Raw genomic sequence first — 57671 nt, forward strand, 5'->3', positions numbered from 1 at the left:
TCCCCCGCGGGGGCGCGCCCCCCCGGCCGCGCCCACGGCCGGTGGGTCAGGCTCACGTACCGGCCAACGGCATGCCGCACGCGACCAGTTGGCCGCGCCCCGCGGCCCGGTCCAGGGCGCCGCGCAGCAGGTCCTCGCGGGGCTGGCGGCCGATGGCACCGGCGGGCGCCGCGAACAGCAGCACCGCCTGCAGCTTGTTGGCCGCGGCCCGCCAGCCCTCGGTGACCTGGAGCGGCTGGTGCGCCTGCCACCAGGCGACCTGCGGGCCGCCCGCCGTACCGGGCTGGAGGATGGCGTGCAGCTGGCCCATGGCGAGCAGCACCGACCAGCCGTGCAGCGTCGGCGGCACGCCGTCCAGGGACGTCACCGGCATGAAGCCCTGCTCGATCAGGAGCGGCAGGAAGTCGTCGCCGCCCCCGGGCGCGGCGCCGGGGCGGGCGATCGGCCCGGTCGGCTCCACGACGAGCGCGGGCCGCAGCTCGCCCTCGATGAGGACGAGCCCGCTGGTGACGCCGAGCACGGCCTGCTCGGGGCGGCCGCCGAGGCTCGCGGCGGAGTCCGGGGCGTCCCCCGTGTCGCCGGTGATCGAGCGGACGGCGCCCTGGAGCTGCTCCTCGGCCACCTCGACGATCTGGGACGGCAGGCAGGCGGAGTGGGCGAAGGCGAGCACGGCGGTCTCGTCACCGACGAACAGGACGGTGCTGGTGCGCTCGCGGTCCGAGTCGCCGGGGGTGCGACAGGAGGTGCAGTCGTAGGCGCCCGGGGCGTTCTCCCCGGCGAGCAGGCGGTCGGCTTCTTCATCGCCGATCTCGGCGCGTACCTCGTCGCTGAGGTCGAGCATGCGCGGCACGGGTGGCTCCTCGGAATCGATGCGTGGGGTGTCCGGGTGGTGCCCGGCTCATGAAGGAGACAACGGGCGATCAGTGGTGCAAGTCACGCGCGAGGGCGAACGGAATTGAACTGTCCTGAGCGGAGCGTGAGTTGACGGGCGGAATCAGTCACTCCATGCCAACGACTGCTGAGGGCAAGGAAGTTGGGGCGGTGAGGTGGGTCACAGATCGATTCGGGTGAGGGGTGACATGTATCGATATCGGACTATTAAGTGGGTGTCCGAAACTCGACGATACTACCGGTAACAGTCAACTGGCCTGGAATGACGAGGATCCGGTTGATGGCGGGGCGAGAGCGCTTCTAGATTCCACCGCCGTGTGCAGTGAGCACCGCTCGGGTACGACCGCCGATCGCACCGGCCGGACTTCCGGCGTCAGGGTGCGGCAGGGCGCCGCGCAGCCTCGAAGACCGTCACGGATCCGCACGGATCCCGGTGGCGGGACGGCTGCGCGCCGTCCGACCGGCGGACGGGGCTCGGCGGGAACCCGGCGTCGGATACGCGCGGGGCCCGCGGAGCCCGGGGGAGCCCGGGTCCTTGGAGAGGGAAATTCATGTCCGTTCGTCCCCAGTACATTCGCAGGACGGCAGTGCTCGGCGGGGCCGCGCTTCTCGCGCCCCTCGCACTGCTCGCCGCGAGCGGTCAGGCCGCCGCGGACAGCGGAGTGTGGGACCGGATCGCCCGCTGCGAGAGCGGCGGGAACTGGCAGACCAACACAGGCAACGGCTACTCCGGAGGACTCCAGTTCTCCGCCGGGACCTGGCGGGCGTACGGCGGCACGGCGTACGCGCCTACGGCCGCCCAGGCGTCCAAGGCACAGCAGATAGCCGTCGCGTCGAAGGTCCAGCGTGCCCAGGGCTGGGGGGCCTGGCCGTCCTGCTCGGCACGCGCCGGAGCGCACGGCTCCGCGCCCGGAGGGGCCGCGCCCGCCGCCCCGAAGCCCGCGGCGCCCAGGTCCACCGCGCCGAAGGCGGCACCGGAGCAGCCCGCTCCGACGTACCGCGCCCCCGCCCGCAGCGACCGGGGCACCGCCTACCGCGCGCCCGGCGGCTCGGGCAACTACACCGTGCGGTCCGGTGACACGCTCAGCCGCATCGCGGCGGCGCACGGCACCAGCTGGCAGCGGATCTTCGCGGCCAACCAGGGGGTCATCGGCGGCGATCCGAACATGATCGTGCCCGGGCAGCGGCTCGTGGTCTGACAGTTCGACAGTTCGACGGCTCTGACGCCGCGGCCGGGCCCGACCGGTCGCGGCGTCAGCGGCTTCAGCCGACCGGGTGGGTCGCGCCGCCGTCGGCGCGGCGCGGGCCGGACCGGGCTGATGATCTGCTTAGCGTGACCCGATGCACCCGCTGTCGAACACACGTCTTCGGTCTCGGTCCGTGACTCTGCTCGCCACGGCGGCCCTGTCGCTCCTCGCGCCGTCGGCCACCGCTGCGCCCACGCCGCCGCGGCCGGGCGCCGAGGCCACCAGGTACGCCTACGAGTGCTCCCGCGCCGAGGGGCCCTGGGCCTGCCTCGCCCACTGCGAGAGCAGCGGCCGCTGGGACGCCAACACCGGGAACAACTACTACGGCGGCCTGCAGTTCTACCAGCCCACCTGGGTGGAGCACGGCGGCCTCGCCTACGCCCCGCGCGCCGACCTCGCCACCCGCGAGCAGCAGATCAGGATCGCCCAGAAGGTGCTGCGCAACCAGGGCTGGAAGGCCTGGCCGGTCTGCTCCAAGAAGGTCAAGGCGGCGGGGCTCGACGGGTACGCGCTGCTGCCGGTGCGGATCACGCACGTGGTCAAGCGCGGTGAGACGCTGAGCTCCATCGCCCGGCGCCATCACCTCAAGGGCGGCTGGAAGACCCTCTACAAGGCCAACCGCAAGGTGGTCGGCCCGTACCCGGACCGGCTCACCCCCGGGACGGTGCTCGTCGTCCCGGACAAGGCTGTCCCGGCCAAGGTCGCCTCGGCCAAGCTCGCTCCGGCCAAGGTCGCCCCGGCCGAGTGAGGCGGCCTCATCCCGCAGGGCCGGGGCGATCCGCCGCCGGGACCTCCGCGGCCTCCCCGGCGAACACGACCTCGCCGCGGCGCAGTTCGTACACCACCACCGCCCGGCCCGCGCGCCCGCGCAGGCCGGGCGGCAGGCGTTGCTCGGCCACGACCACGCCCGCGTCCAGGCCCGCCAGCAGGTCGTAGGTACGGGACGCGACGGCCGGGGACATGCCCTGGGTGGGCTCGTCGACGAGGACCACGCGCGCCTGCGACAGGAGGGCCCGGGAGACGGCCAGCATGCGCTGCTCGCCGCCCGACAGGGTGCCCGCGCGGCGGGTGAGCAGGGGGCGCAGCTCCGGGTACGCGGACAGGGCGGCGGTGAAGTCGCCGCGGGCGTGCGCCAGCTCCAGGTTCTCGCCGACGGTGAGCGAGCCGAAGACGGCCCTGCGGTCCGGTACGAGGCACAGTCCGCGGCGGGCGCGTTCGTGGGCGGGCAGCCGGGTGACGTCCGCGCCGTCCCAGACGATGGCGCCCCCGGACACCGGGACGGACCCGGCTAGGGCGCGCAGCGCGGTCGTACGGCCGGAGCCGTTGCGGCCGAGGAGGACCGTCAGGCCGGGGCAGGGGGCGATGAGGCTCACGCCGTGCAGGGCTTCCAGGGGGCCGTAGCGCACGCGGGCCGCGCGGAGTTCGAGGCCGCGGCTCATGGCGGCTCGCCCTCGAGGGCGCGGGGTGGGTCGAGCACCTGGTCGGCGGGGCCCGCGGCGACGACGCGGCCCGCCGTCAGGACGTACACGCGGTCGGCGAGGCCCGCCACCAGGTCCAGGTCGTGCTCGACCACCAGCAGGGCCGTCCCGTCCGCGGCGAGCGCGCGCAGGATCCGCGCCAGGGCGGCCACTTCGGCGGTGTCCAGGCCCGCGGCCGGCTCGTCCAGGAGCAGGACGTGCGGGTCGCCCGCGAGGGCGCGGGCCAGCTCGACGCGGCGCAGGGTGCCGGTGGGCAGGTCCGCGGCGGGGTGGTCGCGGACGGGGGCCAGCTCGAACAGGCGCAGCGCCCGGTCCGGGGCCTTCGGGTCGCGCAGTCGGCCCTGTTCCGCGCCCACCCGTACGTTCTCGGCGACGGTCAGGGTCGGGAACACGGCGAGTTCCTGGAACGTGCGGGCCACGCCTACGCGGGTGCGGGCGTGGGCGGGCAGCCGGGTGATGTCCCGCCCCGCGAACGTGACCCTCCCCGCGTCCGGCCGCACCGTCCCGGCCAGACAGTGGAACAGGCTGCTCTTTCCGGCTCCGTTGGGCCCGACCACGGCGGTGATCCGGCCTGGGGGCACCAGGAGGGAGACGTCTTGCAGGGCGGTGAAACCGTCGTACGTGAGGGACAGGCCATGGGCCTCCAGGGTGGGGGGCCGGGGTGGGGGCACCCCGGCTGCGCGCCCCGGGGGGTGGGGGGCGAGGGCGGTCGGGGGTGCCGCAGGTGTTTCTGGGGTGGCGGTGGGTGGGGCCGTGGTCGTGGTTGTGGGGGGTGTGGGCTTCGGGGGCGTGGGGGTCAGGGTTGTTCGGGCGCGGGTTCCGGTGGGGGTGAGGTGGGGATGGCGGCGGAGGCGGCGGGTCGCTGTGCGCAGGGCTTCGTACGGGCCGCCGGGGAAGCGGCCGATCAGTATGGCGAGGATTCCGATGACCGCCGCCGCGACCCCGCCCCGCGTTCCGGCGTCGAGGCCGACCAGGAGCGCCGCCGCGAGCAGCGCGCCCAGCAGGCTGTCCGCGCCCAGGACGACCACGGCCGCGAACCACAGCAGTCCCCGCACGGGGTCGTACGCGGCCGGGTCGAAGGCCTGGAAGCCCATGCCGAGCATGCCGCCGCCGAGCGCCGCGAGTGCCGCGCCCGTGACGAACGCGCCGAGCTTCAGCGCCCGCACGGACACCCCGGCCGCCGCCGCCCCCGCCTCGTGGTCCCGCATCGCCGCGAGCGCCCGCCCCGTGCGGCCCCGCCGCAGCGCCGCCACGAGGAGCAGCGCGCCCCCGAGCAGGGCGAGTTCGAGGAGGTAGTACGCGCGGTCGCCCTCGAAGCCCGCGGGGCGGCCGAGGGTGAGGCCCGACGTGGCGTACGGCTGCGCGAACACGAAGCGGCTGACCCCGACGCCGACCGCGAAGGTGGCGAGGGCGAGGGCCAGGCCGTGGCGGCTGATCGCGGGCCAGCCCGTGAGCAGGCCGAGCGGCGCGACGAGCAGCACCGCCACGGCCAGCGCGGCCGGCGTCGGCAGCTCCGGCAGGCCCGGGAACCGGCCCGCGGCGAGCAGCGCGGTGAACAGGGCGCCCAGACCCGCGTACGCCGCCTGCCCGAGGGAGATCTGCCCGCCCCGCCCCGTGACCACCACCAGGGACAGCAGGATGACGCCGAGCGCGGGCACCTGCACGGACGTGGTGAGGTCCGGGCCCGCGAAGCCGAGGGGCAGCAGGAAGAGGACGACGGCCACTATCCACGCGCCGGGCGGGGTGGGGACACGGGCCGTGGCGGTGCGCGGCAGCGCGTCCCCGGTGCCGATGCCCGGAAGGACGAGCGCGGCGACGAGCAGCGCCACCACGAACAGGTTCGCGCCGACCGCCTGGAGCAGCGGCTCGCCCCAGCCGGACGGGTGCAGCCGGGTCAACTGGCTCTGGGCCACGCCGATGCCGAGCGCCACGACGACCGCCACCGGCAGGTTCCGCATCCGGGCGGCGACGGCGACGGCCACGACCTCCATGACGAGCAGCGGCATGCCGTACGGGTCGAGCCGTACGTAGGGGGCGAGCAGCACGCCGGTGAGGCCCGCCGTGAACGAGCCGAACGCCCAGCCCGCCGCCGCCACCCGGTCCGCGTCGATCCCGGCGAGGACCGCGAGCCGCCGGTCGTCGACCACCGCGCGCAGCTCACCGCCGAAGCGGGTGAAGCGCGTGACCGCCCAGACGGCGAGCGCGAGGACCACGGCGGCCGCCAACTGCCCCCAGGGGTCCGCCGACACGAGCGTCGGCACGTCCGCGCGTGCGCCCTGCCCCCAGATCAGCGCGGCCCCGCCGACCAGGAGCACGAAGACCCCGATCGACGCGACCAGTGTCTGCGCCGGGTCGCCGCCGAGGACGGCGAGGGGCCGGAAGACGACGCGTTCGAGGACCAGGCCGATCGCGGGCGCCACCACGAGGAGGGTGACCGCCGCGGCGAGCCAGAGCGGCCAGTCCCACTCGACGGTGAGGTGGCGCAGCAGATACGCGCACACCATCGCGATGGCGCCGTGCGCGAAGTTGAGCACGCCCGTCGCGCGGTGCGTGACGATGAGGCCGATGCCGGTGAGGGCGGCGGCGCTGCCGACGGAGAGCCCGGCCAGCGTGAGGTCGTAGCTCAGGGAGGCCACCGGGTCAGGCCTCGGAGCCGGTCGGCGGGTCCGACGGCGGGTCCGTCGGGGGCGCGCAGATCGGGCACGGGGTCGTCGCGCCGGACGCCAGGAGGACCGCGTCCGGCGTCACCGCGTCCGGCTTTCCCGCCACCAGCGGGCAGTCGGCCCGGTGCAGAAGCCTGCCGCCGGGTACGACGAGGAGGTCGTCGCTCGTCGCGAGGGGCGCCTCGGCGCGCACGGCCTCCGGGTCCTGGCCCTCGACGGCGACCAGCAGCCCGTACAACTCCTCGACGCGGGCCGCCGCGAGCGCGCCGCGGCCGTGCGCGAGGAGCACCGCGCCCGCGACGATCAGCGCGGCACCCGGCACCGTGCAGGAGGCGAGGTAGGGCAGTTGCCGTTCGGCGAAGCGCTCGCCGGAGACGCCGTACCAGCCGATCACGCAGAGCACCGCGCCGCTCGCGAGGGCCGCGAACGCCGCCCAGAGCATCGGGTGCACGGCGCGCAGCCGGGACGCGCGGGTGGCCGCGGGAGCCGCAGCGGGAGAAGTCCGATCGGTCCGTGCCGCCCGCATCGAGGCCCCCTGGGAGACGTCGTAGATCTGACCGGGTCTGTTCATGTCAGTCAATGGCTTGCACTATGCCTTCTGGAAGCTGACCCTGAAAGCACCGGGCGCTCTTCGCCCGGACCGACACCCGGTGGTGAGCCAGATGGTGCTCTGGACAAGGCCCAGGCGGGGGATCGATCTTCGGCGGGGAAGGGCGCGGAGCGCGGTGCTGGCGGCCGCCGCGGTCCTGGTGATCGTTCCGGCCGCCGCGGCCTGCGGTGACGACAGCGGCGGCGACGACAACGCGCCGCCGAAGCCCTCGGTGGAGAAGACGGACAAGGCTCCCGCCCGGTCGCCCTCGCCGAGCGCGGCGCCCGAGGGGAACGAGCCCGCCGACCCCGCGGCCGCCGAGAAGCAGATACGGACGAACTTCGAGAAGTTCTTCGACCCGGCCACGTCCCTGCGGGACAAGGAGGCCGTCCTGGAGAACGGCCCGAAGATGCGCGCGGTCCTCCAGGGCTTCAGCGGCGACGAGCGCGGCAAGCAGGTCGGCGCGAAGGTCGGCAAGGTCGAGTTCACTTCGGCGACGGAGGCCGACGTGACGTACGCGCTGACGCTGAAGGGCGCCACCGCGCTGCCCACCGCCAGCGGGACGGCCGTGAACCAGGACGACACCTGGAAGGTGTCCGTGAAGACGCTGTGCGCCCTGGTGAAGCTGAGCGGCAACGCGTCGCCCGGCCCCGGCTGCTGAGGCCTTGAGCAGCCGTCTGCGCTCCGGTGGCCTGGCCCTGCTGGCGACGGCCGCGCTCCTGGCCGCCGCGGCCTGCGGCAGCCGCCTTCCGGAGAGCGACTTCGAGGAGCGCCCGCCCGCGCCGCGCGGCACCCAGGAGGGGCCGCCGGTGCGGGTCGGCATCATCGCCAGCGCCACCAGCCCGGTCGGCGGCTCCGCCTTCACCGGCCCGCGCGACGGCGCCGAGGCGTACTTCGAGCGCCTCAACGACCGCGGCGGCGTCGGCGGCCGTCCGGTCGAGGTGCACACCTGCGACGACGGCGGCAGCGGCGTCGGCAACAACCAGTGCGTGCGCAAGCTCCTCGACGAGAAGAAGGTCGTCGCCCTCGTCGCCACCACCTCCCTCGACTACGCGGGCGCCCCACGCGTGTCGAAGGCGGGCGTGCCCGACATCGGCGGCCAGCCCATCGGCTCCGCCTACGACACCTACCCGCACCTGTACGGCATCTACGGCAGCCTCTCCCCGCGCACCGGCAAGCCGGGCTGGGACGGCAAGCTGGTCGGCGGCACCGAGGTCTACCGCTACTTCAAGCGCGAGCACGGCGCCCGCACCGCCGCAGTCGTCTCCTACAACCAGGCCGCGTCGGCCGCGTACGCCCGTCTTGTGAAGCGCGGCCTGGAGACCGAGGGCTACGACGTCGTCACCGAGCAGGTCGACTTCGCGCTGCCCAACTTCCGCGCCGTCGCCGCCGACCTCAAGGACCGCGGCGTCGACCTCGTCTTCGACGCGATGGACACCCACGGCAACGCGCAGCTGTGCGAGGCGATGGACGACGTCGGCGCCGACATCACCGCGAAGGTCACCAACGTCCAGAACTGGTCATCCACGGTGGCCGACGACTACAAGGACGCGCCGCGCTGCCGCAACGCCCTGTGGGCCACCGGCGCGAGCCGCAACTACGAGGACACGGGTCATCCGGCGGTGCGCGAGTTCCGCGACGCCACGAAGGGGGCGAAGACGCACTCCCAGTGGCAGCTGGAGGGCTGGGCGGCCGCGATGTGGTTCACGGACGCGGCGAAGTCCTGCTCGGCGGCCGGGAGCGTCACGCGCGCCTGCGTCGACCGCTTCATGAGCCGGGGCGAGCCCTACGACGCCGACGGGCTGCTGCTGCCGGTGACGTACGAGCGGCGCGAGCGGCCGCCGAAGACGCGCGAGACCTGTGTGTCCGTGGCGCGCTGGCGCGATGACGACGGCGGGGGCGGTGAGGGGTGGGTCACACAGGGCGACATGAACCGCACCTGCTTCGACGTACCGCAGCTCTCCTACCAGCCATGATCGTTGTACCAGTCATGGAGTTCCCGGTTCCGGCTTTCGATCGGGCATCCGTTCCAGAACAAGACGGATATTGGACCCAACCTTTGGCCCGTGATTCCCGTCTAACCCCTCGGTAGGCGGACGAGACGGACTGTCCGCAGGGAAGCGCGGAATACGGGGACGTATGCATATCTCTTTCCTGATTCACAACGCGTACGGGATCGGAGGGACGATCCGGACGACGTACAACTTGGCGAACACACTCGCCGAGCACCATGACGTCGACATCGTGTCGGTGCTGCGCCACCGCGACGAGCCGGTCTTCACCCCTGACGCGCGGATCAGACTGAGCCACCTCGTCGACATCCGGAAGAACAGCCCCGGGTACGAGGGCGACAGCGAGGCCTATCGCACCCCGGCCAAGGTCTTCCCGAGCGCCGAGGGCCGCTACGCCCAGTACAGCGCCCTCACCGACGAGCGCATCGCGGCCCACCTGTCCGCCCTGAAGTCCGACGTCGTCATCGGCACCCGGCCCGGTCTGAACGTGCACATCGCCCGCCAGGCCCGGCGCGGCGTGCTGCGCGTCGGCCAGGAGCACCTCACCCTCGACAGCCACCCCAAGGAACTGCGCCTCCAACTGCGCAGCGTGTACCCGCGCCTGGACGTCCTGACCACGACGACCGAGGCCGACGCGCACGCCTACCGGCAGCGGATGCGGCTGCCCGGCGTGCATGTGCAGGCGGTGCCGAACCCGGTGCCCGCACCCGGCATCGAGCCCGCCGACGGCTCCCACAAGTGGGTGGTCGCGGCCGGCCGGCTCGCCCCCGTCAAGCGGTACGACCTGCTGATTCGGGCCTTCGACAAGGTGCGCCGCGAGCGTCCCGACTGGCGCCTTCGCATCTACGGCGGCGGCAAGCAGAAGGACAAGCTGCGCAAGCTGATCGACGACCTCGGCCTGTACAACCACGTGTTCCTCATGGGCCCGGCGCACCCCATCGAGCCCGAGTGGGCCAAGGGCTCCATCGCGGCCGTCACCTCCAGCCTGGAGTCGTTCGGCATGACCATCGTGGAGGCCATGCGCTGCGGCCTGCCCGTGGTCGCCACCGACTGCCCGCACGGCCCCGGCGAGATCATCGACAACGGTGTGGACGGCCGCCTCGTAGAGGTCGGCAACGCCGACGCGATCGCGGGCGGACTGCTCGAACTCATCAACGACGACGCGCTGCGGCAGCGCATGGCGGGCGCCGCGCTCGAGGACTCCGAGCGCTTCGATCCGACCCGCATCGCCGAGCGCTACGAGGACATGTTCCAGGGCATGCTCACGCGAGGCGGCTCGCTGGGCGGCCGGGTGCGCGGCTCGATGCACCGCGCGAGAGGGGCCCTGCTCGGCGGCGCGTACGCCGTGCGGGACGCCCGCCGGACGGTACCGACGAAGGGGCGCTTGGCATGACGGCCGTGTTCACACGGGGCACGCTGGACGGCTCACCGGAGGCCTCGACGGGCGAGGGGCAGCCGCTCGCGCCGCGCGCCGACTGCATCGCGGACTCCGCGGGCGGTCTCACCTTCGACGTCACCGACCCCGGTGAGGCGGGCGCCGCCCATCTGCTGCTTCGGCTGCGGGACTCGGACCCGTCCGTCGAGGTGCGCCTGCCCCTCACCCCGGCGGCCGACGGCAGCCTGCGCGCCGCGCTGCCCAGCAGCGTCGAGCTGGCCGAGGGCCGCTGGAACGCCTACGCCCAGGTCGAGGGCGGCGAGCCGCGCCGCCTCATGCCGGGCGTGAACGACCTGCGCTCGCTGGTCGACCGCGCCCCCAGCGGCAGCCGCGGCCATGTCGCGGTCCGCATCCCGTACGCCACCAAGCAGGGCAACCTGTCGGTGCGCGCCTGGCTGCGCGCCCCGCACGCCGAGGTCGGCGAGCTGCGCATCGACGGCACGGGCCTGACCGGGCACGGCAGGGTCTACGGCACCGCGCTGACCGACGCCGCGCGCATCGAGGCCGTCCTGCGCGGCGACGTCTCCCGGGTCCTGCGCGCCGAGGTGACGCCGACGGCCCCGGCGGCCACGGAATTCGACTTCGCCCTGCCGTACGCCGAACTGGCCGACGCCGAGGGCGTCTGGGACCTGTGGCTGCACCCGGCGGGCGACGAAGGGCCGCGCATCCGCCTCGCCCGCCTCCTGGACGACGTGGCCGACAAGAAGCCGATCTTCACGTACCCGGTGAAGCGGGTGGACTGCGTGGGCGGCCAGGTCGAGGTGGGTCCGTACTACACGAACGACAACGACCTGGCGGTACGGGTGGCGGCGGCGTGAGGCCGGGGGCCGATTTCAGCCCGCCCGGAGTGTGAGGGCTGATTTCAGCCCGTCCGGCGTTTGAGGACGAGGCCCGAAGGGCCGATGCGGGGGAGAGGGGGCGCAGCCCCCATAGTGGGCGACATGTTGGAGACCTCCGCCAGACTGCTCAGGCTGCTCTCGTTGCTGCAGGCCCACCGCGAGTGGTCCGGCGCCGACCTCGCCGACCGGCTCGGCGTCACCCCGCGCACCGTGCGGCGGGACGTGGACCGGCTCCGGGAGCTGGGCTACCCCGTCAACGCGAGCCCTGGCACGGGCGGCGGCTACCAGCTGGGGGCGGGCGCCGAGCTGCCGCCGCTGCTCCTGGACGACGACGAGGCGGTCGCCGTGGCGGTGGGGCTCCGCACGGCCGCGGGGCAGGGCATCGAGGGCATCGGGGAGAGTTCCGTACGCGCCCTCGGCAAGCTCGAACAGGTCCTGCCGGGGCGGCTGCGGCGCCGCGTCGGCGCGCTCAACGCCTTCACCGTGCCGATGCTGCACACCGCGCGCTCCCAGGCCGTCGACCCCTCGGTCCTGACCGAACTGGCCGCCGTCTGCCGGGACTCGGAGCGGCTGCGGTTCGACTACCGCGACCACGGCGGCAGTTCCAGCCGCCGCGTCGTGGAGCCGCACCGCCTGGTGTGCACCGAGCGCCGCTGGTACCTCGTCGCCTGGGACCTGGACCGCGCCGACTGGCGCACGTTCCGCGTGGACCGCATCACCCCCAAGCCCCCGCACGGCCCGCGCTGCGAGCCCCGCACCCCGCCCGCCGCCGACCTCGCCGCGTACGTCTCCCGCGGCGTCTCCACGCGCGCCTACGCGGCGCAGGCCACCGTCCGCCTCCTCGTGCCCCTGGACGAGGCGGCCCAGCGGGTGACCCCGTCCGACGGCACCCTTGAGGCCGAGACGGACGACACCTGCCTGCTGCGGACCGGGGCGGGCAGCCCGGAGTTCATGGTCTTCCATCTGATGTTCCTGGGCTTCGAGTTCGAGGTGCTCGAACCCGAGGGGCTCAGCGAGCGGATCCGGTCGGTCAGGGACCGGCTCAGCCGGGCCCTGGACCGGGGTGATCGGTCTGGTCGTCCGGCGCCCGCAGCGCCGCGTACTCGGGATGGTGCAGATCGAACGCCGGGGACTCCGAGCGGATCCGGGGGAGCGTGACGAAGTTGTGCCGCGGCGGCGGGCAGGAGGTCGCCCACTCCAGGGAGCGGCCGAACCCCCAGGGGTCGTCGACCTCGACCTTCTCGCCGTACTTGGCGGTCTTCCAGAGGTTGTAGAGGAACGGCAGCGTGGACAGGCCGAGCAGGAAGGCGCCGATGGACGACACCGTGTTGAGCACCGTGAAGCCGTCGGCCGCCAGGTAGTCCGCGTACCGCCGGGGCATGCCCTCCGCGCCCAGCCAGTGCTGCACGAGGAACGTCGTGTGGAAGCCCACGAACAGCGTCCAGAAGTGGATCTTCCCGAGCCGCTCGTCGAGCATCTTGCCGGTGAGTTTTGGCCACCAGAAGTAGAAGCCCGCGAAGGTCGCGAACGCGACGGTGCCGAAGACCACGTAGTGGAAGTGCGCCACGACGAAGTACGAGTCGGTGACGTGGAAGTCCAGCGGCGGCGAGGCGAGGATGACGCCCGTCAGACCGCCGAACAGGAACGACACCAGGAACCCGACCGACCACAGCATCGGTGTCTCGAACGACAGGGACCCCTTCAGCATCGTCCCCGTCCAGTTGAAGAACTTCACCCCGGTCGGCACCGCGATCAGGAACGACATGAACGAGAAGAACGGAAGCAGCACCGCGCCCGTGGCGAACATGTGGTGCGCCCACACGACCACCGAGAGCCCGGTGATGGCCATCGTCGCGCCGACCAGCGGGACGTAGCCGAACACCGGCTTCCTGCTGAACACGGGGATGATCTCCGTGATGATGCCGAAGAACGGCAGCGCGATGATGTAGACCTCCGGATGCCCGAAGAACCAGAAGAGGTGCTGCCACAGCAGCGCACCCCCGAACTGGGCGTCGAAGACGACGGAGTGGAAGCGCCGGTCGGCCTCCAGGACGAGCAGGGCGGCCGCGAGCACCGGGAACGCGAGCAGGACCAGGATCGATGTGAACAGGACGTTCCAGGTGAAGATGGGCATCCGGAACATCGTCATCCCGGGCGCGCGCATGCCGATGATGGTGGTCAGGAAGTTCACCGCGCCGAGGATCGTGCCGAAGCCGGACAGCGCGAGCCCCATGATCCACAGATCGGCGCCGATGCCGGGGGAGCGCTCCAGGCTGTTCAGGGGCGCGTACGCGAACCAGCCGAAGGCGGCGGGGCCGCCCGGCACGAGCAGCGAGCCGAGCACCATCAGGCCGCCGAAGAGGAACAGCCAGTACGACAGCATGTTCAGGCGCGGGAAGGCCACGTCGGGCGAGCCAATCTGCAGCGGCATGATCTCGTTGGCGAAGCCCGCGAACGTCGGCGTCGCGAAGAGCAGCAGCATGATCGTGCCGTGCATGGTGAACATCTGGTTGAACTCTTCGTTGGACATCAGCTGCAGGCCGGGACGGGCGAGTTCGGCCCGCATCATCAGGGCCATGAGGCCCGCGATCAGGAAGAACGCGAACGACGTGATCAGGTAGAGGTGCCCGATCTTCTTGTGGTCGGTGGTGGTCAGCCAGTCGACGACGATCCGCCCCGGCGTCCGCTCCCGCGCCGGCCCCGCCTGCGCCCGCACCGTCTGCGTCCCCATCGCTTGCCCCTTCGCTGTCGCGTCCCGGGCTTGCTCGAAGCACACGACATGATGTCGCCGCGCACCTGGATCCGACAGGGGGCGTCCCGCGTTCCGGCCGGGAGCGGCTCTCCTTCCGGCGGCCCGCGTAGCGCGTTCCGGCGGTGGACGCACTCCGACCGCCGCCCGTACGGGAGGCCTGGAAGCATGAATTCCTCATGCCGCGTCACCTCACCGGAAGCGCCCGGTAATCGGAAATGCGGAGGATCGGTAAAGGATTTCCGGAGGCATTGCCAGCCATCAGGAAGGATCTTCCGACAGCGTTCCGAGAGGTTTTCCCGCCAACTCTTCAGGAGCTCCCGGGCGGCCCGGAGTTCACGTCGAATTCGAGCCTCGGGAGCAACGAACCGCTCGTACGTGTGACGAAGTCCGGGCGAAACGCGCGTCGTGATCCTGTGACAGAAGCGTGACCGGAGGGGCACCGGTGACGCATGGTGCACGGCTACCGGACTTCCCCGTGGCGCGGCGGCCGCCTAACGTGACGGTCATGGCACCCATACCGACACCCGCCCCCGAGCCCCAGGACAGCCCGGACTCCTACGTCGGCCTCGCCGCCGAGGACGCCGAGCGCCGGGCCCGCGCCCGTGGCTGGTCCACCGTCAGGTCGCTGCCGCCGGGCACCTTCATCACCATGGAGTACCTCGCGGGGCGGCTGAACTTCGAGGTCGCGGACGGTGCGGTGACGCGCTGCTGGAAGGGCTGAGCCGCCCGGACGCCCCCGGGCGGGATGTGCGAAGGCCCCGGACGCCTGAACGGTGTCCGGGGCCTTCGCCGTGCGGGATCCAGCTGTGCGTACCGTTCCCGCGGTCGTGGGGCGCTCAGCCGCCCGCGAGGGGCCGCGCCGAGGTGCCGCGCACCCGCTCGGGGTGCGGCGGCCGGCGGGGGCCCTGCGGGGTGACCGGCGTGCGCTCGCAGCGGGCGGTGTGCGGGCCCGGGGCGAGGTAGGCGGGGGTGCGGGGGCGGGCCGTCGCGACGGGCTCGCGGACGGGCTGCTCGTCGCCGGGGGTGCCGGGGCTGCCGGCGGTGCGCTGCGGGACCAGGGCCGGGGCGGGCACCGGGGACGTGGCGGGGCGGCCGCCGCGGCGCGCCCAGGCGTCCCGGATGCCGAGGATCCAGGCCTCGACGCGGGTGATGAGCGGCTCGACCCAGGGCAGCGCGAGCAGGATCAGCAGGCCGGCGGCCCAGCCGAGCAGGACGTCGCTGAGCCAGTGCGTACCCAGGTAGACGGTGGTCAGGCCGACGCTGAGGGAGACCACGGCGGAGAGCGCCGAAAGATAGCGGCGGGTGCGCGGGGTGGAGGCGAGATAGGCCAGGATTCCCCAGGTCACGACGGCGTTGGCGGTGTGGCCCGAAGGAAATATATCGCCGCCCTGCCACATCTCGTTCGAGCCGATGACGGTGGCGTAGTGCGGGCCGAGGCGGCCCATGCCGATCTTGGCGGCGCCCACCGTGGCGTTGAGCAGGAGCAGGGCCGCGCCGAACATCAGCAGCGGGCGCAGCGTGTGCTGCCGCCAGGAGCGCCAGCCCAGCCAGGCCGCGACCATCACGGCGGTCGGGCCGCGCTGGCCGAGGACCACCCAGTAGTCGAGGAAGCCGTGGATCTCGGGCCACTGCTGGTAGGGCCGGAAGAACATGACCTGCCAGTCGAACCGCACGAGCCAGGAGGTGGCCACGACGGCGACGACGATGGCCACGTAGAAGGCCAGCGTCGCGCTGAAGAGCACGACCCGATGCGGGCTCATCCGCGGCTCATCGAGGTGGGCCGGTCGTTCCGGCTCACGGTCTAGCCGGGCGAACAGCCGGTCCAGACGGGTCAGGTTTCGTTCGGTACGCACCCAATCGACGTTACAGCGAGTGAGTGCCCTACTAGGTCGAATCAGAGCGTTTGTGATGACGATGTGATGTGGCATTGATCTCAGGCTCCGGTTTATTCCGGCCGGAATCCCTATTCAATGATGCCTGCTTTACCCAATCCGTTGATCATTACGCTCGCGGTTTTAGGCGCCTTATGAATTAGTTCACCGGGACCTGGTGCGGAATTCTCCGTCCGCTCACCGGCCGCTCACCGCCCGTGTCCGGTAACGATCTTGAACGGGTGATCTTGGCGGGAAGCGGAGGGCCGGACGGCCCCGGGACGGGCTCACGGTGGCCCCGAGCCGTGCAGCCAGAAGGCCCCGTACACCGCGCCGACCACGGCCACCCCGCCCACGACCAGGGCCGCCCGGCTCGTACGCAGCCGCGCGAGCGCCACCGCGAGCGGCAGGAGCAGCGGGAAGGCGGGCATCAGCAGGCGCGGTTTGGAGCCGAAGTAGCCGGACGCGCACAGCGCGAGCACGACGACGATCCCGCAGTAGACCAGCAGCGCGGGCGGCTGGTGCTGCCGCACCCCCTTGACGTACAGCCAGACGAGACCGGCGACGCCGACGATCAGACCGATCCCCGCGAGCGCCCCCGCCGGGGACGTGAACTTCTCGCCGATGAAGCGCGCGAAGGCGTAGCCGCCGTCGAAGCCGTTGCCCCACTGCTTCTGGACGTCGAGGTAGCCGAACAGGCCGTCGCCCGTGCGGTGCCCCACCCACAGCACATAGCCCGCGGCCCCGAGCGGCGCCAGGAGCACGCCGAGCAGCACCCGCCAGTCCCGCCCGACCACCAGCGGCCGCTCACCGGCCCGCTTCCTGCCGTACGCCGCCAGGGCCGCCGCCACCCACACCGCGGCGACCACCGCGGCGCCCACCGGCCGGGTGAGCCCGGCCAGCGAGGCGAGCAGCCCCGCCGTCACCCAGCGCCCGGTCAGGACCGCGTACAGCGCCCAGGCCGCGAGCGCGGTGAACAGCGACTCGCTGTACGCCATCGACTGCACGATGCCGACCGGGAGCACCGCCCACAGCGCGACCGCGCACACCCCGGCCCGGCGGCCGTACACATGCTCCGCGACCGCGAAGATCCCGCCCGCCGCGCACAGCGAGGCGAGCGCGCTCACCACCAGACCCGCGTCCGCGTACGACAGGCCGAACACCGACCCGGCCCGCTCCAGCCACGGCAGCAGCGGGAAGAACGCCAGGTTCGAGTGCACACTGCCGTCCGGCAGCCGCACCTCCCAGCCGTAGCCGAAGTCGGCGACGCGGGTGTACCAGAGCGAGTCCCAGCGGGCGGAGAGCAAGGTGTGCGGACTCTTGCCCGCCGCGGCACCCCACACGGCGAGCACCGCGAGCCCCAGCGCGCGCACCCCGGCGTACACAAAGAGCGCGGGCGCCGCCCGGCGCAGCGCGGCGGCGGTCCGGTGCCCCGTGGCGGGGCGCTGATCAAGATCGGTCACGGGCTCGATTATCGGCTCCCCACCCGAATGCTCGTGACGGCACGAGGGCAGCCGAACATCACCGGCACGGGCGAACGTGGCGCACACCACACCCCCGCGCGGCAACCATGAGAGGTCCGCCACGCGAGCCGGCCGGGGACTCGCGTACGCTGACGGCCACTCGCCGTTCACAGCCGCCACAGCCGGACGACCGGATCCCGTAGGGTCCCGCCGGCCCCCCCACTGGCCGCACTCGCGAGGAATCACTGGGAGGTACGCACATGTCCGGGACGACCACGGCCGCCGCTCCATCCGGCCGTCGGCCCCCCGGCGAGGGCGCCAACCGCTGGGTCGTGCTCGTCGTCCTCTGCGTCAGCCTGCTCCTTGTCGCCGTCGACGCCACCGTCCTGCACGTCGCCGTGCCCGCCGTCACCGAGGACCTCAAGCCCGGCGCGATCGAGCTCCTGTGGATCGTCGACATCTATCCGCTGGTCTGCGCCTCGCTGCTGATCCTCTTCGGCACCCTCGGCGACCGCGTCGGCCGCAGACGCGTCCTCCTCCTCGGCTACGGCCTGTTCGGCGTGGCCTCCGCCGTCGCCGCCCTCGCCGACACCCCGCACGTCCTGATCGCGGCCCGCGCGCTGCTCGGCGTCGGCGGCGCGATGATCATGCCCGCGACGCTCTCGATCCTGCGCCAGGTCTTCCCCGACCGGCGCGAGCGCGCCCTCGCGATCGGCATCTGGAGCGCCGTCGCCGCCGTGGGCGCCGCCTGCGGACCGCTCCTCGGCGGCTTCCTCCTCGAACACTTCTGGTGGGGCTCGGTCTTCCTCATCAACATCCCGCTGATGCTCGTCAGCCTGCCCGTCGGACGCTGGCTCCTGCCCGAGTCGACCGGCGCCCACAACGGGCCCTGGGACGTCGTCGGCGCCCTCATGGCCGCCGGGGGCCTCTTCGGCCTCGTGCTCGGCGTCAAGCGGCTCGGCGGCGGGGAGTCGCCCTTCGGCGCCACCACGCTGCTCTCGCTCCTCGTGGGCGGCGGGCTCCTGATCGCCTTCGTCCGCCGACAGCGGCGCCGACGCCATCCGCTCGTCGACCTCGCCATGTTCACCCGGCCCGCGTTCAGCACGTCCGTGGGGTGCATCGTCCTCGCGATGCTCGCCCTCGTCGGCCTGGAACTCATCGCCGCCCAGTACCTCCAGCTCGTCCTCGGCCTCTCCCCCCTGGAGACCGGCCTCCGCCTCCTCCCCCTCACCATCGCCGCCATGGCCGCCGGCCTCGCCGGATCCCGCATGCTCCAGCGCTTCGGGCCCCGCGCCATGGTCGCCTCCGGCTTCGGGCTCACCGCCCTCGCCGTCGCCGCCCTCACCGCCATGGGCACCGACGACAACGCCCCGCTGCTCCTCACCGGCTTCGTCCTGCTCGGCTTCGGCCTGGAGACCACGCTCTTCGGCGCCTACGAATCCATGCTCAGTGAAGCGCCCCAGACCCAGGCCGGCGGGGCCGCCGCCATCGGCGAGACCTCCTATCAGCTCGGCGCCGGAATCGGCATCGCGCTGCTCGGCAGCGTCATGAACGCCGCGTACGCGCCCGGTCTCTCCTCCGTGCGCGGGGTGCCCGCCGCCGACAGTGCCGCCGCCGGGCACTCGCTCGGTGAGGCCTACGACGTCGCCGATCGGCTCGGCGGGGCGCAGGGCGAGGCCCTGCGGGCGGCCGCCCGGGACTCCTTCGTGCACGGGCTGCATGTGACTCTGCTCGTCAGCGCGGGGCTGTTGCTCCTCGGGGCCCTCGCGGCTCTGCGGTTGCCTCGGGTCATGGAGTGCGGGGGCCCTGCCGGGGAGGTCGAGCCGGGGATACCTGTTCCTCGCGAGGGCGCGGGGGTTCCGGCGGAGTCCTTGCGCTGAGGCCCTCGCGGGGGCGCCCCAGTCCCGCCCCTTTCCCGAAACTGGGGCTCCGCCCCAGACCCCGCTCCTCAAACGCCGGAGGGGCTGAAATTACTTGCCGCAGGGGCTGAAGTTCACCCGCACATTCCCAGCCCGCCCCGGCAACATCTCAGCCCGTCGTGGGGGTCCCCCCTGCTCCTTAAGAGCTTGGGGGAGATTGAGGACGAGGCGCGAAGCGCCGATCCGGCGGGGGTCTGTCCCACCCGCCCGGGACCCCCACCCCCTGGGGTCCAGGGGCGGAGCCCCGGTTTCGGAGAAGGGGCGGGACTGGGGCGCACCGCGAGGCCCCAGGCCCACTCTGGACGTGAGGGATGCCGCGCCGTAGCGTCGACCCGAGCCGCATGTGACTACCAGCGCTAGTTAAGAGCCCGCCGGAGGCCCCGCGATGTCGCCCGCAAGCAGCAGCAACCTGCCCCCCTTCGACCCGACCGACCCCCTGGGCCTGGACGACCTCCTGGACCCGGAGGACCTGGCGGTGCGGGACACCGTCAGGTCCTGGGCGACGGACCGCGTGCTGCCGCACATCGCGGAGTGGTACGAGAGCGGCGAGCTGCCCGGAGTACGGGAGCTGGCCCGGGAGCTGGGGTCGATCGGGGCGCTCGGCATGTCGCTGACGGGCTACGGCTGCGCGGGCGCGAGCGCCGTGCAGTACGGCCTCGCCTGCCTGGAGCTGGAGGCGGCCGACTCCGGGATCAGGTCGCTGGTGTCGGTGCAGGGGTCGCTCGCGATGTACGCGATCCACCGGTTCGGCTCGGAGGAGCAGAAGGAGCGCTGGCTGCCGGGGATGGCTGCGGGCGAGATCATCGGCTGCTTCGGCCTCACCGAGCCGGACCACGGCTCGGACCCGGCGGCCATGCGGACGTACGCGAAGCGGGACGGGACGGACTGGGTCCTGACCGGACGCAAGATGTGGATCACGAACGGCTCGGTCGCGGGCGTCGCCGTGGTCTGGGCGCAGACCGACGACGGGATCAGGGGCTTCGCCGTCCCCACGGACAGCCCGGGCTTCTCCGCGCCGGAGATCAAGCACAAGTGGTCGCTGCGGGCCAGCGTCACCAGCGAGCTGGTCCTGGACGAGGTGCGGCTGCCCGCCGACGCGGTGCTGCCCGGCGTCACCGGCCTGAAGGGCCCGCTCAGCTGTCTGTCGCACGCGCGCTACGGCATCGTCTGGGGCGCGATGGGCGCGGCACGGTCCTGCTTCGACGCGGCCGTCGCGTACTCAAGGACCCGGGAGCAGTTCGGCAGGCCGATCGGCGGCTTCCAGCTCACTCAGGCGAAGCTCGCCGACATGGCGGTCGAGCTGCACAAGGGCATCCTGCTCGCGCACCACCTCGGGCGCCGCATGGACGCCGGGCGGCTGCGGCCCGAGCAGGTCAGCTTCGGCAAGCTCAACAACGTACGAGAGGCGATCGAGATCTGCCGCACGTCGCGCACGATCCTCGGCGCCAACGGCATCTCGCTCGAGTACCCCGTGATGCGGCACGCCACGAACCTCGAGTCGGTGCTCACCTACGAGGGCACCGTCGAGATGCATCAGCTGGTCCTCGGCAAGGCGCTCACCGGGCTCGACGCCTTCCGCTGAGCGCGCGGGCGCGCGGCGGCGGGGCACGGGCACGGCGAGCGGCCTTGCCTCAGCTCTGGTTGAAGAAGCCGTCGGTCCGCTGGGCCGTGGCCTCGCCGCTGACGATCTCCGTGTTGGCGGGGGTCAGCAGGAACACCCGGTGCGCGACCCGGTCGATGGAGCCGCGCAGGCCGAAGATGAGCCCGGCCGCGAAGTCGACGACGCGCTTGGCGTCGCCGGGCTCCATCGACGTGAGGTTCACGATGACGGGCACGCCGTCCCGGAACATCTCACCGATGGCGCGGGCGTCGCGGAAGCTGTCCGGCGTGACCGTGCCGATCCTGTGGCCCTTGTCCTCGGCCACGTCCGACGCGACCTTGACCCGCGGGTCCGTGACCCAGGCCTCGGCCGCCTCGGGGCCGTCGGCCCCGTCGTCTTCGTATCCGTCGTAGTAACGCTCGTCGTTGTTGTCGTCGACGAGGCCAAGCCAGGCACTCGCCTTGCGCACCGATCCCATGGACGCCTCCTCTCGCAGCGGTCTGCTTGCGTTCCGCATCCCTATGGTCGTCCATGATGCGGATGGTGCGCCAAGGGGATAGTCGCCGCGCGGGGTTTTCGTGACGGTACTGGCACACAGTCAATACGGCGACGCGCGTGATTCTTCAAGGGTCTTGCCGTGTACGGCTGCTGACAGTGAGTGAAATATGATTCTTCGCGGCGTATGGGTGACGGACGGTGCGTACGGGTGAACGGACAGGTGAGCGGACGGGTCGATACGATGCCGGAGTTCGCGCACCCAGCGGATCGATCGGACTCATCGGGCTCACGGGGGAGTCGCCTTGTTCGGAATCGTCAGGCCCTGCAGTCACCGTCTCGGGGAGGGGCTGAAGACCCAGTGGATGGCGCATCTGTGCGGGTTGTGTCTCGCGCTGCGCGGTGACCACGGGCAGTTCGCGCGCGTCGTGACCAACTACGACGGGCTCATCATCTCGGTTCTGACGGAGGCTCAGGCCGAGCGGGCCTCCGGCTGGCGGCGCACCGCGGGCCCCTGTCCGCTGCGCGGCATGCGCACCGCCTCGGTCGCCCAGGGCGAGGGCGCGCGGCTCGCCGCGGCCGTCTCGCTCGTGCTCGCCTCCGCGAAGGTCCGCGACCACGTCGTCGACGGCGACGGCCTGTTGGCGCGCAGGCCGGTGGCCGCGGCCGCCCGGCGCGTCGCCGGCAAGTGGGGCCGCGCGGGCGCGAGCACCGGCGCCGACGTGGGCTTCGACACGGCGGTCCTGCTCGACGCCGTCGAACGGCAGGAGGGCATCGAGGCCTTGGCGGGCCCCGGCACCTCCCTGCTCACGGTCACCGAGCCGACCGAGACCGCGACCGCCGCCGCCTTCGCGCACACCGCCGTCCTCGCCGGACGCCCGGGCAACGCGGAGCCGCTGGCCGAGGCGGGCCGTCTTTTCGGGAGGCTCGCGCACCTCCTCGACGCCGTGGAGGACCGGGTGCCGGACGCCGAGGCGGGCGCCTGGAACCCGATCACGGCCCTCGGCACCTCCCGCGCCGAGGCGCGGCGGCTCGCCGACGACGCGCTGCACGGCATCCGGCTCGCCCTCGCCGAGGTGCGGTTCACCGACGCCAAGCTCGCCCACTTCCTGCTCGTGCACGAGCTCGAGCGCTCGGTGGCCCGGGCGTTCGGGACCACCTCGTGCGGGCACCCGCCGCACGAGGTGCGCGGGGCGTCCGCGCACGAGGTGACGGCCCGTGACGGGTCGTACGGATCAGGGCCGTACGGGTCCGGCGGCTCGGGTTCCTACGGGGACGGGTCCGCCTATGGGGCCGGGAACTACGGGGGCGACGCGTACGGCGGCGGGGACTACGGAGGCGGCAATTACGGCGGGAGCGGCGACTGGTCCGGCGGTGAGCCGCCGAAGCCGCGGCGCGGGTTCTGGGCCGGGTGCGCGGTCGCGATCGGGCTGTGCTGCACCTGCCAGCTGTGCTGTGCCAAGGAGTACGAGGGCCCGTGGTCCCGCAAGAAGCGCGAGGGCGCCTGCCGGGACTGCGACTGCGATTGCTGTGACTGCTGCTCGTGCTGTGACTGAGGCGGGGCCTGCCCGGGTGGGTCCGGCGGGCATCCCGGCGGGCTTTCCGGCAGGCTTTTCGGCGGGCGGACCGGTGCGGGCCGCCCGCCGGTGACGTGCCGTCAGTCCTTGATCTCCGGCGGTGAGATCCGGGACTCGTCGATCGCCGAGGCCCGTGTGCCCCACTTCTTCAGGATGCGGTCGTACGTCCCGTCCTCGATGAGCCGATTGACCGCGGCCTGGAACGCGGGCGCCAGCTTCGTGCCCTTCTTGAAGGCGAAGCCCACGTCCAGGCGGTGGAACTCGCCCAGGAACCTCAGGCCCTCCTGCTGCTTCACCGCGTACCGCAGGCCGTTGATCGTGGACATCACCACATCGCTGCGGCCCTGCTGGAGCGAGGGCCAGATCGCGCCGGGTTCGGCGTAGGTCTTCACGCTGTACGGCTTCTTGCCCGCGTCGGCGCACACGTGCTTGTTGTCCTCCAGGGTCACCTCGAAGGTGGTGCCCGCGCCGGTCGCCACGTTCAGGCCGCACAGCTGCGCGAAGTCCGTGATCTTCTTCAGCTTGCTGTCCTCGCGGACGGCGAAGCCCTGGCCGTCGTTGATGTACGTGACGAAGTCGATGGTCCTGCGGCGCTCGTCGGTGACGCCGAAGTTGCCCGTGCCCAGGTCGTACTTGCCGCTGTCCAGGGACGGCAGGATCGCCTCGAAGCTCGCGGTCTCGCGTTTCAGGCCGAGGCCGAGGACCTTGGCGACGGCGTTCGCGAAGTCGATGTCCTGGCCCACGACGGTCTTGCCGTCCGGCAGATAGGCCGAGCCGGGCGGGGTGCCGCCGACGCTGGTGGCGATCCTGAGGGTGCCGCGGGCGCGCACGTCCGCCGGGAGCAGCCGGGCCGCCTTGTCGTCCTTGGCGATGGACGACACCACGTCCGTCGTCGGTAGCTTGCCGCTCTTGCCCGCGGGCGCGGCGCCGCCCGCGTCGTTCGTGGCATCGCCGGAGCCGCACGCCGTGAGCGTCAGGGTGGCGGCGGTGAGCAGGGCGAAGGCCGTGGTGAGGCGGCGGGAGGGCAGGGGTGTGCGCATGGCGTGGTGGTCTCCGGGCTCCGGTGCGGCGCTGCCCGGGGCAGGGCAGAGCGGGGTGCGGCGGTGGTCGTGCGAGGGGAGGGGGCTGCGTAGGCGTACGCATGTGAAGGCAGGGCAACGGCGCGTGGGCGCGCAAGAGTTCGGAGAAGGTGAGACGACTGTCCGCATGATGGAACGCATGGGTGCCGCGCAGGGTGACATACGCGGTGAAAAGGCCCGGATGCGCGGGTGTGACAGGTCGGCTCAGGCGTGCATCAACACGCCGCGGACCACACGCGACCGAAGTCGATGTGGGAGCGCTTGACCAGCCACTGCTGTGGATGCATGAGCCCAAGTGGAACAGGCATCCGTTTCTGCGTCAACTGCCCTGAGACGTACGGCTCATATTCTGGACAGCCTGCCGTGCTGCTTCTGGACAGCCTTGACAACACGTGCGAAGTGCCCCGTAGTCTCAAGAGGCGGACCCGTGCTGAGGGGCTCGGTCCGCGCGGCCCATGTGAAGGCGCCACCCGTCCTGACGGAGCCTTCGCATGTCATCCGACACCCTCGCCAAAGTCGACGTCCGCCCGCCGGACCCGCCCACGGACGACCCCGCCGACCTGCCCGTCGTGGCCCGGCCCCGCGTCGGCCAGTGGATCGCCGCCGCCCTCGTCCTCGTCGCCCTCGCGCTCGTAGCCCAGTCCGTCGCCCGCAATGACGCCTTCCAGTGGGACGTCGTCGGCGACTACTTCACCTCCGCGTCCGTGCTGCGCGGACTCTGGCTCACGCTGTGGCTGACCGGGGTGGTGATGGCGCTCGGCTTCGCGCTCGGCACCCTGCTGGCCCTCGGCCGTCTCTCCGGCAACCCCGTGCTGAGATCGGTCAGTTGGGGCTACGTCTGGTTCTTCCGGTCGATGCCGATCCTGGTGCAGCTGCTGTTCTGGTTCAACATCGGCGCGCTCTACCCGACGCTGTTCGGCGTCAAGACCGTGGATCTCCTCGGGCCCGTCACCATCGCCGTCATCGGGCTCACCCTGCACGAGGCCGCGTACGCCGCCGAGGTCGTGCGCGGCGGCATCCTCTCCGTGGACCGGGGCCAGGTGGAGGCCGCGCATTCGCTCGGGCTCGGGCGTTGGCGGCGGTTCCGGCGCGTCGTGCTCCCGCAGGCCATGCGCTCCATCGTGCCCCCGGCGGGGAACATGCTGATCGGCACCCTCAAGGGCACCTCGATCGTCAGCGTCATCGCCGTGCAGGACCTGCTCTACTCCGTGCAACTGGTCTACCACCGCACCTACCAGGTCATCCCGCTGCTCCTCGTCGCCACGCTCTGGTACGTCGTCGTGACCTCGCTGCTCAGCGTCGGCCAGTACTACGTGGAGCGGCACTACGCGCGCGGCTCGGAGCGGGCCCGATGAACCCCGGTGACGGTGCGGCGGTTCCGTCTGATGCCGCTGAGGCTCCGTCGGCCGGGGTCCCCGCCCTCGTCATCGTCGGCGCGGGCCCCCGCGCCACCGGCATCATCGAGCGCATCGCCGCCAACGCGCCCGAGCTGTACGGGAGTTCGCGCCTGGACATCCACCTCGTCGACCCCTACCCGCCGGGACCCGGCCGGATCTGGCGCGCCGAGCAGTCGCCGCTCCTCTGGATGAACTCGCACGCCGAGGACGTCACGATGTTCACCGACGACACGGTGGAGACAGCCGGACCCGTGCTCCCGGGACCCGCCCTGGACGAGTGGGCGGGCGCCGACGGACAGGTCTTCGCCGACCGCCGCACCCAGGGCGCCTATCTGCGCTGGGTGTACGAGAAGGCGGTGGCCGCCCTGCCGCCCGGCGTCACCGTCCACCACCACGCCCGCCGCGCCCTGCGCCTGACCGGCCCGGCGGACGGCCGCCAACAGGTGTGGCTCGAAGGCACCGACCACCCCCTGCCCGCCGACCTGGTCATCCTCGCCCAGGGCCACCTCGACGCCGACCTCGACCACGAACAGCAGCGCCTCGCCCGCTACGCCCGCCGCCACGGCCTGGTCCACCTGCCGCCCGACTTCACCGCCGACACCGACCTGAGCACCCTCGAAGCGGGCGAGCCCGTCCTGGTCCGGGGCTTCGGCCTGGCCTTCGTCGACCTGATGGTGCTCCTGACCGAGGGGCGCGGCGGCCGGTACGAGGGCGACACCTATGTGCCGTCGGGGCGCGAGCCCGTCCTGTACGTCGGGTCACGGCGCGGTGTGCCCTACCACGCCAAGCTCGGCTACACCTGGGACGACGGCGAACGGCCGCCACTGCCGCGCTACTTGGGCCCGGCGCAGATCGACGAACTCCTGGCGCGCCCCGACGGCTACGACTTCGCCCGCGACGTGTGGCCGCTGATCGAGAAGGAACTGGGCTTCGCCCACTACCACCGCCTGTTCACCGCCCACGCCGAGCGCACCACCATGGCCTGGCCGGACTTCGACGAGAAGTACGCGGTCTGCCCGCCCGGCAGCCCCGAGCTGGCCGCCCTCGTCTCCGCCGCCGTGCCCGACCCGGCCGACCGCCTCGACCTGCGCGCCATCGACCACCCCCTGGACGGCGTCCGCCACACCTCGTACGACGGACTCCAGGACGGCATCAGGGCCTACATCACCGCCGACCTCGCCCGCCGCCACGACCCCGCGCACAGCCCCGACCTGGCCGTCTTCCTCGGACTGCTCTCCGTGTACGGGCAGTTGGTGCGGCTCGGCGACATCGGGCACTGGTGGCACGGCTACTTCAGCTACCTCGCCTCCGGGCCGCCCGGGCCGAGGCTGCGGCAACTGCTCGCGCTCTCGCGGGCGGGGGTGGTGCGGTTCCTCGGCGCGGGGATGACGGTGGCGGCGAGCGGGGGAGCGTTCCGGGCGCGCGGGGCGACCGTGCCCGGGGCGAGTGTGACGGCCCGCGCCCTGGTCGAGGCAAGGCTGCCGCAGCCGACGCTCGCCCGCACCCGCGACCCCCTCCTGCGCGCCCTGCACGAGGAGGGCGTCGCCGAGACCCCCGACGGACTCCTCGCCGTCGACCCCGCCGACGGCCGCGTCCGCGACCGCTCCGGCACCCCCCACCCGCGCCGCTTCGCGCTCGGCCCGCACACCGACGCCCGGGGCGCGGGCGCCTTCACCAGGCCCCGCACCAACAGCCCCTCGTTCCGGCAGAACGACGCCACCGCGCGCGCCGTCCTCACCTTCCTCACGGACCCGGCGCGATGAGCGGCCCCGCGGCCGCCCCCGTACCGGACCGCACCTGCCTGTGCCTGCACGTGCCTGTCCGTGCCTGTCCGTGTCACCGGCCCCCTTCCGGCCGGTACTCGTCGAGAGAGGTTCGCTCCTCATGACCGCATCAGCCGCGTGCCGCGGCCCCCTGCACCTCGCCGCCGCCATCGACCAACCCGGTGCCTACGCCGCCGCCCCGTACACCGAGCTCGCGCTGCTCGCCGAGCGCGGCGCCCTCGACTTCGTCACCCTCGGGGACTCCTTCGCCGAGCACGGGCCCGACGCGCTCGCCGTGCTCTCCCGGATCGCCCCGGCCACCGGCCGCGTCGGCCTGGTGCCGACCGTGACGACCACGCACACCGAGCCCTTCCACGTGCAGGCCGCCGTGGCCACCCTCGACTGGGTGAGCCACGGCCGGGCCGGCTGGGCCGTCGACGTGTCCGTCACCGAGGCCGAGGCACGGCTCTTCGGGCGGCGCCGGGCCGCGCCCGCGGAGGCGCTGTGGCGGGAGGCGGGCGAAGTCGCGGACGTGGCACGGCGGTTGTGGGACAGCTGGGAGGACGACGCCGAGATCCGGGACGTGGCGACCGGACGCTTCATCGACCGGGACAAGCTGCACTACGTCGACTTCGAGGGCGGCACCTTCTCCGTGCGCGGCCCCTCGATCGTGCCGCGGCCGCCGCAGGGGAACCCGGTGGTCGTCGTCGACGCGACCACCGGCCACGCCCGCGAGACGGCCGCCCGGCACGCGGACGTCGCCCTGGTGCGGGCCGCGAGCCCCGAGCAGGCGGGCGCCGCCCGCGCCGAGCTGCACCGGCGCGCCGCCGAACTCGGCCGGGAACCCGGGCAGTTGCGGGTGCTCGCCGCGCTGGTCGTCGACCTCGGCGGCGGCGAGCACGCGGCGCAGCCCGGGCACGGCGGCGGTCCGCTGCCCACCGCCGGGGGCCCGCTGTACCGCGGCGGCCCCGTCGACCTCGCCGACCTCATCGCCGGCTGGCACGGGGCGGGCGCCGTCGACGGCTTCCACCTCACCCCGGTCGAGCCGCGCCGCGACCTGGAGCGCCTGGTCAACGGCACCGTGTCGCTGCTCCAGCACCGCGGCGTGTTCCGCACGTTCTACCCGGGCGCCACGCTCCGGGAGCACCTGGGCCTCGCCCGGCCCGCCAACCGCCACGCCGCACTCGCGGGGGACCCGTCATGACGCCTCGTACGACACCGGAACAGCGCCACACACCTCGTACGACACCGAAACAGATCCACCTCGCCGCCCACTTCCCCGGCGTCAACAACACCACCGTGTGGGCAGACCCCCGCTCCCGGTCACAGATCGAGTTCTCGTCGTTCGAGCATCTCGCGCGCACCGCCGAACGCGGGCTCTTCGACTTCTTCTTCCTGGCGGAGGGGCTGCGGCTGCGCGAGCACAAGGGGCGCGTGCACGACCTGGACGTGGTCGGGCGGCCCGAGTCCCTCACCGTCCTCGCCGCGCTCGCCGCCGTCACCGAACGCCTCGGCCTCGCCGCCACCGTCAACGCCACCTTCAACGAGCCCTACGAACTGGCCCGGCGCCTCGCCTCCCTGGACCATCTGAGCGGCGGCCGCGCCGCCTGGAACGTCGTCACCTCCTCGGACGCCTTCACCGGCGAGAACTTCCGCCGCGGCGGCTTCCTCGACCGCGCCGACCGCTACACCCGCGCCGCCGAGTTCGTCGCGACGGCACGGGAGCTGTGGGACTCCTGGACCCCCGACGGGGCCGACGGGTCCGGTGGCGAGCCACGGCCGTTCGCGCACCGCGGGCGGCACTTCGACATCGCCGGGGAGTTCGGCCTGCCGCGCCCGCCGCAGGGCCACCCCGTCGTGATCCAGGCCGGGGACTCGCCCGAGGGCCGGGAGTTCGCCGCTTCCTCCGCCGACGTCGTCTTCACCCGGCACGGCACCCTGGAGGCGGGCCGCGCCTTCTACGCCGACGTGAAGGGGCGGCTCGCGGCGTACGGGCGCGCGCCGGACGACCTGAAGATCATGCCCGGCGTCACCTTCGTCCTCGGGGACACCGCGGCCGAGGCCCAGGAACGCGCCATCGAGATCCGCCGCCAGCAGGTGTCGCCGCAGAACGCGATCCTGGCCCTGGAGCAGGTGTGGGGCGTCGACCTGTCCGCGTACGACCCCGACGGGCCGCTGCCCGCCATCGACCCGGACCCGGAATCGACGCTCGTGCAGGGCCGGGTGAAGGTCGGCGATCCCCTAGCCGTCGCCGCGAAGTGGCGGGCCCTGTCCGAGGCCAAGGGCCTGTCCATCCACCAGACCGTCATCGAGACGACGTCCCGGCAGTCCTTCATCGGCACGCCCGCCGCCGTCGCCGAGCAACTGGAGGAGTTCGTCAGGGCGGACGCGGCCGACGGCTTCATCCTCGTGCCCCACCTGACGCCGGGCGGGCTCGACGAGTTCGTCGAACGAGTGGTGCCGCTGCTCCAGGAGCGCGGCGCGTACCGCACGGAATACCGGGGCGCGACGCTGCGCTCACACCTCGGGCTGCCCGAGCCCGAATGGAAGGGTTGATCATCATGAGCACGACTGAAGACACGCTGCGGGACTTCAAGGAGTGGCACGAGCTGCGCACGGCCACGGTCTCCGCGCCCTACGGCCCCCTCGCCCTCACCGGCACGCACTGGCTCGCCGACCACCCCGGCGGCACGCTGCCGGGCCTGCCCGGGCAGTGGTCGGACGACGGCGACGAACTCGTCCTGACCGCGACGGCCGACGACGGCATCTCCCTCGACGGGCAGCCCCTCACCGGCACGGCCCGGCTCACGCCCGACGCGGGGCCCGTCACCGCGGCCCGGCTCGCGCTCGGCGAACGGCGCCTGGTGGTGCTGCGCCGCGAAGGACTGTGGGCGGTGCGCGACTTCGACCCGGACGCGGCCGCGCGGGGCGCCTTCACCGGCATCGACGTGAGCGCGTACGACCCGGGCTTCGCGGTCGAGGGCCGCTTCACGCCCTACGAGCAGGACCGCACCGTGCGGGTCGGGAACGCGGACGGCGTGGAGCGGGGGCTCGGGCTCGGCGGTGAACTGGCCTTCACGCTGGCCGGGCAGGAGCACACGCTGCAGGTGAGCGTCGAGGGCGACGGCTCGTTGTGGGCGGTGTTCGCGGACGGCACCAGCGGTGTGTCCAGCTACCGCTTCCGCTTCCTGCGGCCCGCCGCGCCCGACGAACAGGGCCGTACGAGCGTCGACTTCAACCGGTCGCTGCTGCCGCCGTGCGCCTTCGCCGACCACTTCATCTGCCCCTTCCCGCCGCCCGGCAACACCCTCACCGCCGAGATCCCCGCCGGGGAACGGAACCTTTCCCGCCGCTGATACGTCTGACAGGACGCCGATGACCCAGAGCCCCGGTGGCGTGCCGCAGCCGCGACACCGCCGGGGCCGGTCGTCGTGTATCGGCCGCCCCGGCTGAAAGGCACCCCTTGTGCGGTGTCACGGCGGACCCAATACTCCCGAGCAGCGCTTGTCAGGGACACGGTGTAACCGGAATCCACCGGTCCTTCGACCGCGCCTCACGGGCCCCCAACCCACATGGGCCCCCTGACTTCCCTCGGGAGGAACCAGCAGTGAGGATCAAGCGCACCACCCCCCGCAGCGGTATAGCGAGACACTCCCGCACGGTCGCCGTCGCGACCGGGCTCGTGGCCGCGGCCGCGCTCGCCGTCCCCGCCGCCAGCGCCGACGAGGCCCGCAGCTACAGCGCCTCCGACCTGACGGCCGCCAGTGACGCCGTCCTGGAGGCGGACGTCGCGGGCACCGCCTGGAACGTCGACCCCAAGACCAAGAAGGTCGTGGTCACCGCCGACAGCACGGTCTCCAAGGCCGAGATCGCCCAGCTGAAGCAGGCGGCGGGCGACAAGGCCGGCGCCCTGAAGATCGAGCGGACGCCCGGCAAGTTCCAGAAGTACATCTCCGGCGGCGACGCCACGTACGCCACCAGCTGGCGCTGCTCGCTCGGCTTCAACGTCCGCAGCGGCAGCACCTACTACTTCCTGACCGCCGGGCACTGCACCGACGGCGCGGGCACCTGGTGGGCCAACTCGGCGAAGACCACCGTGCTCGGCACCACGCACGGCTCCAGCTTCCCGACGAACGACTACGGCATCGTCAGGTACACGAACAACTCGATCACCAAGTCCGGCACCGTGGGCAGCCAGGACATCACCCGCGCCGCCGACCCGACCGTCAACCAGAGCGTGACGCGTCGCGGCTCCACCACCGGCACCCACTCGGGCCGCGTCACGGGCCTGAACGCCACGGTGAACTACGGCAACGGCGACGTCGTGTACGGCATGATCAGGACGACCGTCTGCGCCGAGCCCGGCGACAGCGGCGGCCCGCTCTACTCCGGTTCCACGGCGCTCGGCCTGACCTCCGGCGGCAGCGGCAACTGCTCCTCCGGCGGTACGACGTTCTTCCAGCCGGTCACCGAGGCCCTGCGCGCGTACAACGTGAGCGTGTACTGACGCCCACCTCCGTACTCCGGACGGTCAGCGTCCACTTGAGCCCCCGCCCCCTTGCCGGGCGGGGGCTCCGCGCTGTCCCGCGCCGTCCGCGCACGGCCATCGAGCGTCGAGAACCGGACAGGACTAGTCCTCACCCACTGCCGACCACCGCTCGCACGCGGTGTTTGCAGCGGGAACCGACGTGGTGAGACCGCGGTCGGTCAACAGGTCCTGGCCGAAGGTGTGTTGTCGGGCGCGCGTCCTGAAGTAGACCTTGTGTGCGACCTCGTGCGCTGGGAATAGTGGGCCGCGTCCTATTGGCATGGACGCGGCTTTCCCATCGTCAGCCCGCCATGCGCGTACGCCTCTCGGCCGCCGAGGTCCCCACACCGGAGCGGACCGACCCCCCACAGGAGGACGCGAGTTGAAGCATCGCCGCATACCCAAGCGCCGTGCAGCCATGGCAGGCGCGGGTGTCGTCGCTCTGATCGGCGCGGCCGTCACCTTCCAGACTGCGAACGCGAGTGAGGACACCCCCACCCCCAAGCCGGACACGCTCTCCATCGCGAAGGCCGGAAAGCTCGCCTCCTCGCTCGACCAGGAGCTGGGCGCCGACGCGGCCGGGACGTACTACGACGCGCAGGCCAAGAACCTCGTCGTGAACGTCCTCGACGACGACGCCAAGGACGCCGTCGAGTCCGCGGGCGCCAAGGCCAGACTGGTCGAGAACTCCCTCGCCGAGCTCAAGGGCGCCCGCACCACGCTCACCGACAAGGCCTCGGTGCCCGGCAGCTCGTGGGCCACCGACCCGGCCACCAACAAGGTCGTCGTCACCGTTGACCGCACGGTCAAGGGCGCCGACCTGAAGAAGCTCACGTCGGTCGTCGAGGGCCTCGGCGAGAAGGCCGAACTGAAGCACTCCAAGGGAGAGTTCAAGCCCTTCATCGCCGGTGGCGACGCCATCTTCGGCGGCAGCAGCCGCTGCTCGCTCGGCTTCAACGTGGTCAAGGACGGTGCCCCGCACTTCCTGACGGCGGGGCACTGCACGGAGGCCGTCACCAGCTGGTCCGAGAAGCAGGGCGGCCCGGCGATCGGTGAGAACGCCGGCTCCAGCTTCCCCGACAACGACTACGGCATCGTCAAGTACTCCGGCGACACCGCGCACCCGAGCGAGGTGAACCTCTACAACGGCAGCACGCAGAAGATCACCAAGGCCGGGGACGCGACCGTCGGCCAGGAGGTGCAGCGCAGCGGCTCCACCACGCAGCTGCACGACGGCAAGGTCACGGGCCTGGACGCCACCGTGAACTACGGCAACGGCGACATCGTGAACGGCCTCATCCAGACCGACGTGTGCGCGGAGCCCGGCGACAGCGGCGGCGCGCTGTTCGCGGGCGACACGGCGCTCGGCCTGACGTCCGGCGGCAGCGGTGACTGCTCCTCCGGCGGCGAGACGTTCTTCCAGCCGGTGCCCGAGGCCCTCGAGGCCTTCGGGGCGGAAATCGGCTGACGTCTGGTTCGAGTACGGCTGCGGGCCCCGGAAACCTTTTGGTTTCCGGGGCCCGCTGGCATTCTCCAGGATAATTAAGAAGGCAGGTTGAAGAATTCGGGATCCCTGAATTCCCAAGGGGTGACGCGCGTAGATTTTCCCATGATGCGCAGGCTGTTCGCCTAAATGACCTTCTGAAGCAAGGTTGAGATGCGGTTCAGCCTTCCGTGGTGGGATCCTGTGGCGCAGATCTCAAAGCGGCGAGATGTCCCGGTTCACCCACTTATGGTGGCCCGTAATGTTGCGCAGCTGTAAATCTTCGCAGCATTCCCGAAATGCTTTCCGTGAGGGATTTGCAAAGGCTCCGCTTCGCTGGCTCTAATGATGCGCACCCCGACGCGGGAAACCTCCGCGTCCGCACGTCATCAGGAGTTGGGCAGCATGGCCGAAGCGCCACACCCAGGACCCCGCGGCCCGCTCGCCGCGGCCGTCGGCGCCTTCCGCCGGGACCGGCTCGGCCTCGCGGCGCTGTGTGTGGTGGCCCTGTTCACGCTGCTCGCCCTCGCCGCGCCGCTCGTCGCCGCCGCGTACGGCAAGAACCCCACCGAGCACTACGGCCAGAACGAACCCGGACTGCTCAGCCCGGAGGGCCTGCCGGTGCTGCCCAACGGCGGCATGTCCGGCGACTTCTGGTTCGGCCTCGAACCGGGCCTCGGCCGGGACGTGTTCACCCAGCTCCTGTACGGCATCCGCACCTCCCTCCTGGTGGCGGGCGCCGCCGTCCTCGTGATCGCGGTCCTCGGCGTCGTGCTCGGTGTGACCGTCGGCTATCTGAGCGGGCTCGCCGACCGCGTCTTCACCTTCGTCTGCGACGTGCTCCTCGCCTTCCCCACGCTGCTGCTCTTCCTCGCGCTCAGCCCGATCGTGCAGACCCGCTTCGTGGACCCGGGCGAGAACGAACCCGCCTGGATGCAGTTCACCGTGCTCGTGGTGATCTTCGCGGCGTTCGGCTGGGTGCCGCTGGCGATGATGCTCCGCACCACCGTCCGGTCCCTGCGGACACGGGAGTTCGTGGAGGCCGCCCGGGCCATGGGCGCGTCCCGCCGCCACATCGTGCTGCGGGAACTGCTGCCCAACGTGTGGGCGCCCGTGCTCGTGCACATCACCATCGCCCTGCCCGGCATCGTCACCGCCGAGGCCGCCCTCTCCTTCCTCGGCGTCGGCATCAGCGAGCCGATCCCCGACTGGGGCCGCATGATCGCCCGCGGCTCCGAGGTCTTCTACGACGACCCGACCTACATGGTCTTCCCCGGCGTGACGATCCTGCTCTTCGTCCTCGCCTTCAACCTGCTCGGCGACTCCGTACGGGACGCGCTCGACCCCCGTACCCGCCGCTGACCCCCGACGCCCTCTTCCCGCGTCACCTCCAACCCGCCCCACCCGCAAGGGAGTTCCGCCATGCCCAGGATCACCTCACGCAGCGTGGCCGTGCCCGTCGCCGCCGCCGCTTCCGCCATGCTCGTGCTGTGCTCCTGCTCGTCCGGGGCGGGCTCCACGAGTGACAAGGCGTCCCCGCGCCAGGAGGCCGACCTGATCGCCGGGGTCGGCAGCGCGAAGGACAGCGCGGGCCCCGCCCCGGCCGTCGCGGGCGCCCGGAAGGGCGGCACCATCCGCGTCGCCAACCTGCGCGACTACGCCCACCTCGACCCGCAGAAGATCTACGCGGGCGAGGCCTACAACACCTCGCTCCTGTGGGGCCGCCAGCTCACCCAGTACCAGATCGTCGACGGCAAGCCGAAGCTCGTCGGCGACCTCGCCACCGACACCGGCAAGCCCTCCGACGGCGGCCGCACCTGGACGTACAAGCTCAAGGACGGCATCGCCTGGCAGGACGGCAAGCCGATCACCTCCGAGCACGTCAAGTACGGCATCCAGCGCACCTTCGCGCCCGGCTTCGAGGTCGGCCCGTCGTACTGGCCGCAGTGGCTGACCGGCAAGTCCGACCTCGCGCAGGCCCGCAAGGTCTACGGCGGACCCAAGAAGGACGGCGACTTCGACCGCATCGAGACACCGGACGAGAAGACCATCGTCTTCCGCTTCCACAAGACGCAGTCCGACGTGCCGTTCATGGCCGCGCAGTCCTCCTCGTCGCCGGTGCGCCCCGACAAGGACACCGGCGCCGCCTACGACCTCAAGCCGTTCGCCAGCGGCCCGTACAAGATCGTCTCGCACCGCCAGAACCAGTCCCTGACCCTGGCCAAGAACCCGCACTGGAAGGCGGACACCGACCCGATCCGCCACCAGTACGCCGACAAGTTCGAGTTCACCTTCGAGAAGAAGGAACTGAACACCGCCCAGGAGATCCTCAACGGGCGCGGCGACGGCGCGGCCACCGTCACCACCAAGAACGAGTTCCCGCCCGAGCTGATCGGCGAGGCGAACCGCGACCCGAAGAAGAAGGACCTCGTCGTCGACGGCCGCCGCGGCGCGTTCAGTTCGCACCTGGTGATCCGCAACGACCGCGTCGCCGACGCGGAGGTCCGCAAGGCCATCCACTACCTCTTCCCGCGCCAGCAGGCCCGCCAGGCACTCGGCGGCCCGCGCGTCGGCGACATCGCCACCACCTACTCCTCGCCCGCCATCGTCGGCTGGCACCCGTACGACACCCACCCGGTGGCGCCCACCGGCGACATCAAGAAGGCCAAGGAGCACCTGGCCAAGGCCGCGAAGCCGGTGAAGCGGCTCAGCTACGCCTACGAGTCCAACGCCGTCAACGACCGCCTGGCCCAGGTCCTGGTGGACGCCTTCGCCAAGGCCGGCATCGAACTCGTCACCAAGCCGATGCCGCTGCCCGCCTACACCAACGAGGTCCTGCGCGGCACCGACCCGAAGTACGACCTGTGGATGTCCACCTCGTCCGTGGACTGGCCGACCCCGGCCACCGGCGTCCCGTACCGCTTCGACAGCCGCCGCGACACCCTCGACAACGACCCGCGCTACCGGAACCCGGCCGTCGACAAGGAACTCGACCGCATCGCCCGGGTCGGTGACGCCACCAAGAAGGCCAAGGCGCTCATCGCCCTGGAGCAGGACAAGATCATGAAGGACGTGCCGCTGGTGCCGTTCCTGCACCAGCGCGTCCAGCAGGTGCGCGGCGCCGACGTCGGCGGCGCCTTCATCCACCCCATCTACGGCACCATCAGCCCGGCCTGGCTGTACCTGAAGAAGTCCTGACCCATGCTCGGATACCTCACCCGACGGGCGCTGCAGGCGGTCGTGGTGCTCCTCGCGATCTCCGCGACCGCCTTCGCGCTCTTCTACGCCGCACCCTCCGACCCGGCCGTCATCGCCTGCGGACCCAAGTGCGACGCCACCCAGATCGCCGCGGTCCGCGACTCCATGGGCCTGGACCAGCCGATCCTCGGTCAGTACGCCGACTACGTACGCGGCCTGTTCGCGGGCCGCACCATCAACGACGTCGACGGCACCCCGATCGCCTGCGACGCGCCCTGCCTCGGCTACTCCTACGCGCTGCACGAACCCGTGCGCGCCGCCATCACCAGCCGCTTCCCCGTCACCCTCTCGCTCGCGGGCGGCGCGCTCGCGGTGATCGCCGTCTTCGGGATCGGCGCGGGCTTCCTGTCCGCACTGCGCCGCGGCCGGCTCACCGACCGGCTCCTGTCCGGCTTCACGCTGGTCGGCGCCAGCGTGCAGATCTACTTCCTCGGCTACGCCCTGCAGTACCTCCTCGTCTACCGGACGGGCTGGTTCGCGCTGCCCGGCTACACCTCGCCCGGCGACGACATCGGCGCCTGGGCGGCGGGACTGCTCCTGCCCTGCCTGGTCCTCGGCTTCGTCAACGCCGCCGTGTTCGCCCGGCTCTCCCGCGCCCAGATGCTGGAGGTCATGCACGAGGGGTACGTGCGCACGGCGCGCGGCAAGGGGCTCAGCCCGCTGCGCGCCCACCTGAAGTACACCTCGCGCGGGGCCGCCGCGCCGCTGGTGCAGCTCCTCGGCCTGGAGGTGGGGGCGCTGCTCGGCGGGGCGTTCATCACCGAGACCGTGTTCGGGCTCAGCGGCGTCGGCAAGCTCGCGGTGGACGCGGTGGTGCAGAACGACCTGCCCACCGTCGTCGGCACCGTGCTGCTCGCCGCGTTCTTCGTGGTGGTGTTCGTCGCCCTGGCCGACCTCGTGGTGGCCTGGCTCGATCCGAGAGTGAGGCTCGCGTGAACGGCACCGACAAGGAACGGCCCGCCCTGCGTGCACGGGACGAATGGCCCGTCCTGCGCGTACGGGACCTGAGCGTCACCTTCACGGGGACGCGCGGCACCGTCATGGCCGTCGAGGGCGTCTCCTTCGACCTGGCGCGGGGCGAGGTCATCGGCCTGGTGGGGGAGTCGGGCTCCGGCAAGTCCACCGTCGGGCTCGCCGCGCTCGGGCTGCACGACCCGGCCCGGACGCGGATCGCCGGCAGTGTCGAGGTCGGCGGCACCGAGGTCGTCGGGGCGGACGAGGGCGTGCTGCGGCCGCTGCGCGGCAACCGGGTCGCGATGGTCTTCCAGGACGCCCTCGCCGCGCTCTCCCCCTTCCACGGGGTGGGCGCGCAGCTCGCCGAGGCCTACCGGATCCACCACCGGGCCGCCTCTCGCGCCGAGGCCCGCGACCGCGCCGCCGACATGCTGGAGCGGGTCGGCATCCCCGCCGCTCGCGCCCGGGACTACCCGCACCAGTTCTCCGGCGGCATGCGGCAGCGCGTGATGATCGCCATGGCGCTGATCAACAGCCCGGACGTGCTCGTCGCGGACGAGCCCACCACCGCGCTCGACGCCCGCGTCCAGCGCCAGGTGCTCGACCTGCTAGACGAGTTGCGGCACGAGCACGGCACCGCCGTCGTCCTGGTCACCCATGACGTGGGCGTCGTCGCGCACGCCACCGACCGCATGCTCGTGATGCGCGGCGGCCACCTCCTGGAGGAAGGACCGACCCGGCGGGTCCTCACCACGCCCGAACACCCCTACACCCGCGCCCTGATCGGCGCCGCCCCCGCCCTGACCAGCGAGCCGGGCACCCGCCTGCCGACGGTCGACGAACCCGAGCCGAAGCCGCGCACCGCGGCCCGCGCCCCGGTCGCCGCCGAGGGGCGCCCCCTCGCCGAGGTCACCGGCCTGCACGTGGAGTTCGGCGGCGGCCGGACCCTGCTCGGCCGCCGCCGCGAGCCCGCCCGGGCCGTGCGCGGCGTCAGCCTGCACGTGCGCGAGGGCGAGACCCTCGGCCTCGTCGGCGAGTCCGGGTCGGGGAAGTCCACCACCGCCCGGGTGCTCGCCGGGCTCCAGCGGCCCACGGCGGGCGAGGTCCGCTTCGACGGCCGGGACATCTCCGGCGCCGCCGGGGACACCGCGCTGCGCCGGGAGCTGAGCCGTGAGGTGCAACTGGTCTTCCAGGACCCGTACGCCTCGCTGAATCCGCGTCGTACCGTCGAGCAGATCGTCACCACGCCGCTGCGGGTGCACACCCGGGCCGGCGCGGCCGAGCGCCGGGAGCGGGCGGTCGAACTCCTGGAGCAGGTCGGCCTGTCCGCCGACGACCTGGGCCGCTATCCGCACGAGTTCTCCGGCGGCCAGCGTCAGCGCGTCGGCATCGCCCGCGCGCTCGCCCTGCGGCCCCAGCTGATCATCGCCGACGAACCGGTGTCCGCCCTCGACGTGTCCGTACAGGCCCAGGTCCTGAACCTGCTGATGGACCTGCGGGACGAACTCGGCCTCTCGCTGCTCTTCGTCTCCCACGACCTGGCCGTCGTACGGCACTTCTGCGACCGCGTCGCCGTGCTGCACCGCGGCGAGATCGTCGAGACCGGGACCCGCGACGAGGTCTTCGAGCGGCCGGGCGCCGCGTACACGCGCGACCTGCTCGCCGCGATGGTCTGAGCCACCCCGGTCCACCGCCCCAGGGAGGGGGCGGGGCGGCGGCCCGGGCTCCCCAAGAGCGGTGCCCCGCCCACCTGGTGTCAGGTGGACGGGGCACCGCCGTTTCGTACCTCCCGGATCAGCAGGTGCCCGCCGGGCGGGCACGGGTCACCAGGTCCGTGTGGCCGGTGGTGCCGTCGATCCACACCACGCGCCTGCCGGTGTCGGCCGCGTGGCCGGTCTGCTCGCCCCGGTTGCAGGAGACCCGCCCCAGGCCCTTGCCGTCCAGGTCGGTCTGCACCAGCTTGGTGAGGTTGCCGTTGCTCCAGCCCCGCTGAGGCTGCCACTGGGTGAGCGTGAGCGCCGACTCGGAGGCGTCCACGTTCCAGAAGTAGGAGTCCTTGGAGTCCTCGGGGACGATGTCGGTCAGGCCGGTGCCGTCGAGCTTCGCGCGCCGCAGGCCCATGCGGTTGTCGTCGGCGATGTCGTCGACCAGCCAGTACAAGTACTTGCCGTTGATCGCCGGGGTGGCGATGCCGAGGTATCCGCCCTTGGCCGGGACCAGCGTCTGCTTGCCGGTGCGCACGTCCGTGATCTCCGTGGAGACCTGCTGCACGCCGTCCTTGTCGGTGTACACCTTGGCGTAGCCGAGCTTGTCGCCGTGGATCGTGGGCAGCGCGGTCACCACGTCGTAGCGGCCGCCGTCGACGAACACCGGCTCCCGGTCACCGGGGCGCAGGTACGCCACCCGCTGCTGGCCGTGCGGGCTGGACTCCTGCCAGGTGACGTTGCCGTTCGAGATCCGCACGTTGGCGACGGTGGTGCCCGCCGACCACAGCTTCTTCACCGGGCCGCCGGTCAGCGGCCGGGACAGGATCTCCACACTGGTCGGACCGTACGCCACCCACACCGCGCGCTTGCCGTCGGTGTCCGGGTAGACGTGGTAGCGCCCGTCGTTGGGGCTGAGCAGCTTCGGTGTGCCGCTGCCGTCGGTGCGGCCCGCGTACACGGAGAAGGCCTCCTGGCCCTCGTCGTCGGACTTGGACGCGGCCCACCAGCCGCCGCCCGCGCCCGCGCCGGTGTTCGGCAGCCTGCCGCCGACCCGGGTCGCGTTGAGGTCGCCGAGGAGCTTCTCGGAGTCGGCGCCGATGGCCTTCTCCCAGCCCTTGGTGATGCCGTGCGCGTCGAACGAGCGCCGCACGGTGCGCAGCTTCGCGCCCTTCACACCGAGGTCCTTGGCCGCGGCGACCACCGCGTTGCGGGCGTCCGTGTAGCCGTCGAGCGGCGTCAGGTACTCCGCGAGCGCCTTGTAGACGATCCTGTCGGCGAGCGTGGCGCCCAGGTCCTCACGGATGTCCCACAGCGCGCCGGAGACGATCGTCGAGTTCAGGTGCACGCCGCCGCTGTCGGTGCCGATGGTGACGCCGAGGAAGTCCTTCGCGGTGGTGCGGCCGTCGTTGAGGTCGCGCAGGGCGCAGTCCGCGGGCGACTGGGTGCGGCACAGGTCCTCACCGATGAGCCCGGCCTTCGGGTCGTCCATCGGCGTCTTCGAGGCGTTCACGTCGATGGCGTTGCCGAAGTAGTCGGCGATGGCCTCGTTCAGGGCGCCGGACTGGCCGACGTAGACCAGGCCCGCGGTGTGCTCGACGACGCCGTGCGTCATCTCGTGCCCGACCACGTCCAGGTCGGCGGAGAGCGGCTTGAACTCCTCGTCGCCGCCGCCGTAGACCATCTTCTGGCCGTCCCAGTAGGCGTTGACGAACGGGAACCCGCCGTCGGTCACGCCCACCAGGGAGTTGATGGTCATGCCCTTGCCGTCGAGGCTGTCACGGCCGTGCTTCTTCTTGTAGTACTCGTGGACCTGCCCGGCCGCCCAGTGCGCGTCGACCGCGCCCGAGTCGGTCGCCTCCTTGCCGAACTCCTTTGTCTTGGAGCCGAACTCGGTGATTCCCCGCGGCCACTTCCCCGACGCGTCGTTGGCGTCGACACCCCGCGCGTCCCACGTGGCCAGCGGGTTCTTGCTGCCGTCCCACTGGTGGCGGAGGTCGCGCAGCTTGTACGTGCCCGATGCGGCGTCGTGCGTGACGTCGAGGCCGACCTTCTTGCCGTCGAGCTTGACGCCGCTGCCCTTGGCGCCGGGGAAGCCGTCACCGGGGCCGTCGATGGTCTGGATCGCCGAGTACTGGAGCACCGGGAACCCGGACGCCGCGTCGACGTACACCTCCTGCTTCACCGGGGCGCCGGTCGCCGGATCGCTGCCGGTGACGGTGACGTGGTACGTCAGGAGGCCCTCGCCCTGGGGCAGGACGACCAGGCCGTGGGAGGCGCCGGAGAGGTCGTGGCGGCGGCTCTGGGATCCGTTCCCGGCCTTGGCCTTCGCCTTGCTTCCGCCCTCTTCGGTGCGGGACTTGGGGGCCAGCTTGGCCAGGCTGCCCGTGCGGCCGTCCCCGGCGGCGGTCGCCGCCACGGCGCGCTCGACGGCCGTCCGCTCCGCGACCTCGGCCTTCGTGCCGACCGCGAGGCCCGTGAAGTACTTGCCGGAGGTGCCGGTGACGACCCGCTCGCTGTCCTTCTTCTCCATCCGCACCAGGTACTGGCCGCCGAGGACCGGCACGCCCCGGTGCTTCTGCTGGAAGCGCACGGTCTCGCCGTCGCCGTGCCGCAGCGTCTGATCGGTGCTCAGGTCCCGCCGCGGGTCGGGTATCCCGTAGCGGCCCTTCTTGGCCGCGAGGTGGCCGCGGGCCGCGTCGGCCGGGCTGCCCGAGTCCTTGGCGGCCTCCGCGATCCCGTCGACCAGAGCCGGGGTGGCCGTGCCCTTGCCGGGGACGACCTCGGTGGCCGGGCCTTCGGGAGCCGCCGGAGCGGCCTGTGCCGCCGGGACCCCGGCGGCGAGCAGCGCCGCGGCGCCGAGCAGCGCCGCGCCCCCCGTTATTCGTGTCCGTCTGCGTGAGCTTCTCAAGTTCCCCTCCACGCGCAGAAGTGAGCGCACCATGGACGTGTCGTGTACGTGCCGTGCTCATGCAAGTCGTTGCCCGTATGTTGATCAAGGAATAACGACTGGTCACAAGTGGGGCCGCACACTTGTGTGCGTCGTGGGGCGGGGTGAGACTGCCCGACATGACCATGGGGAGCGGCAAGGGGAGCGCGCTGCGCGACCTGGGCCTGGGGGAGGCGGACGAGCGGGTGTACGGGGCGCTGCTGCGGCAGCGGGCTCCGGCGGCCCGTGACGCCGAGCGGCTGCGGCGGGAACTGGGGCTCACGCGGGGGCAGTTGGAGCGGTCCCTGGCGCGGCTGCGGGAACACGGGTTCACCGTCCCGTACGCGGACACGGAGGCGGCCGTGCTGCCGCGCCCGGTGCCGCCCGCACCCGCCGTACGGGCCCTGATCCACCGAAGACAGGCGGAACTTCACGCCCAGGCGGCGGAGTTGGAGCGGCTGCGGCGTCAGGCCGACGAGATCGCCGAGCGCCTCGAACCCGCTCCGGCCCTCGCGCCCGGCGCGGTCGCGGCCGTCGAGGCGGTGAGCGGTCCCGGCGCCATCGTGCGGCACGTGGACCACCTGCTGGCCCGCGCCGAGAAGGAGGTGCTCATCCTCGACCGGCCGCCCTACCTCAACCCGTGGGCGGTCGCGGGCGCGGACCCGGGCACCGGCATCGCGGCCCTGCTCGAACGCGGGGTCAGCGTGCGGGTGGTGCTGGCCCGCGAGGGGCTCGCGCTCCCGGGCCGGACCCGGCTGCTGGGGCCGCTGGTCGACCGGGGGCTCGGGGTGCGGGTCGCGGCCGATGTGCCGACCAAGCTGATCGCGGTGGACGGCAGGGACGCGCTGTTGCCGCCCGCGGCCGGTGCCGACCCGACCCGCACGGCCGTCGTCGTCCGCGACACGCTGCTCCAGCACGTCTTCCGGCCGCTCTTCGAGGCCCTGTGGGAGCGGGCGTTACCGCTCGGTGGCGCCGGGCCGCGCCTCTCCGACGAGCACCGTGATCTGCTCGGCCTGCTGGCGGGCGGCTTCAAGGACGAGGCGATCGCGCGCCGTCTCGGCGTCCACGTGCACACCGCGCGCCGCCGCATCAGCCGGCTGCTCGACGAACTGGGCGCCGACACCCGTTTCCAGGCCGGCGCCCAGGCCGCGTCGCGGGGCTGGCTCACGGGCCCCTGAGCCCGAGCGGTCCCAGGGGCCCGTGCGGTCTCAGAAGTTGAAGACCTTGCCCTGGCCCGCCGTCATCGCGCAGGGGTTGGCGAAGGTGTGCTCGTAGGAGACCCGGCGGCCCTCCCAGACGCCCTGTGCCGTCACCACGATCGGGTTCCACTCCTTGGTGCAGGCGATGGTCGTCGGCGCCTTGGTGACCTTGTCGAACTTGCCGCCGACCGCGCGCAGTTGGTCGCAGGCGCCGGGCGCGTCGGGGTGGCTGCCGACGCCGGTGGAGGAACAGCCGAGGGTCACGGCCCGCTGGATCGAGGCGTCGGCGGCCTTGGTGCCGTAGCCGAAGGTGAGGACCAGCTCGGAGGGCGCGAAGCCACTCGCGGCGGCGGGCGCGGCGGTGGCCGCGGGCGCCGGAGTGGCGGTGGCCGGAGCGGCTGTTGCCGCGGTGGCCAGACCGCCGAGCGCGAGAGCGGCGCCCAGCGCGATCCCCCCAGAGATGTACCGCATTTCGAACACTCCCTTGCTTGTTGTTGCGAATAACGAACGGAACGGACCGGAGTCTTGCCGAAGGCGACAGCGAAAGCACATCGGGCGCTGACTTTCAGTCGTTGGTTGAAAACTGTGTGTAGTGGCGTGAAGCGATGATCCCTCACGGTCGGTTGAGGTGTGGTGCACCACACGTGACCGGCGGGGAAGGGGGAATCGGGGGAAGTTTCCCCGATAGCCGGAATGTGCGGTCGCGGGGCGCGGAAGTGGAGTGCGTCACCCCGGTCGGGTCTTTTCGGTGCGGCGGGAATGGCCGGATCAAGGGTGCTTGGAGGATTTTGTGAATGTGTTCACAAGCTCGCAAGGGTCTTTGGTCCCTCGGCGTTCACGCAGGTGAGAGATCGTTTTCTGCCGCATTTCGCGCTGTCGGAAGGACTTTCTCCCTCTCGGATAAGGGCGAGGCGCAGGAGACGCGTGACGCGCGGGCGGAGGAGCTGGTGGACGGTCTGGTCCGGCGGGCCCGGGCCGCGCTCGCCCGCTTCGATTCCTACGACCAGGAACAGGTCGACCACATCGTCACGAAGGCCTCCCTCGCGGCGCTGAACGCGCACGGGGAACTGGCCCGGCAGGCGGTCGAGGAGACCGGGCGCGGCCTCTTCGAGGACAAGGCCGTCAAGAACCTCTTCGCGTGCGAGCACGTCGTGAACTCGATGCGCGGGCTGAGGACCGCGGGCGTCATCTCCCGCGACGAGCTGAACGGCATCACCGAGATCGCCGAACCGGTCGGCGTCGTCTGCGCGCTGACCCCGGTCACCAACCCCACCTCCACCACCGTCTTCAAGGCCCTCATCGCCCTGAAGACCCGCAACCCGATCGTCTTCGCCTTCCACCCGAGCGCCCAGAAGTGCTCCGCCGAGGCGGCCCGCGTCGTGCGGGACGCGGCGGTCGCGGCCGGGGCGCCCGCGGACTGCGTGCAGTGGATCGAGGAGCCGTCGCTCGCGGCCACCGGCTTCCTCATGCGCCACGAGGGTGTCTCCACCATCCTCGCCACCGGCGGCAACGCGATGGTTCGCGCCGCCTACTCCTGCGGCAAGCCCGCGCTCGGCGTCGGCGCGGGCAACGTGCCCGCGTACATCGCCCGCAGCGCCAGGCTGAAGCGCGCCGTGCACGACGTGGTGCTCTCCAAGGCCTTCGACAACGGCATGATCTGCGCCTCCGAGCAGGCGGTCGTGCTCGACCGGGAGGTGTACGACGAGGGCATCGCCGAATTCCAGCGGCTCGGCGCGTACGTCGTGTCGGCGGCCGAGAAGACCAAGCTGGAGGAGTTCGTCTTCGGCACCACGGCGTTCGCCGCGAACTGCGCGGGCGCGAGGCTGAACGCGGACGTCGTCGGCAGGTCCGCGCGGTGGATCGCCGGACAGGCCGGGTTCGAGGTGCCGGAGAACACCCAGATCCTGCTCGCCGAGTGCGCGGAGGTCGGCGAGGGCGAGCCGCTGACCCGCGAGAAGCTCTCGCCCGTGCTCGCCGCGCTGAAGGCGGACTCGACCGAGCAGGGGCTCGAACTCGCCGCGCGGATGGTCGAGTTCCACGGCCTCGGGCACAGCGCCGCGATCCACACCGAGGACGAGGCGCTCGCGGAGGAGTTCGGCAGGCGCGTCAAGGCGGTCCGCGTCATCGTCAACGCGCCCTCGACCTTCGGCGGCATCGGCGACGTCTACAACGCCTTCCTGCCCTCGCTCACCCTCGGCTGCGGTTCGTACGGGCACAACTCGGTGTCGAACAACGTCTCGGCGGTCAACCTCGTCAACATCAAGCGGATCGGACGGCGCAACAACAACATGCAGTGGTTCAAGGTCCCGCCGAAGATCTACTTCGAGCGCGACTCGCTGCGTCACCTGGGCGAGATGGACGGCATCGAGCGCGTCTGCGTCGTGACCGACCGGACGATGTCCGACCTCGGCTTCGTACGGAAGGTCACCGACATCCTGGCCGCCCGCGCGGAGCCGGTCACCGTGCAGGTCATCGACGACGTCGAGCCCAACCCGGAACTCGCCACCGTGCGTGCGGGCGCCGCCCGGATGCGGGACTTCCGGCCGGACACGATCATCGGCCTCGGCGGTGGCTCACCGATGGACGCGGCCAAGGTCATGTGGCTGATGTACGAGCACCCCGAGGTCGAGTTCGCCGACACCAAGGAGAAGTTCTTCGACATCAGGAAGCGGGCCTTCCGGTTCCCCGGCCTGGGGGAGAAGGCGCGCATGATCGCCATCCCGACGACCTCGGGCACGGGCTCGGAAGTCACCCCCTTCGCCGTCATCTCCGACCCCGAGGCCGCGCAGAAGTACCCGCTCGCCGACTACGCCCTCACCCCGAGCGTCGCCATCGTCGACCCGGTCCTGCCGCTGCGGCTGCCCCCGGACGTCACCGCCGACTCCGGCTTCGACGCCCTGACCCACGCCACCGAGGCGTACGTCTCCGTGTACGCCAACGACTACACCGACGGGCTCTGCCTCCAGGCCATCAAGCTGATCTTCGAGAACCTGGAGCGGTGCGTGGTGAACGGGGCGGAGGACCCCGAGGCCCGCGAGAAGATGCACAACGCCTCGACCGTCGCGGGCATGGCCTTCGCCAACGCCTTCCTCGGCCTCGTGCACGCCATGGCGCACACCCTCGGCAACACCTTCCACATCCCGCACGGCCGCACCAACGCGGTGTTGCTGCCGCATGTCGTCCGGCACAACGGCACCGTGTCCGGGAAGGCCACGCCCTGGCCCAAGGCCGAGGTGTACCGGGCGCCGGAGCGGTTCCAGGAGATCGCCCGGACGCTGGGCCTGGCGGCGGCCACCCCGGAGGAGGGCGTGGAGTCCTACGCCCGGGCCGTGGAGGACCTGCGGGCGCGGTGCGGGATCCCTGCCTCCTTCCAGGAGGCGGGGGTCGACGAGGCCGCCTTCATCGAGGCGCTGCCGCAGCAGGCGATGAACGCGTACGCGGATCAGTGTGCGCCCGCCAATCCGCGGATGCCGATGCTCTCCGAGCTTGAGCGGTTGATGCGGTCGGCGTATTACGGGGTGGGGGCTGCTGCCTGAGGTTCGTTGTCCCCTGCGGGTGGTGGGGGTTGAGCGCGCAGTTCCCCGCGCCCCTTACGGGGCTCGGTTCCCCCGCGCCTCCGTGCCCTAGCGGTGCGTCACCGTTTGGGCCAGTACCAAAGCGGCTCGTCCAGAAGGCTTTCGCGGCCCGCGACCTTCGTCTCGCCCGACTCCTTGAGCAGCTCTATGGAGTTGACGTCCACGCGGTGGCGGCGCGCGCCCTTCGCCACCGCCTCCGCCAGGGGGTCGGCGTGGGTGACCAGGACGATCTGCGTGTCCTTGGTCGCGTGCAGGATCAGGTCCGCGAGGGGGCGGAGCAGGTCCGGGTGGAGGCTGGTCTCCGGCTCGTTCAGGACCAGGAGGGAGGGCGGCCGGGGAGTGAGGAGCGCCGCCGCCCACAGCAGATAGCGCAGCGTGCCGTCGGACAGCTCGGCCGCGCCGAGGGGGCGGGTCAGCCCCCTCTGGTGCAACCGCACCTCGAACCGCCCGCCGTGGTCCTCGACCCGCACCCGCGTGCCCGGGAACGCGTCGTCCACGGCCGCGTCCAGGGCCGCGGTGTCGCCGATCTCTCGGATGGTCTGCAGGGCGGCCGCCAGGTCGGCGCCGTCGTGGCCGAGGACCGGGGTGCGGGTGCCGATGCGGGCGGCGCGGGCGGGGGCGTCGGCGTCGGTGCGGACGTGGTCGTAGAACCGCCAGGAGCGGATCAGCTCGCGCAGCCGGAGCAGGTCGGGCGCGAGCTGCGGGTCCGCGAGCTCGCTCAGCATGCTGTCGTACGGCCGCAGGCCCTGCGTGCGGTGCCAGCCGCCGTCCGCCGTCCGCGTGCGCACCGCCGGGCCCGCGCGGTCGCACAGCAGGGCCGCGGGGCGGAGCACCGGGCCCGCCCACGTGCACTCGCGCTTGATCTCCGGGTCCAGGTTGAACAGGGACGGGGCCGCGCCCACGCCCGACGTCGGGATGGGGTGCCCGAAGTCGACCGCGTACCCGAACTCGTCGCCCGCGAAGCCGAGTCTCATGGCCGTCGCCTCCGCCTTGGCCTCACCGGCCCACAGGGCGGACTGGAGGCCGCCCTCCCGGGCCAGGGCGGAGACCGCGCCGCCGCGGCCCGCGTCCGCCAGCAGACGCAGTGCTCTGTACAGGCTGGACTTGCCCGTGCCGTTGGCGCCCGTGATGACGTTCAGGCGGTCCAGGGGGACGATCAGTTTGCGCAGGGAGCGGTAGTTTTCGACGGCGAGTGTGCGGATCATGTTCTTGAGGGTCGCAGGTGGGACTGACAGTGGCCCTGGTCGCGGGTTCCGCGGAGCGGATCTCACGGGGCTGCGCCCCTGGCCCCCCTTTTCGGCGCTTCGCGCCTCGTCCTCAAACGCCGGACGGGCTGGTGCCCGTCTGCTCGGGTGCCTTTGTCCGTCCGCTCGTCCTGCGTGCTGCCACCAGCAGCGTCACCGCCGTCCCCGCCACCGCCCACGCCGAGAGCACCAGGAGCGGGCCCGTCACCGCGTTGCCCTGGAAGTAGGCGATGGAGCGGGCCACCCAGGTGCCCGCGCCCGGTGGCAGGGCGGGGCCGATCGCCTCCCAGAACGGGGGCAGCATCGGCAGCGGGAAGGCGCCGCCCGCGCTGGGGTTGCCCGCCACCACGATGACGAGGACGGCCAGGCCGATGCCGACGACGCCGGTGATCGCCTCCAGGGCGAGCGTGAACGCGCCGACCGCGAAGGTGACGAGGGCGCCGAGGCCCCACAGAGCCATGATCGAGCCGGGCAGGGCGCCCAGGATCGGGCCGATGATGACCGCCCCGCCGAGGCCGCCCGCGAGGGCGAGCAGGGCCATGGCGCCCAGCCGGATCGCCGCGCGCTGCGGATTCGCGACCTTCGAACCCGCGCTGATCGACATGATCGAGGCGCACAGATACCCGCCCACGCACCAGCCGACGACCAGGTAGAACGACGACAGGCCGTTGAAGTCCTGGGGCGAGGCGGCGGCGACGTCGACGGGCCGCACCGAGCGCTTCTCGGCGCCGTCGGCCTTGACGGCGATCATCTCCAGGGCGTTGGCGAGGGCCTTGCCGCCGCCGGAGGCCACCAGGAGGGTGTCGGTGGTGCCCCGGGGGTCGACGATCAGGGCACCGTCGATCTTCCGGTCGATGATCTGCCGACGCGCCTCGGCCTCGTCCTCGACCACGCGCGGGTCCAGCGGCTCACCGGGCAGCTTCGCCAGCTTGTCCCTGGTCTGCGCGGCCGCGTCGCCGGGGGCGACGACTCCGAAGGCCACGTCCCGCGGCTTCGGATGGTGCAGCGCGCCCACGTAGGAGGCGATGAACAGCAGCTGGAGGGCCAGGACACCGATGACGAGCAGGGCTGCTCGCGGGGTGACGGCGCTCTTCAACTCGTCGGCGAAGGTCATGCCCCCACGCTCCGAGGCACCCGGGGCTCACGCAGGCGGGGTGGGCCGAATGGATGACGGGCCGGTGCCGGGGCCCGCCCGGTGCGACGCCGCGCCGGACCGGCCTAGTGCGTAGGCACCAGGGCAGGGGAGTGGCTGGTCTCGGGGCACCAGGGCAAGACGGAGGCAGGGGACGATGCCCGGCCGGGGCGCCGGAGGCAACTGTGGGAGACGCGCGCATCTCGCGCTTTTCCCTTGCCTAGCGGTGTCTGGAGTGATCACAAGGTGGCGACTTTTCTTTACCGGATCGGGCGGTGGGCCTTCCGGCGGCGCCGGCTCGTGGGCGGCCTGTGGCTCGGGGCCCTGCTGCTCGCCGTGGTCGCCGCGGCCGTGGCGCCGCAGGCGGAGGAAGAGGACCTCTCCATGCCCGGCACCGAGTCGCAGGAGGCGTTCGACCTGCTCGACGAGCGCTTCCCGGAGAGCAACGCCCAGGGCGCCGAGGCCCGGTTGGTGTTCCAGGCCCCGGACGGGCAGCGGGTGACGGCCAAGGAGAACAAGGCAGCCGTCAAGGACACGCTCGGCTCGCTGGACGGGGGCGATCAGGTCGCGTCGGCCACCGACCCGTACCGGACCGGAGCCGTCAGCAAGGACGGCACCATCGCCTACTCCACGATCACCTACACCGAGGACGCCCGTGACCTGACCACGGAGACGAAGAGCGCCCTGGAGGACGCCGCGAGCAAGGCCCGGGACACGGGGCTGACCGTGGAGATCGGCGGCTCGGCCCTGGAGGCGGAAGAGGCACCGGGCGGTACGACGGAGATCATCGGCGTGGCGGTGGCTGCGGTCGTCCTCGTCGTCACCCTCGGGTCGCTGGTCGCGGCCGGACTCTCGCTCCTGACCGCCTTCGTGGGCGTGGCCATCTCCTTCGGCCTGGTCTCCGCGCTGACCGTGCCGCTGGGCCTGACGGACACCGTCGCCATCCTGGCCCTGATGCTGGGCCTCGCGGTCGGCATCGACTACGCGCTCTTCATCACCTCCCGCTACCGCGACGAACGCGCCCAGGGACGTGACCCGGAAGAGGCCGCAGGCAGGGCGGTGGGCACGGCCGGATCCGCCGTCGTCTTCGCCGGGGCGACCGTCTTCATCGCCCTGGTCGGCCTCGGCGTCGTCGGCATCCCCGAACTCACCAAGATGGGCATGGGCGGCGCGGGCGCCGTGGCCCTCGCCGTCCTCGTCGCGCTGACCCTGACCCCCGCGCTGTTCGGCCTCTTCGGGCGCCGGGTGCTGTCCCGCGCCGCCCGCAAGGCACCCTCGTACGACGGGTCGGGAAGCGGGCACCCGGTGCCCGTCGCGGCCGGCCGCCCCGGGCTCGGCACCCGCTGGGCGCGGTTCGTGCTGCGCCGCCCGGTGGCCGTCCTCATGGTCGCCGGCCTCGGTCTCGGCACCGTCGCCCTGCCGACGCTGAGCCTCGAACTCGGGCTGCCCGGGGACGAGTCCAAGTCGGTGGAGACCACCCAGCGCCGCGCCTACGACCTGCTGTCGGACGGCTTCGGCCCCGGCTTCAACGGCCCGTTGACCGTGGTCGTGAACGCGTCGGAGGCCGCGGACACCCGGGCCGCCACGGACCTGGTCGCCAAGACCGTGAAGGGCGTGGACGGGGTCGCGTCGGTCGGTGAACCGGCGCTCAGCAAGACCAAGGACACGGCCGTCCTCACCGCCGTCCCGAAGACCGCGCCGAACAGCGGCGAGACCAAGGACCTGGTGCAGGAGATCCGGGGCGAGGTCTCCGGCGTCGAGGCCGACACGGGCGCCACCGTCCTGGTGACCGGCAAGACCGCGATGAACATCGACATCTCCGAAGCCATGTCCGACGCCCTCATCCCCTATCTGACCGTGGTCATCGGCCTCGCGGTGCTCCTGCTGATGGTGGTCTTCCGCTCGGTCCTGGTCCCGCTCAAGGCCGCGCTCGGCTTCCTGCTGTCGGTGGGCGCCGCCTTTGGTGTCCTGGTCGCCGTCTTCCAGTGGGGCTGGGCGGCGGACCTGTTCGGCATCGAGCAGACCGGCCCTGTGATGTCGCTGATGCCGATCCTCATCATCGGCATCGTGTTCGGCCTCGCCATGGACTACGAGGTCTTCCTCCTCACCCGGATGCGGGAGGCGTACGTCCATGGCGCGTCCCCCGGCGAGGCCATCGTGAACGGGTTCCGGCACAGCGGACGCGTGGTGGCCGCGGCGGCGATCATCATGGTCAGCGTGTTCGCCGGGTTCATCGGGATGAGCAGCCCGACCATCCAGACGATGGGCGTCGGCCTGGCCGCCGCCGTCGCCTTCGACGCCTTCGTGGTCCGGATGGCGATCGTGCCCGCGGTCCTCGCGCTGCTCGGCCACCGGGCCTGGTGGCTGCCCCGTATCCTGAGCCGTGTGCTGCCGAACGTGGACATCGAGGGCGAGGCCCTGAGCAGGCGCGTCCCGGCCCCCGCGGCCGTGCACGAAGCGGCGGTGCCGCCCCAGCCCGTCGGCCGGCACCGGTACTGAGCCGGTCATGACGCACACGGACGGCGGTGCCCCGCGACCACGCGGCACGTGGTGGCGGGAGGGAGCGGTCACGGCGGTGGCGTTCGCGCTCTGTCTGCTCGGCGGCGTGCTGCGGGACGACGACGGCGCGCTGTCACCGCCGTCCGCCGCCGCCTACTTCATCGCCGTGGTGTCCTGTGCCGTGCTGCCGCTGCGGCACCGGGCGCCCCTGGCCGTCATGGCGGTCACGACCGCGTGCGGCTTCCTCGTGCCGCCCCTGGGGCTCCTGCTGAGCCCGCTCATCGTGGCCCCCGCCGTGATCACCGCCTACTCCTACGCGCTCGCCGTGCGCAACGAACGACGCGCGGCGGGCGCGGTGTCGCTCATCTCCGCGGCGCTGCTCCTCGCCGCCACCCCCTTGTTCGGGGCCCTCTCCTGGAAGGACGCGAGCAGAGTGGGGGCGGTGGCGGCGTTCCCGCTGGTGGCCGGCGTGCTCGGTCGCTCCGTGCGGAACCGGCGGGCCTATCTGGCGGCCGTGGAGGAGCGGGCCCTGCGGGCCGAGGAGAGCCGGGAGAGCGAGGCGCGCCGGAGGGTGGCCGAGGAACGGGTGCGCATCGCCCGGGAGCTGCACGACCTGGTGGCCCATCAGATCACCCTGGCCAACGCGCAGGCCACGGTCGCCGCCCACCTCTTCGACGCCCGCCCGGAGCAGACCCGCAAGAGCCTCAAGGAGCTCGTCGAGACCACCAGCGACGCGCTCGACGACCTGCGGGCCACGGTCGGCCTGCTGCGCCAGTCCGAGGACACGGAGTCCGGGGACACGGCCGCGCCCGCCGAACCGGCGCCCGGCCTGTCCCGGCTCCCCACGCTCCTGGAGTCCTTCCGCCGCGCGGGCCTTGAGGTGTCGGTGCACCAGGAGGGCACCGCCAGGCCGCTGCCGCCGGGCGTGGACCTCACCGCGTACCGCATCGTCCAGGAGGCCCTGACCAACGTGACCAAGCACGCCGGTACCGGCAGCGCCCGGGTGCACCTCGCCTGGGACCGCGACCGCGTGACCATCACCGTCGCCGACGACGGCGGGGGAGCCCGTACGGCATCGACGACGGCCGCCGGACCGGGCGCGGCCACGACGGACCGCCCGCCCGGATACGGTCTGATCGGGATGCGCGAACGTGCCACCGCGGTCGGGGGACGGCTCTCCGCGGGCAGGCGCCTCGAGGGCGGCTTCCTCGTCTCCGCCCAACTGCCGCTGCCGCCCGCCAAGGACACGGCGCGGAGCACTGACGGAGCGACGACTGTCGAGGGACGGATGACTGACGCAGCAACACCCGTCGAGGGACGGATGACCGACGGAGCGACCACCGGCGAAGGGCCGATGCCGGACGCGGCGACAGGCGACGGACGGCCGGACGCCGGAGAGGCCGGGGACGCGCCATGACCCTCCGCGTCCTGCTCGCCGACGATCAGGCCCTGCTGCGCGGCGCCTTCCGGCTGCTGCTCGACTCCGCCGACGACATCACCGTGGTCGGCGAGGCTGCCGACGGCAGAGAGGCGGTGAGACTCACCCGGCAACTGCGCCCGGACGTGGTGATCATGGACATCCGGATGCCCGAGGTGGACGGCCTCACCGCCACGTCGCAGATCTGCGCGGACCCGGACCTGCGGTCCAGCCGCATCCTGATCCTCACCACGTACGAGACCGACGAGTACGTCGCGCAGGCGCTGCGCGCGGGGGCGGGCGGCTTCATCGGCAAGGGCATCGGGGCCGAGGACCTGCTGGCGGCCGTACGGACCATCGCCGACGGCGACACCCTGCTGTCCCCGGCCGCGACCCGCTCCCTGGTGGCCCGGTTCCTGGCCACGCCGGACGACGCCCCGCCCCGCGACCCCGAGCGGCTCGACGTGCTCACCCCGCGCGAACGCGAGATGGTGGCCCTGGTCGCGACCGGCCTGTCCAACCAGGAGATCGCCGAGCAGATGTTCCTCAGCCCCTTCACCGTCCGCGCCCACGTCCAGCGCGCCATGACGAAACTGGGGGCCCGGGACCGGGCCCAGCTCGTCGTCATCGCCTACCGGACGGGCCTGGCCCAGGCGGCCCCCGAATAGGTCACGGCACCGGGGCGAACTCGGGCAGCTTCAGGGCCGAGTGGGCCGGTCGCTCGGTCGCCGAGGGCATGGTGACGAGGCCGCGCAGCATCGTGTCGCGCTGCTCGAGGGCCTCTGCAGTGATGGGGAAGAGCGTGGCCGTGCCCTTGTCGACCAGGGCCTGGTTCATGGCCACGAACGCGCGGACGCCGTGTTCGTAGGCGGCGAAGGCCGCGGTGTGGTCCCGGTGCGCGGCCAGGGCGTGGGCGAGCGTGTAGGCACCTGCCAGCGCGAGGCTGGAGCCCTGGCCGGTCAGGAACGAGGGGGCGTACGCGGCGTCGCCGACGAGGGCGACACGGCCCCTGGACCAGTGGGGCATGCGGATCTGACCGGCCGTGTCGAAGAACAGGTCGTCCGCCGTGTGCATGGCGTCGACCAGGGCGGGGACCTCCCAGCCCGCGTCCGCGAAGACCGAGGCGACCAGGTCCCGTTGGGCGTCGGGGTTCCGGAGGGCGGCGAGCGGCGGCTGTGGCCGGTGGAAGTTCAGGAAGGCGTGCAACTCGTCGTCCCCGACGGCGTAGAGGGCCGCGGCTCGCCCCGGGGTGTTCCACATCATGATCTCTTGGGAGAGCCCGAAGGTGTTCGGCATGGTGAAGATGGCGAAGCAGTAGCCGAGATAGCGGTGGAACTGTTCCTCGGGGCCGAACAGGGAGTTCCGGGTGGCCGAGTGCATGCCGTCGGCGCCGATCACCACGTCGAACGTGCGCTGTCGGCCACTGCGGAACGTCACGTCGACCCCTCGCGCGGACTGGTCGAGGGTGTCGATGGAGTCGTTGAACAGGAACTCCACGTCGTCGCGGACCAGGGTGTGGAGGATCGTGGCCAGATCTCCGCGGCGTACCTCCAGGTCCTGTCCCTCGGGACTTCCGGCGGCGCGCGCGTCGACCGAGGCCACGGTGGCGCCGTCGGCGTCGAGGAAGGTGAAGCGGCGCAAGTCGATGTGCGCGTCCCGCAGTTGCGGCAGGACGCCCATCCGCCGGACCACCTCGACGGCCGTGCCGCGGATGTCGATCGGATAGCCGCCGCCGCGCAGCGCGCCCGCCTTCTCCACCACGGTGACGGCGCAGCCGGAGCGGTGCAGCCAGTACGCGAGGGCGGGTCCGGCGATGCTGGCCCCGGAGATCAGGACCTCGCGCCTCTCGGGAGTGCTGACGCGCGTGGACGGGTCGGTGGATGTCATTCCTGGGTTCCCTTCTTCGTGATGCGGACAACGAGCAGTGACAGCGCGGCGACGAGACCGGCGACGACGAAGCCCGCGGTGAAGGCCGATTCGGACGGCAGGCCCGTCGTCGGGTCGGCTCCGGCGTCGAGGATCGCGCCGCCGACCTGGGCGCCGATGGCGACGCCGATCACGCGGGTCACCACGAGCAGGCCGGTGGCGATGCCGGTGTCCTTGGTGTCGACGGCGGTGGCGGCGCGGGTGAGAAGCGCCGTGGAGGCGACGCCCGCGGCGATCGCGGTGAGGACCTTCGCGAGGACGAGCTGCCAGGCCGCCGTGTGCAGCGACGCCAGGGCGAGCGTCGTGGCCGCCGTGACGACGGCACCCGCGACGAGCACGGTACGCAGACCGAGGCGCCGCGCCGCGACCCCGCCCACCGAGTCGCTGACCGCCCCGGCGATGGCGCCTGGCAACAGGAAGAGGCCGATGTCGGTGGTGTCGAGCCCGAAGCCGTACCCGTCGGCCGGCAGCGCGAACAGCTGCGGGAGCAGGAAGGCCACCATCCCGAAGCTGGCGGTGACGACGAAGGTGAGCACGCACGAGTGCCAGATGGCGGGCCGTCCCAGCATGCGCAGGTCGACCATCGGCGAGGCCGCCCGGCGCTCGACGGCGACCCACCCGGCCGTGAGGGCGACCACGACCACCGCGAGGGCGCCGACCGCGAGGGGCGGCAGACCGGAGCCCGTCACCTTCACGAGCCCGAGCATGAACACGAGCAGCGTGCCGCTCAGGAGCACCACGCCGGGCCAGTCGATCCCGCTGTCCGGCCGGACCGGCGGATCGTGCGGCAGCAGCCGTGTCACGGCCGCCGTCGTCACGATGATCGCGATCGTCGGCAGCGCGAACATCCAGTGCCAGGACAGCTCTTCCGTGATCGGCCCGGCGCTCAGCGTCCCCACCATGCCGCCGCCCGTGAACAGCGCCATGACGAGGCCGATCGCCAGCCGCGACTCTCTCGGAGGGAGGTGTTTGCGCACCAGGATGAAGGAGAGGGGCAGCGCGCCCACCATGACGCCCTGTAACACCTGACCGACCAGGAGCACCGGCAGGTTCGGCGCCAGGGCGGCCAGCAGGCCACCGGCAGAGACCACGGCCATCAGCAGGACGAGGACCCGCTTCCCACCATAGCGGTCGCCGAGCTTGCCCGCGACGGGCGCGACGACCGCACCGGTGATGAGCAACGTGTTGCCGATCAAGGCCCCTTCGGAGGGACTGACCCCCAATTCCCGTTGCAGCTGCGGGAGCGCGGGCTCCACCACGGACTGCAGGGTGCCGAGGGCGAGTGCCAGGATGCCGAGGGCACCGATCGACACCCTCCCGACGCGGGCAGGGGAAACGACAGTTACGGACATGGACGTCCTGTTCATCGTTGGGTGCGGGCGAGCGCGAGCAGGAGCGGTCGGCGCGAGCGAGCGCGAGCACCTGCGGGATGCGCGTGCCTCCCACACTCGCCTCCGGCGCCCCGGCCGGGCATCGTCCCCCGCCGCCGTCTTCTCCTGGTGCGCCCGGACCAGCCCGCACCCGCCCTGGTGCCTGCGCACTACAGACCGACGCGGAACCCGGCATCCGGAAGGGTCACAGCAGTCCCGCGGTACTGGCGGGCCGCACCGCGCCCGGACCGAAGCGCGCCCGGGCCCGGTCGGCCGCGGCCTCGATGCGGCGGGCCTTGTCTTCGTCGGCCCCGAAGGCCAGTTGCCGGGACACCGCCCCCGCGTCGCACAGATCGCCCGCGCGCAGCGTGAGGCAGCGGACCCGGGCGCGCTGCAGCCCCAGCGTCCCGTGCAACGCGTGTGCCGCCCGGCGGAGTTGAGGACTGTGCGCGGTGGGCTCGGGCAGGGTGCGGCTGCGGGTGATCGACGCGTACCCGGTGCGGTCGGCGTACTGGACGGTCAGGGTCAGCGAGCGGCAGGCCTGCCGCTCGCCGCGCAGCCGGGCGCCGAGGTGTTCGGTGAGGTGGGCCAGGGCGCCGCGCTGCCGGTCGGGGTCGAGTTCGTCGCGGGCGAAGCGGTGCTCGGCGCTGAAGGTGCGGGGCGGGGCGCCGGGGGTGACCCGGGTGGGGTCGATGCCGGCCGCGCGCTCGTGGAGCCGGCGTCCGGCCGCCGTGCCCAGGATGCGCTGGAGCGTGAGCAGGGGAGTGGCGGCGATCAGGTCGGCGGTGGCCAGGCCGTAGGAGGCCAGGGTGCGGACCGTCGCCGGGCCGACCCCGGGCAGCGCGGCGGCGGGCAGCCCGGCGAGGAACGCGGTGACGGCCCCGGGGTCGTCGGGGACGGCGCGGATCGTGCCGGGGGCACCGCGGTGGGCGGCGAGTTGGGCGAGGAGCGGGTTGGGGCCGACGCCGATGGTCACGTCGAGGCCGAAGACCGCGGCCGCCCGCATCCGGATCAGGGCCGCGAGGGCGGTGGCGTCGCGGTGGAAGTACCGCACGCTCCCGGACACGTCGGCGAGCGCCGCGTCGGGCGGCAGGGCCTGCACCACGGGCGTGAACTCGGCCAGGGTGTCCATGATGTGGTGGTACGTCGGCTCGGGCTGCGGGTCGCCGAAGTGGAGGTAGAGGATCATCGTCGGTCACCCCGCGCTTCCGGGACTCGCATGGTGGAAGGTCCTTCCGTCGAGAGCGGTGAGGGCGGCCGGGGTGCCAGGGGGCTTGAGGTCGGCCCAGGGGTGCAGGGCGTAACCGGTCGGCTGGGTGATGGTGCGGCGCGTACCGGCCCGGTGTGCGGGGGACGCGGCGCGGGCGAGCCGGTCCGCGACGGC

General features: G+C 72.4%; 44 protein-coding genes (1 of these 44 running past the window's edge). 27 read left to right on the forward strand and 17 right to left on the reverse strand.

Translation table 11 applies throughout. From position 1 onward, the window contains the following. Window positions 1-52: 52 nt before the first annotated feature. Window positions 53-850 (reverse strand): hypothetical protein, encoded by a 798-nt coding sequence (locus ACFVHO_RS33715; protein ID WP_385723178.1) that lies wholly within the window; start codon window positions 848-850, stop codon window positions 53-55. Between the two features lie 592 nt (window positions 851-1442). On the opposite strand from ACFVHO_RS33715, the gene ACFVHO_RS33720 reads away from it, so the two are divergent. Together ACFVHO_RS33720 and ACFVHO_RS33725 are read left to right on the forward strand one after the other, a co-directional pair. Continuing rightward, window positions 1443-2090, forward strand: a complete 648-nt coding sequence (locus ACFVHO_RS33720) for a transglycosylase family protein (RefSeq protein ID WP_385723181.1) — start codon at window positions 1443-1445, stop codon at window positions 2088-2090. Window positions 2091-2271: 181 nt separating this feature from the next. Next, window positions 2272-2886 carry a transglycosylase family protein gene (locus ACFVHO_RS33725; RefSeq protein WP_385723184.1) on the forward strand — a complete coding sequence of 205 codons (615 nt, stop codon included), beginning with the start codon at window positions 2272-2274 and terminating at the stop codon, window positions 2884-2886. A 7-nt stretch (window positions 2887-2893) separates the two neighbouring features. Here ACFVHO_RS33725 and ACFVHO_RS33730 read toward each other — a convergent pair whose 3' ends face one another. Genes ACFVHO_RS33730 through ACFVHO_RS33740 form a run of 3 tightly spaced genes read right to left on the reverse strand, consistent with a single transcriptional unit; the run spans window position 2894 to window position 6805 of the window. After that, window positions 2894-3577 (reverse strand): ABC transporter ATP-binding protein, encoded by a 684-nt coding sequence (locus ACFVHO_RS33730; RefSeq protein WP_385723187.1) that lies wholly within the window; start codon window positions 3575-3577, stop codon window positions 2894-2896. Further along, window positions 3574-6252: an ATP-binding cassette domain-containing protein gene (locus tag ACFVHO_RS33735; protein ID WP_385723190.1), complete on the reverse strand. Its 2679-nt coding sequence runs from the start codon at window positions 6250-6252 to the stop codon at window positions 3574-3576. The genes ACFVHO_RS33730 and ACFVHO_RS33735 overlap by 4 nt, the downstream gene beginning before the upstream one ends. Before the next feature lie 4 nt (window positions 6253-6256). After that, on the reverse strand, window positions 6257-6805 hold the full coding sequence (locus ACFVHO_RS33740) for a hypothetical protein (RefSeq protein WP_385723307.1): 549 nt from the start codon (window positions 6803-6805) through the stop codon (window positions 6257-6259). Between the two features lie 136 nt (window positions 6806-6941). Here ACFVHO_RS33740 and ACFVHO_RS33745 point away from each other — a divergent pair, with 136 nt between their 5' ends. From ACFVHO_RS33745 to ACFVHO_RS33765, 5 genes are all read left to right on the forward strand, one after another. After that, on the forward strand, window positions 6942-7529 hold the full coding sequence (locus ACFVHO_RS33745; RefSeq protein ID WP_385723192.1) for a hypothetical protein: 588 nt from the start codon (window positions 6942-6944) through the stop codon (window positions 7527-7529). Between the two features lie 4 nt (window positions 7530-7533). Continuing rightward, on the forward strand, window positions 7534-8844 hold the full coding sequence (locus ACFVHO_RS33750; protein WP_385723194.1) for an ABC transporter substrate-binding protein: 1311 nt from the start codon (window positions 7534-7536) through the stop codon (window positions 8842-8844). Between the two features lie 163 nt (window positions 8845-9007). Continuing rightward, on the forward strand, window positions 9008-10273 hold the full coding sequence (locus ACFVHO_RS33755; protein WP_385723197.1) for a glycosyltransferase family 4 protein: 1266 nt from the start codon (window positions 9008-9010) through the stop codon (window positions 10271-10273). Then, window positions 10270-11133 (forward strand): hypothetical protein, encoded by an 864-nt coding sequence (locus ACFVHO_RS33760; RefSeq protein WP_385723200.1) that lies wholly within the window; start codon window positions 10270-10272, stop codon window positions 11131-11133. The genes ACFVHO_RS33755 and ACFVHO_RS33760 overlap by 4 nt, the downstream gene beginning before the upstream one ends. 123 nt (window positions 11134-11256) lie before the next feature. Next, complete coding sequence (locus ACFVHO_RS33765; RefSeq protein ID WP_385723203.1) at window positions 11257-12312, forward strand: helix-turn-helix transcriptional regulator; 1056 nt, start codon at window positions 11257-11259, stop codon at window positions 12310-12312. Here the strand turns inward: ACFVHO_RS33765 and ctaD are convergent. Then, window positions 12197-13885: a cytochrome c oxidase subunit I gene (ctaD, locus tag ACFVHO_RS33770; RefSeq protein WP_385723206.1), complete on the reverse strand. Its 1689-nt coding sequence runs from the start codon at window positions 13883-13885 to the stop codon at window positions 12197-12199. The genes ACFVHO_RS33765 and ctaD overlap by 116 nt on opposite strands. Before the next feature lie 526 nt (window positions 13886-14411). Here ctaD and ACFVHO_RS33775 point away from each other — a divergent pair. Continuing rightward, window positions 14412-14627, forward strand: a complete 216-nt coding sequence (locus tag ACFVHO_RS33775; protein WP_385723208.1) for an I78 family peptidase inhibitor — start codon at window positions 14412-14414, stop codon at window positions 14625-14627. 115 nt (window positions 14628-14742) lie between these two features. On the opposite strand, the gene ACFVHO_RS33780 is transcribed toward ACFVHO_RS33775, so the two are convergent. Together ACFVHO_RS33780 and ACFVHO_RS33785 are read right to left on the reverse strand one after the other, a co-directional pair. After that, the gene (locus tag ACFVHO_RS33780; protein ID WP_385723210.1) at window positions 14743-15759 is read right to left on the reverse strand and encodes a phosphatase PAP2 family protein; all 1017 of its coding nucleotides are present in this window, start codon (window positions 15757-15759) and stop codon (window positions 14743-14745) included. A gap of 305 nt (window positions 15760-16064) precedes the next feature. After that, window positions 16065-17240, reverse strand: a complete 1176-nt coding sequence (locus ACFVHO_RS33785) for a glycosyltransferase family 39 protein (RefSeq protein WP_385723213.1) — start codon at window positions 17238-17240, stop codon at window positions 16065-16067. A 260-nt stretch (window positions 17241-17500) separates the two neighbouring features. Between ACFVHO_RS33785 and ACFVHO_RS33790 the strand changes: the two genes are divergently transcribed. Both ACFVHO_RS33790 and ACFVHO_RS33795 read left to right on the forward strand, forming a co-directional pair. After that, window positions 17501-19120 carry an MFS transporter gene (locus ACFVHO_RS33790; protein ID WP_385723216.1) on the forward strand — a complete coding sequence of 540 codons (1620 nt, stop codon included), beginning with the start codon at window positions 17501-17503 and terminating at the stop codon, window positions 19118-19120. A gap of 424 nt (window positions 19121-19544) precedes the next feature. Continuing rightward, window positions 19545-20741 (forward strand): acyl-CoA dehydrogenase family protein, encoded by a 1197-nt coding sequence (locus ACFVHO_RS33795; protein WP_385723218.1) that lies wholly within the window; start codon window positions 19545-19547, stop codon window positions 20739-20741. A gap of 49 nt (window positions 20742-20790) precedes the next feature. Here ACFVHO_RS33795 and ACFVHO_RS33800 read toward each other — a convergent pair whose 3' ends face one another. Next, the gene (locus ACFVHO_RS33800) at window positions 20791-21237 is read right to left on the reverse strand and encodes a cell division protein SepF (RefSeq protein WP_380852295.1); all 447 of its coding nucleotides are present in this window, start codon (window positions 21235-21237) and stop codon (window positions 20791-20793) included. 322 nt (window positions 21238-21559) lie between these two features. Here ACFVHO_RS33800 and ACFVHO_RS33805 point away from each other — a divergent pair, with 322 nt between their 5' ends. After that, entirely contained in the window at window positions 21560-22810 is a 1251-nt protein-coding gene (locus ACFVHO_RS33805; protein ID WP_385723221.1) for a DUF5685 family protein, read from the forward strand. 101 nt (window positions 22811-22911) lie between these two features. Here ACFVHO_RS33805 and ACFVHO_RS33810 read toward each other — a convergent pair whose 3' ends face one another. Further along, complete coding sequence (locus ACFVHO_RS33810; RefSeq protein WP_385723224.1) at window positions 22912-23871, reverse strand: ABC transporter substrate-binding protein; 960 nt, start codon at window positions 23869-23871, stop codon at window positions 22912-22914. Between the two features lie 530 nt (window positions 23872-24401). Here ACFVHO_RS33810 and ACFVHO_RS33815 point away from each other — a divergent pair. The 11 genes from ACFVHO_RS33815 to ACFVHO_RS33865 all read left to right on the forward strand — a co-directional run bounded on the left by ACFVHO_RS33815 (window position 24402) and on the right by ACFVHO_RS33865 (window position 38969). Next, window positions 24402-25265 (forward strand): amino acid ABC transporter permease, encoded by an 864-nt coding sequence (locus ACFVHO_RS33815; protein WP_385723227.1) that lies wholly within the window; start codon window positions 24402-24404, stop codon window positions 25263-25265. Further along, window positions 25262-27070, forward strand: a complete 1809-nt coding sequence (locus ACFVHO_RS33820) for an FAD/NAD(P)-binding protein (RefSeq protein ID WP_385723229.1) — start codon at window positions 25262-25264, stop codon at window positions 27068-27070. Before ACFVHO_RS33815 ends, ACFVHO_RS33820 begins: the two co-directional genes overlap by 4 nt. 121 nt (window positions 27071-27191) lie before the next feature. Beyond that, on the forward strand, window positions 27192-28274 hold the full coding sequence (locus ACFVHO_RS33825) for an LLM class flavin-dependent oxidoreductase (RefSeq protein ID WP_385723232.1): 1083 nt from the start codon (window positions 27192-27194) through the stop codon (window positions 28272-28274). Next, window positions 28271-29626 (forward strand): NtaA/DmoA family FMN-dependent monooxygenase, encoded by a 1356-nt coding sequence (locus ACFVHO_RS33830; RefSeq protein WP_385723234.1) that lies wholly within the window; start codon window positions 28271-28273, stop codon window positions 29624-29626. Before ACFVHO_RS33825 ends, ACFVHO_RS33830 begins: the two co-directional genes overlap by 4 nt. A 5-nt stretch (window positions 29627-29631) precedes the next feature. After that, window positions 29632-30426 carry a DUF1684 domain-containing protein gene (locus ACFVHO_RS33835; RefSeq protein ID WP_385723236.1) on the forward strand — a complete coding sequence of 265 codons (795 nt, stop codon included), beginning with the start codon at window positions 29632-29634 and terminating at the stop codon, window positions 30424-30426. 251 nt (window positions 30427-30677) lie between these two features. After that, a complete protein-coding gene (locus ACFVHO_RS33840) occupies window positions 30678-31577 on the forward strand; it encodes a S1 family peptidase (RefSeq protein ID WP_385723238.1) in 900 nt (299 codons plus the stop codon). Between the two features lie 403 nt (window positions 31578-31980). Continuing rightward, complete coding sequence (locus ACFVHO_RS33845) at window positions 31981-33066, forward strand: S1 family peptidase (RefSeq protein WP_385723240.1); 1086 nt, start codon at window positions 31981-31983, stop codon at window positions 33064-33066. 420 nt (window positions 33067-33486) lie between these two features. Next, window positions 33487-34443: an ABC transporter permease gene (locus ACFVHO_RS33850; RefSeq protein ID WP_385723243.1), complete on the forward strand. Its 957-nt coding sequence runs from the start codon at window positions 33487-33489 to the stop codon at window positions 34441-34443. A 60-nt stretch (window positions 34444-34503) separates the two neighbouring features. Then, complete coding sequence (locus ACFVHO_RS33855; RefSeq protein WP_385723246.1) at window positions 34504-36279, forward strand: ABC transporter substrate-binding protein; 1776 nt, start codon at window positions 34504-34506, stop codon at window positions 36277-36279. 3 nt (window positions 36280-36282) lie between these two features. Further along, entirely contained in the window at window positions 36283-37275 is a 993-nt protein-coding gene (locus tag ACFVHO_RS33860) for an ABC transporter permease (protein ID WP_385723249.1), read from the forward strand. Beyond that, window positions 37272-38969 (forward strand): dipeptide ABC transporter ATP-binding protein, encoded by a 1698-nt coding sequence (locus ACFVHO_RS33865; RefSeq protein ID WP_385723252.1) that lies wholly within the window; start codon window positions 37272-37274, stop codon window positions 38967-38969. Before ACFVHO_RS33860 ends, ACFVHO_RS33865 begins: the two co-directional genes overlap by 4 nt. A gap of 118 nt (window positions 38970-39087) precedes the next feature. Here ACFVHO_RS33865 and ACFVHO_RS33870 read toward each other — a convergent pair whose 3' ends face one another. Further along, window positions 39088-41907: a M4 family metallopeptidase gene (locus ACFVHO_RS33870; protein ID WP_385723255.1), complete on the reverse strand. Its 2820-nt coding sequence runs from the start codon at window positions 41905-41907 to the stop codon at window positions 39088-39090. Between the two features lie 158 nt (window positions 41908-42065). Between ACFVHO_RS33870 and ACFVHO_RS33875 the strand changes: the two genes are divergently transcribed. Further along, on the forward strand, window positions 42066-43103 hold the full coding sequence (locus tag ACFVHO_RS33875; RefSeq protein WP_385723257.1) for a hypothetical protein: 1038 nt from the start codon (window positions 42066-42068) through the stop codon (window positions 43101-43103). A gap of 30 nt (window positions 43104-43133) precedes the next feature. On the opposite strand, the gene ACFVHO_RS33880 is transcribed toward ACFVHO_RS33875, so the two are convergent. Then, window positions 43134-43595 carry an SSI family serine proteinase inhibitor gene (locus ACFVHO_RS33880; RefSeq protein ID WP_385723259.1) on the reverse strand — a complete coding sequence of 154 codons (462 nt, stop codon included), beginning with the start codon at window positions 43593-43595 and terminating at the stop codon, window positions 43134-43136. Window positions 43596-43918: 323 nt separating this feature from the next. Here ACFVHO_RS33880 and adhE point away from each other — a divergent pair, with 323 nt between their 5' ends. After that, window positions 43919-46660, forward strand: coding sequence for a bifunctional acetaldehyde-CoA/alcohol dehydrogenase (gene adhE, locus ACFVHO_RS33885; protein WP_385723262.1), 2742 nt, complete (start codon window positions 43919-43921; stop codon window positions 46658-46660). A gap of 98 nt (window positions 46661-46758) precedes the next feature. Here adhE and ACFVHO_RS33890 read toward each other — a convergent pair whose 3' ends face one another. Beyond that, complete coding sequence (locus tag ACFVHO_RS33890) at window positions 46759-47904, reverse strand: AAA family ATPase (protein WP_385723265.1); 1146 nt, start codon at window positions 47902-47904, stop codon at window positions 46759-46761. Between the two features lie 112 nt (window positions 47905-48016). Then, complete coding sequence (locus ACFVHO_RS33895) at window positions 48017-49057, reverse strand: DUF3533 domain-containing protein (protein ID WP_385723268.1); 1041 nt, start codon at window positions 49055-49057, stop codon at window positions 48017-48019. Between the two features lie 264 nt (window positions 49058-49321). On the opposite strand from ACFVHO_RS33895, the gene ACFVHO_RS33900 reads away from it, so the two are divergent. Genes ACFVHO_RS33900 through ACFVHO_RS33910 form a run of 3 tightly spaced genes read left to right on the forward strand, consistent with a single transcriptional unit; the run spans window position 49322 to window position 53659 of the window. Then, a complete protein-coding gene (locus tag ACFVHO_RS33900) occupies window positions 49322-51574 on the forward strand; it encodes an MMPL family transporter (RefSeq protein WP_385723271.1) in 2253 nt (750 codons plus the stop codon). 7 nt (window positions 51575-51581) lie between these two features. Continuing rightward, entirely contained in the window at window positions 51582-52991 is a 1410-nt protein-coding gene (locus ACFVHO_RS33905; protein WP_385723274.1) for a sensor histidine kinase, read from the forward strand. Further along, window positions 52988-53659 (forward strand): response regulator, encoded by a 672-nt coding sequence (locus ACFVHO_RS33910; protein ID WP_385723276.1) that lies wholly within the window; start codon window positions 52988-52990, stop codon window positions 53657-53659. The genes ACFVHO_RS33905 and ACFVHO_RS33910 overlap by 4 nt, the downstream gene beginning before the upstream one ends. Before the next feature lies 1 nt (window position 53660). On the opposite strand, the gene ACFVHO_RS33915 is transcribed toward ACFVHO_RS33910, so the two are convergent. The 4 genes from ACFVHO_RS33915 to ACFVHO_RS33930 all read right to left on the reverse strand — a co-directional run. Then, window positions 53661-54878, reverse strand: coding sequence for an FAD-dependent monooxygenase (locus ACFVHO_RS33915; RefSeq protein ID WP_385723278.1), 1218 nt, complete (start codon window positions 54876-54878; stop codon window positions 53661-53663). Further along, window positions 54875-56269, reverse strand: coding sequence for an MFS transporter (locus ACFVHO_RS33920; protein WP_385723285.1), 1395 nt, complete (start codon window positions 56267-56269; stop codon window positions 54875-54877). Before ACFVHO_RS33920 ends, ACFVHO_RS33915 begins: the two co-directional genes overlap by 4 nt. A gap of 223 nt (window positions 56270-56492) precedes the next feature. Continuing rightward, the gene (locus ACFVHO_RS33925; protein WP_385723288.1) at window positions 56493-57476 is read right to left on the reverse strand and encodes a hypothetical protein; all 984 of its coding nucleotides are present in this window, start codon (window positions 57474-57476) and stop codon (window positions 56493-56495) included. A gap of 6 nt (window positions 57477-57482) precedes the next feature. Then, window positions 57483-57671, reverse strand: the 3' portion of a protein-coding gene (locus ACFVHO_RS33930) for a DNA polymerase III subunit alpha (RefSeq protein ID WP_385723290.1). The gene runs 3279 nt beyond the window's last position; the window shows 189 of its 3468 coding nt (coding positions 3280-3468); its start codon lies beyond the right edge, outside the window; its stop codon occupies window positions 57483-57485.

The organism is Streptomyces sp. NPDC127108 (assembly GCF_042677545.1).
GTDB lineage: Bacteria > Actinomycetota > Actinomycetes > Streptomycetales > Streptomycetaceae > Streptomyces.

Coding starts and splice junctions, on each gene's coding strand:
- ACFVHO_RS33915 (WP_385723278.1), bottom strand. CDS start 54,878: ATGACATCCACCGACCCGTCCACGCGCGTCAGCACTCCCGAGAGGCGC.
- ACFVHO_RS33860 (WP_385723249.1), top strand. CDS start 36,283: ATGCTCGGATACCTCACCCGACGGGCGCTGCAGGCGGTCGTGGTGCTC.
- ACFVHO_RS33815 (WP_385723227.1), top strand. CDS start 24,402: ATGTCATCCGACACCCTCGCCAAAGTCGACGTCCGCCCGCCGGACCCG.
- ACFVHO_RS33880 (WP_385723259.1), bottom strand. CDS start 43,595: ATGCGGTACATCTCTGGGGGGATCGCGCTGGGCGCCGCTCTCGCGCTC.
- ACFVHO_RS33810 (WP_385723224.1), bottom strand. CDS start 23,871: ATGCGCACACCCCTGCCCTCCCGCCGCCTCACCACGGCCTTCGCCCTG.
- ACFVHO_RS33760 (WP_385723200.1), top strand. CDS start 10,270: ATGACGGCCGTGTTCACACGGGGCACGCTGGACGGCTCACCGGAGGCC.
- ACFVHO_RS33920 (WP_385723285.1), bottom strand. CDS start 56,269: ATGTCCGTAACTGTCGTTTCCCCTGCCCGCGTCGGGAGGGTGTCGATC.
- ACFVHO_RS33795 (WP_385723218.1), top strand. CDS start 19,545: ATGTCGCCCGCAAGCAGCAGCAACCTGCCCCCCTTCGACCCGACCGAC.
- ACFVHO_RS33910 (WP_385723276.1), top strand. CDS start 52,988: ATGACCCTCCGCGTCCTGCTCGCCGACGATCAGGCCCTGCTGCGCGGC.
- ACFVHO_RS33875 (WP_385723257.1), top strand. CDS start 42,066: ATGACCATGGGGAGCGGCAAGGGGAGCGCGCTGCGCGACCTGGGCCTG.
- ACFVHO_RS33820 (WP_385723229.1), top strand. CDS start 25,262: ATGAACCCCGGTGACGGTGCGGCGGTTCCGTCTGATGCCGCTGAGGCT.
- ACFVHO_RS33790 (WP_385723216.1), top strand. CDS start 17,501: ATGTCCGGGACGACCACGGCCGCCGCTCCATCCGGCCGTCGGCCCCCC.
- ACFVHO_RS33800 (WP_380852295.1), bottom strand. CDS start 21,237: ATGGGATCGGTGCGCAAGGCGAGTGCCTGGCTTGGCCTCGTCGACGAC.
- ACFVHO_RS33905 (WP_385723274.1), top strand. CDS start 51,582: ATGACGCACACGGACGGCGGTGCCCCGCGACCACGCGGCACGTGGTGG.
- adhE (WP_385723262.1), top strand. CDS start 43,919: ATGTGTTCACAAGCTCGCAAGGGTCTTTGGTCCCTCGGCGTTCACGCA.
- ACFVHO_RS33895 (WP_385723268.1), bottom strand. CDS start 49,057: ATGACCTTCGCCGACGAGTTGAAGAGCGCCGTCACCCCGCGAGCAGCC.
- ACFVHO_RS33825 (WP_385723232.1), top strand. CDS start 27,192: ATGACCGCATCAGCCGCGTGCCGCGGCCCCCTGCACCTCGCCGCCGCC.
- ACFVHO_RS33730 (WP_385723187.1), bottom strand. CDS start 3,577: ATGAGCCGCGGCCTCGAACTCCGCGCGGCCCGCGTGCGCTACGGCCCC.
- ACFVHO_RS33740 (WP_385723307.1), bottom strand. CDS start 6,805: ATGCGGGCGGCACGGACCGATCGGACTTCTCCCGCTGCGGCTCCCGCG.
- ACFVHO_RS33890 (WP_385723265.1), bottom strand. CDS start 47,904: ATGATCCGCACACTCGCCGTCGAAAACTACCGCTCCCTGCGCAAACTG.
- ACFVHO_RS33835 (WP_385723236.1), top strand. CDS start 29,632: ATGAGCACGACTGAAGACACGCTGCGGGACTTCAAGGAGTGGCACGAG.
- ACFVHO_RS33925 (WP_385723288.1), bottom strand. CDS start 57,476: ATGATCCTCTACCTCCACTTCGGCGACCCGCAGCCCGAGCCGACGTAC.
- ACFVHO_RS33755 (WP_385723197.1), top strand. CDS start 9,008: ATGCATATCTCTTTCCTGATTCACAACGCGTACGGGATCGGAGGGACG.
- ACFVHO_RS33745 (WP_385723192.1), top strand. CDS start 6,942: ATGGTGCTCTGGACAAGGCCCAGGCGGGGGATCGATCTTCGGCGGGGA.
- ACFVHO_RS33855 (WP_385723246.1), top strand. CDS start 34,504: ATGCCCAGGATCACCTCACGCAGCGTGGCCGTGCCCGTCGCCGCCGCC.
- ACFVHO_RS33765 (WP_385723203.1), top strand. CDS start 11,257: ATGTTGGAGACCTCCGCCAGACTGCTCAGGCTGCTCTCGTTGCTGCAG.
- ctaD (WP_385723206.1), bottom strand. CDS start 13,885: ATGGGGACGCAGACGGTGCGGGCGCAGGCGGGGCCGGCGCGGGAGCGG.
- ACFVHO_RS33830 (WP_385723234.1), top strand. CDS start 28,271: ATGACGCCTCGTACGACACCGGAACAGCGCCACACACCTCGTACGACA.
- ACFVHO_RS33850 (WP_385723243.1), top strand. CDS start 33,487: ATGGCCGAAGCGCCACACCCAGGACCCCGCGGCCCGCTCGCCGCGGCC.
- ACFVHO_RS33775 (WP_385723208.1), top strand. CDS start 14,412: ATGGCACCCATACCGACACCCGCCCCCGAGCCCCAGGACAGCCCGGAC.
- ACFVHO_RS33720 (WP_385723181.1), top strand. CDS start 1,443: ATGTCCGTTCGTCCCCAGTACATTCGCAGGACGGCAGTGCTCGGCGGG.